Source organism: Skermania sp. ID1734 (genome assembly GCF_007489285.1).
Classification (GTDB): domain Bacteria; phylum Actinomycetota; class Actinomycetes; order Mycobacteriales; family Mycobacteriaceae; genus ID1734.
In genome coordinates this window covers 461374-506620 of the sequence record NZ_VLIY01000001.1, presented here as the reverse complement: position 1 = coordinate 506620, position 45247 = coordinate 461374, and the positions used below count along the sequence as shown (strand labels likewise).

36 protein-coding genes and 1 pseudogene (1 of these 37 cut by a window edge) are annotated in these 45247 nt (G+C 66.4%); 25 read left to right on the top strand and 12 right to left on the bottom strand.

Features of this window, described 5'->3' with window-relative positions; genetic code table 11:
• Positions 1-246, bottom strand: a pseudogene (locus FOS14_RS02130) (IS3 family transposase); the annotation flags it as partial.
• Positions 247-264: 18 nt separating this feature from the next.
• Positions 265-822 (bottom strand): DUF222 domain-containing protein, encoded by a 558-nt coding sequence (locus FOS14_RS02125; protein WP_143768587.1) that lies wholly within the window; start codon positions 820-822, stop codon positions 265-267.
• A gap of 301 nt (positions 823-1123) precedes the next feature.
• Between FOS14_RS02125 and FOS14_RS02120 the strand changes: the two genes are divergently transcribed.
• Together FOS14_RS02120 and FOS14_RS02115 are read left to right on the top strand one after the other, a co-directional pair.
• Positions 1124-1564 (top strand): VOC family protein, encoded by a 441-nt coding sequence (locus FOS14_RS02120; RefSeq protein ID WP_143768586.1) that lies wholly within the window; start codon positions 1124-1126, stop codon positions 1562-1564.
• Positions 1565-2239 (top strand): helix-turn-helix domain-containing protein, encoded by a 675-nt coding sequence (locus FOS14_RS02115; RefSeq protein ID WP_143768585.1) that lies wholly within the window; start codon positions 1565-1567, stop codon positions 2237-2239.
• Here FOS14_RS02115 and FOS14_RS02110 read toward each other — a convergent pair whose 3' ends face one another.
• The 4 genes from FOS14_RS02110 to FOS14_RS02095 all read right to left on the bottom strand — a co-directional run bounded on the left by FOS14_RS02110 (position 2240) and on the right by FOS14_RS02095 (position 6524).
• On the bottom strand, positions 2240-3058 hold the full coding sequence (locus FOS14_RS02110; protein WP_143768584.1) for an IclR family transcriptional regulator: 819 nt from the start codon (positions 3056-3058) through the stop codon (positions 2240-2242).
• 175 nt (positions 3059-3233) lie between these two features.
• Positions 3234-4139 (bottom strand): biphenyl-2,3-diol 1,2-dioxygenase, encoded by a 906-nt coding sequence (bphC, locus tag FOS14_RS02105; RefSeq protein ID WP_143768583.1) that lies wholly within the window; start codon positions 4137-4139, stop codon positions 3234-3236.
• 16 nt (positions 4140-4155) lie between these two features.
• Positions 4156-5337 (bottom strand): acyl-CoA dehydrogenase family protein, encoded by a 1182-nt coding sequence (locus tag FOS14_RS02100; RefSeq protein WP_143768582.1) that lies wholly within the window; start codon positions 5335-5337, stop codon positions 4156-4158.
• Between the two features lie 23 nt (positions 5338-5360).
• Positions 5361-6524 carry a Rieske 2Fe-2S domain-containing protein gene (locus FOS14_RS02095; RefSeq protein WP_143768581.1) on the bottom strand — a complete coding sequence of 388 codons (1164 nt, stop codon included), beginning with the start codon at positions 6522-6524 and terminating at the stop codon, positions 5361-5363.
• A 180-nt stretch (positions 6525-6704) separates the two neighbouring features.
• Here FOS14_RS02095 and FOS14_RS02090 point away from each other — a divergent pair, with 180 nt between their 5' ends.
• Complete coding sequence (locus FOS14_RS02090; RefSeq protein ID WP_143768580.1) at positions 6705-7298, top strand: MaoC family dehydratase N-terminal domain-containing protein; 594 nt, start codon at positions 6705-6707, stop codon at positions 7296-7298.
• A gap of 1 nt (position 7299) precedes the next feature.
• Here FOS14_RS02090 and FOS14_RS02085 read toward each other — a convergent pair whose 3' ends face one another.
• The 3 genes from FOS14_RS02085 to mftR all read right to left on the bottom strand — a co-directional run bounded on the left by FOS14_RS02085 (position 7300) and on the right by mftR (position 9760).
• Entirely contained in the window at positions 7300-8355 is a 1056-nt protein-coding gene (locus FOS14_RS02085; RefSeq protein WP_143768579.1) for a ferredoxin--NADP reductase, read from the bottom strand.
• A gap of 42 nt (positions 8356-8397) precedes the next feature.
• Complete coding sequence (gene mftR2 / locus FOS14_RS02080; protein ID WP_143768578.1) at positions 8398-9045, bottom strand: mycofactocin system transcriptional regulator MftR2; 648 nt, start codon at positions 9043-9045, stop codon at positions 8398-8400.
• A 106-nt stretch (positions 9046-9151) separates the two neighbouring features.
• Positions 9152-9760 (bottom strand): mycofactocin system transcriptional regulator, encoded by a 609-nt coding sequence (mftR, locus tag FOS14_RS02075; RefSeq protein ID WP_370512141.1) that lies wholly within the window; start codon positions 9758-9760, stop codon positions 9152-9154.
• A 153-nt stretch (positions 9761-9913) separates the two neighbouring features.
• Here mftR and mftA point away from each other — a divergent pair, with 153 nt between their 5' ends.
• The 14 genes from mftA (at position 9914) to FOS14_RS02005 (ending at position 25585) form a co-directional block, all read left to right on the top strand.
• A complete protein-coding gene (mftA, locus tag FOS14_RS02070) occupies positions 9914-10015 on the top strand; it encodes a mycofactocin precursor MftA (RefSeq protein WP_143768576.1) in 102 nt (33 codons plus the stop codon).
• A 7-nt stretch (positions 10016-10022) separates the two neighbouring features.
• Positions 10023-10313 (top strand): mycofactocin biosynthesis chaperone MftB, encoded by a 291-nt coding sequence (mftB, locus tag FOS14_RS02065; RefSeq protein WP_143768575.1) that lies wholly within the window; start codon positions 10023-10025, stop codon positions 10311-10313.
• On the top strand, positions 10300-11520 hold the full coding sequence (gene mftC / locus FOS14_RS02060; protein WP_143768574.1) for a mycofactocin radical SAM maturase: 1221 nt from the start codon (positions 10300-10302) through the stop codon (positions 11518-11520). The genes mftB and mftC overlap by 14 nt, the downstream gene beginning before the upstream one ends.
• 13 nt (positions 11521-11533) lie before the next feature.
• Complete coding sequence (gene mftD / locus FOS14_RS02055) at positions 11534-12709, top strand: pre-mycofactocin synthase MftD (RefSeq protein ID WP_143768573.1); 1176 nt, start codon at positions 11534-11536, stop codon at positions 12707-12709.
• A gap of 13 nt (positions 12710-12722) precedes the next feature.
• Positions 12723-13535: a mycofactocin-coupled SDR family oxidoreductase gene (locus FOS14_RS02050; protein ID WP_143768572.1), complete on the top strand. Its 813-nt coding sequence runs from the start codon at positions 12723-12725 to the stop codon at positions 13533-13535.
• Positions 13532-14215 carry a mycofactocin biosynthesis peptidyl-dipeptidase MftE gene (gene mftE / locus FOS14_RS02045; protein ID WP_143768571.1) on the top strand — a complete coding sequence of 228 codons (684 nt, stop codon included), beginning with the start codon at positions 13532-13534 and terminating at the stop codon, positions 14213-14215. The genes FOS14_RS02050 and mftE overlap by 4 nt, the downstream gene beginning before the upstream one ends.
• A gap of 104 nt (positions 14216-14319) precedes the next feature.
• Entirely contained in the window at positions 14320-15717 is a 1398-nt protein-coding gene (gene mftF / locus FOS14_RS02040; RefSeq protein WP_143768570.1) for a mycofactocin biosynthesis glycosyltransferase MftF, read from the top strand.
• On the top strand, positions 15657-17204 hold the full coding sequence (gene mftG, locus FOS14_RS02035) for a mycofactocin system GMC family oxidoreductase MftG (protein ID WP_255450006.1): 1548 nt from the start codon (positions 15657-15659) through the stop codon (positions 17202-17204). The genes mftF and mftG overlap by 61 nt, the downstream gene beginning before the upstream one ends.
• 63 nt (positions 17205-17267) lie before the next feature.
• Positions 17268-18905: an AMP-binding protein gene (locus FOS14_RS02030; protein ID WP_143768568.1), complete on the top strand. Its 1638-nt coding sequence runs from the start codon at positions 17268-17270 to the stop codon at positions 18903-18905.
• Positions 18906-18917: 12 nt separating this feature from the next.
• Positions 18918-20582, top strand: coding sequence for a sigma-54-dependent Fis family transcriptional regulator (locus tag FOS14_RS02025; RefSeq protein ID WP_143768632.1), 1665 nt, complete (start codon positions 18918-18920; stop codon positions 20580-20582).
• Between the two features lie 19 nt (positions 20583-20601).
• A complete protein-coding gene (locus tag FOS14_RS02020) occupies positions 20602-22005 on the top strand; it encodes a wax ester/triacylglycerol synthase family O-acyltransferase (protein ID WP_143768567.1) in 1404 nt (467 codons plus the stop codon).
• A gap of 80 nt (positions 22006-22085) precedes the next feature.
• Positions 22086-23585: an aldehyde dehydrogenase family protein gene (locus tag FOS14_RS02015; RefSeq protein WP_143768566.1), complete on the top strand. Its 1500-nt coding sequence runs from the start codon at positions 22086-22088 to the stop codon at positions 23583-23585.
• Positions 23586-23598: 13 nt separating this feature from the next.
• Entirely contained in the window at positions 23599-24711 is a 1113-nt protein-coding gene (locus FOS14_RS02010) for an NDMA-dependent alcohol dehydrogenase (RefSeq protein ID WP_143768565.1), read from the top strand.
• 7 nt (positions 24712-24718) lie between these two features.
• Positions 24719-25585: a class I SAM-dependent methyltransferase gene (locus FOS14_RS02005; RefSeq protein WP_143768564.1), complete on the top strand. Its 867-nt coding sequence runs from the start codon at positions 24719-24721 to the stop codon at positions 25583-25585.
• On the opposite strand, the gene FOS14_RS02000 is transcribed toward FOS14_RS02005, so the two are convergent.
• Together FOS14_RS02000 and FOS14_RS01995 are read right to left on the bottom strand one after the other, a co-directional pair.
• Complete coding sequence (locus tag FOS14_RS02000) at positions 25543-26199, bottom strand: CoA transferase subunit B (RefSeq protein WP_143768563.1); 657 nt, start codon at positions 26197-26199, stop codon at positions 25543-25545. The two genes, FOS14_RS02005 and FOS14_RS02000, sit on opposite strands and share 43 nt — an antisense overlap.
• Positions 26196-26957 carry a CoA transferase subunit A gene (locus FOS14_RS01995; RefSeq protein WP_143768562.1) on the bottom strand — a complete coding sequence of 254 codons (762 nt, stop codon included), beginning with the start codon at positions 26955-26957 and terminating at the stop codon, positions 26196-26198. The genes FOS14_RS02000 and FOS14_RS01995 overlap by 4 nt, the downstream gene beginning before the upstream one ends.
• A 153-nt stretch (positions 26958-27110) precedes the next feature.
• Between FOS14_RS01995 and FOS14_RS01990 the strand changes: the two genes are divergently transcribed.
• Entirely contained in the window at positions 27111-27887 is a 777-nt protein-coding gene (locus FOS14_RS01990) for an IclR family transcriptional regulator (RefSeq protein WP_185981566.1), read from the top strand.
• Here FOS14_RS01990 and FOS14_RS01985 read toward each other — a convergent pair.
• Positions 27880-28482 carry a TetR/AcrR family transcriptional regulator gene (locus FOS14_RS01985; RefSeq protein WP_143768561.1) on the bottom strand — a complete coding sequence of 201 codons (603 nt, stop codon included), beginning with the start codon at positions 28480-28482 and terminating at the stop codon, positions 27880-27882. The genes FOS14_RS01990 and FOS14_RS01985 overlap by 8 nt on opposite strands.
• Before the next feature lie 87 nt (positions 28483-28569).
• Between FOS14_RS01985 and FOS14_RS01980 the strand changes: the two genes are divergently transcribed.
• The 7 genes from FOS14_RS01980 to FOS14_RS01950 all read left to right on the top strand — a co-directional run.
• The gene (locus FOS14_RS01980) at positions 28570-30132 is read left to right on the top strand and encodes a carboxyl transferase domain-containing protein (protein ID WP_143768560.1); all 1563 of its coding nucleotides are present in this window, start codon (positions 28570-28572) and stop codon (positions 30130-30132) included.
• 5 nt (positions 30133-30137) lie between these two features.
• Positions 30138-32150 carry an acetyl/propionyl/methylcrotonyl-CoA carboxylase subunit alpha gene (locus tag FOS14_RS01975; RefSeq protein ID WP_143768559.1) on the top strand — a complete coding sequence of 671 codons (2013 nt, stop codon included), beginning with the start codon at positions 30138-30140 and terminating at the stop codon, positions 32148-32150.
• Positions 32150-33313 (top strand): acyl-CoA dehydrogenase family protein, encoded by a 1164-nt coding sequence (locus FOS14_RS01970; RefSeq protein WP_143768558.1) that lies wholly within the window; start codon positions 32150-32152, stop codon positions 33311-33313. Before FOS14_RS01975 ends, FOS14_RS01970 begins: the two co-directional genes overlap by 1 nt.
• The gene (locus FOS14_RS01965; protein WP_143768557.1) at positions 33310-33798 is read left to right on the top strand and encodes a MaoC family dehydratase; all 489 of its coding nucleotides are present in this window, start codon (positions 33310-33312) and stop codon (positions 33796-33798) included. Before FOS14_RS01970 ends, FOS14_RS01965 begins: the two co-directional genes overlap by 4 nt.
• Positions 33795-34610, top strand: coding sequence for a CoA ester lyase (locus FOS14_RS01960; RefSeq protein WP_143768556.1), 816 nt, complete (start codon positions 33795-33797; stop codon positions 34608-34610). Before FOS14_RS01965 ends, FOS14_RS01960 begins: the two co-directional genes overlap by 4 nt.
• A gap of 21 nt (positions 34611-34631) precedes the next feature.
• Positions 34632-35381, top strand: a complete 750-nt coding sequence (gene cobM / locus FOS14_RS01955; protein WP_143768555.1) for a precorrin-4 C(11)-methyltransferase — start codon at positions 34632-34634, stop codon at positions 35379-35381.
• A gap of 292 nt (positions 35382-35673) precedes the next feature.
• Positions 35674-45247: the 5' end (the start) of a non-ribosomal peptide synthase/polyketide synthase gene (locus tag FOS14_RS01950; protein ID WP_143768554.1), read on the top strand. 21326 nt of this gene lie beyond the right edge of the window; the window shows 9574 of its 30900 coding nt (coding positions 1-9574); its start codon is at positions 35674-35676; its stop codon lies off the right edge, out of view.

Sequence of the window (45247 nt, the reverse complement as noted above, 5' to 3'; positions counted from 1 at the left end):
CTCGCGGAGTTTACGGACCTCCGCCTTCAACGCCTTGATCTCGGCCTGCGCGTCGGTGCTCACTCCGGGGCGGGATCCGGCGTTGACGTCGGCCTGGACCAGCCATCGCCGGATGGTTTCCTTGCCCAGGCCGAGCTTGTTGCCGATGGCTTGACACATAGCGGTGTCGTTCGGGTAGTCCTGACGATGATCAGCGATCAACCGCAAGGCGCGTTCCTTCACGGCGGGGTCGATTATTTTGCCCATAACTGCATCCTCCTGCACTCAAACAGGAGCGGCAGAAAACCCGTGACGGTTCACGTGGCGTTCGCTGTGGTGGCAGCGGCGGCGGGCGGCGGCGAAGGCGGGGTCGGTGGTGATGATGAGGCGTTCGATTTCGGTGCCGAGTTTGCCCGGGGGCAGCGTCCTGGCGGCGGAGACGATCTGGGGTTCGATGGCGGTGAGGAGGTTTTGGGGGGTGTTGGTGGTGGCGCGCCAGATGGCCTCGACGCGGCGGTAGTCGATGTCGCCGGCTTGGAAGGCGGCGCGTACCAGCGGCAGTCGGTAGCGCAGGGCGGTGCCGATGCCGATGTAGTTTTGCGCGATGCGTGCCGAGCAGGACAGGGCGGCGGCGACTTCGCTGGCGGCGTAGCGGGTCATCCAGTCCCGGTCGCGCCCGCGGGGGCGGGGCCCGGTGGTGAGGTGTTCGGCCCAGTCGCTGGCGGCGAGCACGCGGGTGGCCGCGGCCTGGTTCTCGAGGCGGTCGGCGTCGGTGAGTGCGGCATACAGGGTGGCCGCGCGCAGATCCGGGGTCTGACACTGGATCCCCCCGTATTCGCCCATGTGTTCGAGTTTACCCGAAATGTCCAAATCGCGCCACGCCTTGCGGCACCAACGAAAAATTGCCCGCGAAACGCTTTGCGGTGCCTCAAATGTGATTGCCCGCGAAACCGCGATCGCGTCCGGGCATTTGGCATGAGTCCGCTCGGGTGACGAAAGAGCCTGTCGCAGCGGAGGTTTCGTCGGCCGCCAATGCCTACTTCGCAGATCCTCAATGCAACTTCTCGGAGATCTCACGCAACCGGTCGATAATACCGCGCACTTGCTATTGACAAGCGAACTTGCTTTTTGCAAGCATCATCACATGTCCACAAACATCTTCGTCAGCTACGCAACCGCCGACCTCGCCCGCAGCACCGCGTTCTACACCGCCCTTGGCGCAACCATCAATCCGCTGTTCACCGACGACAACGCCACCTGCCTGGTGTGGGATGACAACATCTATTTGATGGTGCTCAAGCGCGAGTTTTTCGCCACCTTCACCGACAAGCAGATTGCCGACCCGGCAACCTCGGCACAGGTCCAGATCGCGTTCTCCCGGGACTCCCGCGAGGAAGTCGACGCGGTGGCCGAGGCCGGTCTGGCCGCCGGCGGTTCCGAACCGCGACCGGCGCAGGACCTCGGTTTCATGTACAGCCGTGATCTGGAGGACCCCGACGGCAACATCGTGGCCTTCCTGTGGATGGCGCCGGAAGCCGTGGAGCAAGGCCCGGCGGAATACTCGGCCGCGCAGGCTCAGGCCTGAGTGGCGGCGCGCAGCTACGGGCAGTACTGCGGGGTCACTACTGCCGTGGAGTTGGTCACGGAACGCTGGGCGTTGCTCATCATCCGTGATCTGCTCGTCGGTCCGCGTCGATACACCGACCTGAAGCAGGGCCTGCCCAAGATTCCGACCAACATCCTCTCCGCACGCCTGAAAGAGTTGCAGGAGGGCGGGGTGATCCGCCGCGTCGCGCTGGCGCGCTGCGGTCTCGTCTACGAACTCACCGACTACGGGCGGGAACTCGAGCCGATCGTGCTGGCCCTCGGCCGGTGGGGATTCCGGTCGATGGGCGAGCCCAAGGACGACGACGTTGTCACGGCAGACTCGCTGACGATGGCGCTGCGAACGGCGTTCAGGCCCGAATCTGCATCAGCGCCATTGGATTTCCAGATTCGGGTGGGCCCAGTCGAATTGCGGGGCCAGGTCCGCGACCGCGAGCTCACCGTGGTCCAGATTGCGCCCCCGGCACCGCCGGTCGGTGGCTCGCTGCCTAGCGGTGAGGCTGAACTGCGGTTTGCCACCGGCCCCGGCATTCGGCACCTGATCGCAGGCACCCTGACCCCGGCCGAGGCCGTGACGCAAGGCGTGGTCACCATCGAAAAAGGCAACCTTAAGCTGCTCGGGCGATTCGCGGAACTCTTCCGGATCGAGCCATAGTCAGGCGTACTGCAACGCGCGCAGCGGCCTTGCCTGCTGCAGTGTCGGCTGCACCTTGACCGGTCCGTCGTCGATGTTGCGCCAAATGCCCAGTGCTGTCATGCGAACCGGCGCGGCCAGCCGATGATCGAACGCCATCCGGTCGACAGGTCCGCACACCGACACGGCCGCGACCGCCTCGCCGATGTTGCCGATCGGTGCTGCGACACAACCGAATCCGGGCAACGACTCCTCGCGCTCGAACGCGATCCCATGCGCCCGAACCTTATTGAGTTCCGCGCGCAGCTGCGCCTGCGTGGAGATCGAATACTTGGTCTTTCGGCTCAGCAAATCGGCATTGCCCAAAGCGGCAACGCGACGTTCGTCGGAAAAGGCCAAGATCGCCCGACCTACCGCGGTGCAATGGGCCAGGTGCCGTCCGCCGACGCGCGTCGGGACAGCTGCCGAGAGGCGGCCACCGATCTTTTCCAGGTAAACCACATCCGCGCCATCCAAGATCGCGAGGTGTACCACAAAGCCGGTGGCGCGATGCAACTCGTGCAAGAACGGCATGGCGGCTCGATGCAGCCGATCCTGGTGGACGGCAAGGGAACCCAGCTCCACCAGGCGCATGCCGAGTTCATAGTCGCGTCCCTCGCGACGCAGCCATCGCAGTTGCACGAGTCGCTCGAGCATGCGGTGGGCGGAGGACCGGGGCAATCCCGTGCGCCGGACGATCTGGGCCAGGGTGAGACGGCCGGGGCCGTCGAAGGCGTCGAGGACGAGCGAGACCCGGTCGAGGACCGCGCTCGGGGTGCAGGCTTCGAGCTGAGTGGACATGGTGCCTCCGTGCGATGCTGAGCTAGTGCCTAAGCAGAGTATTTCTAATAGGCATATATCTATTGATAGCACGTCCTGTGGCTGTTGTCACACAAAACTTTTTCACCCCGGAAACGTGGAAACCCCGGACTGCAGGTGAACGAGCATTCCTGCAGCCCGGGGGAGACTCGGCCAACTACATCGCCGCGAGCGGCTCACTGCCGGACCAGTCGTGGCCCCAGTAGCTGTCTGCGGTGATTTCCTCTGCGGTGTAGTACTTTTCGTCGACCCGCATGCCTTCGGTGCCGAATTCGACGTCCCAGCCGCCGGGTGCGCGCACATAGAACGACACCATCTTGTCGTTGGTGTGCCGGCCCAGCGTGGAAGAGACCGAGAAACCATCCCGGATCACCCGGTCCAGCGCCTGACCGACGGCGTCGAGGCTGTCCACCTCGACCATGATGTGCACCAGTCCCGGGGCTCCGCCGTGCGGCGCCGGGCACAACGCCAGGCTGTGGTGGCGCTCGTTCACACCCATGAAGCGCACCCGCATGGGGCCGAACTCCGGCGGTGCGGGGATGCGGAAGGCGCCGCGGGGGAGGAATCCGAGCACCTCGGTATAGAAGTCGAATGCGCCGCCCGGGTCCATGGTCGGCAGCACGACGTGGCCCAGGCCCTGCGGGCCCGTGACGAACTTGGCGCCGAACGGGGTCACCACCGGGCTGTGGTCGAGCACGGCACCGTGGAACACCTCGAGGGTCGCACCGGTCGGATCTTGGAAGGTGATCACCTCCTCGACGCGTCGCGCGTCGGCCTCTTCCAGAGACAGCGGTTTGACGGCGATGCCTGCGGCCTCGACCCGCTCCTGCACGCGAAGCAGCGCGGCGTGGTCGCGCACCTCCCAGCCGATCGTCACAACCTCATCGGTGTCGCCGGGAACGACGACAATGCGCGCGGCCCGCTCATCCATCCGCAGATACAGCGCGTTCTCATCGGGCCCCGAGCCCTTGGCAAACCCGAGGACGTCGAAGGCGAAGGTTCGCCAGCGGTCCATGTCGTTGGTCTGGACTTTGACATAGCCCAGGCTCTTGATGTCGGTCATTGTCGATTCCTTCCAGCTAGATCATCGAGCGCAACGGCTGCGCGGGTTCAATTCCGAGCGAGCTCAGCGCGGAGGCGTGGTAGACCGTGCTGGGCACGTGGATGGCGTGATTGAGGCCGGCGTGGGCATCGCGCCAGAACCGCTGCAACGGCTTGTCCATGCGCAGTGCGTTGCCGCCGGAACGGGCGAAGATCTGGTCCACGGCCATCACGGCCCGCCAGGCCGCGCGAATCTGGGTACGCCGGCCGGCGGCGCGCTCGGCAAAAGACACCTCGTTGCCGGATTCGACGATGCCCCACATCTTGTCGACGTTGGCCAGTAGTTCCTGTCGGGCGGCATTGATGTCCGCGGCGGCCTCGCCGATGGCGAACAGCACGTAGGGGTCGTCCTTGATGGCGGTGCCCTGCGCACCAACGCGGTCGCGTTGGTAGTCGAGGTGTGCGGCCAGGGCACCCTCGGCGATCCCGATGACGGCCGCGGTGATGCCGAGCGGGAACATGTTCGACCACGGCATCTTGTACAGCGTCTCGGTGACGCCATACTCCTTTTGCGCAGTGCCGTCGATGACGTGGTCGCCGTTCATCACCCGATAGTTGGGCACGAAGGCGTCGCGCACGATGATGTCCTTGGACCCGGTGCCCTTGAGCCCCACCACGTTCCAGGAGTCTTCGACGATCTGGTAATCCTTGCGCGGCAGAATCATGTGCAGCATGGTCGGCGGCATCGCCATGTTGCCGTCGGCGTCACCGAGCATGGCGCCCAAGAAGATCCAGTCGCAGTGGTCGGTACCGGAGCTGAATTGCCAACGGCCGTTGAAGATGTAGCCGCCGTCCACCGGCCGGGCGATTCCGGTCGGCGCGTAGGGCGAGGCCATCCAGGTGTCGTGGTCGGCACCCCATACCTCTTCCTGCACTTTCGGATCGGCAAAGGCCAGCTGCCACGGGTGCACGCCCACGATGCCGCAGATCCAGCCGGTCGCCGGGTCCAGCGACGCCGCGGCCATCACCGTCTCAGCGAATTCCCGTGGATGGGCCTCGAACCCGCCGTAGCTCTTCGGCTGCAGCAACCGAATCGGGCCGGCCGCCTTGAGCTTCTTTGCCGTCTCGTCCGGCAGTTGGCCGATGCGCTCGGCCTCCGGTGACTGATCGCGCAACTGGTCGGCAATCGCCATGATGTTGTCGATTGGTTTGTTAGGCATTGGATTTCCTTGGTCTCGAAAGGTCAGGCGTTGGTCTGCAGGACTCGACCGCTGGCGAGGTTGTCGGCCACCTCGGCCTCCCAGCTCTGCACGGCGCGCTCGGTGTCGATCTCGAATTCGAAGCGCTTGGTCATGTCCTCGGTGACGTCTTCGACGTCGACGTAGAACTGCTTGTACCAGCGGCGCAGCTGGTACACCGGGCCGTCCTCCTCGGACAGCAGCGGATTGTCGATGGGCGCCTTGTTCTTCCAGATCTCGATGTCCTGCTCGAAGCCCACCTCGACGCCCTGGGCGAACTGCGCCGCCATTGCGGCTGCGGCCTCATCCGACATTCCCTGCGGCTTTTTGACCATGGCGCCGTACTGCAGCACGAACGAGTTGGCTGTCACCGGGTAGTGGCAGTTGATCAGCACCGTCTCGATCGTCATGCCCTGGGCCTCGCTCCACAGCCAGTCGATCATGTACGACGGTCCGAAATACGAAGCGTCCGAACGCAGCCTGGAGTTCGGGTCGTCGTAGTTGGTGCCCACTTCGATGTCGTGCCGCGGGGTGGAGCGCATGTACTGGGTGGCGACGTGGCCCTCGAAGACGTTCTTGAAATACCGCGGGAAGGCGTAGTGCACGTAGAAGAAGTGCGCCATGTCGACCACGTTGTCGACGATCTCCCGGCAGTGCGACCCCTCGACCAGCAGCGAATTCCAGGTCCAGTCGGTCCACTCCGGGCTGCCGAAGCCCTCGATCTGCGGGATCGTCACCTCGTCAGTGGGCTTGCTGCCCTGCGGATCGTGCCAGACGAACAGTTGACCGTTGCGCTCCAGCGTGGGCCACGACCGCGTCTTTGCCAGCGGCGGCACCCGACGGGCGTAGGGGATACCCGTGCACTTGCCGTTGCCGCCCCAGCGCCAGTCGTGGAACGGGCAGGCGATCGAGTCACCCTTGATGGTGCCCTTGGCGAGATTGCCGCCCATGTGCCGGCAATAGGCATCGAGCACGTGGATTTTGCCGTCGGTCTCGGATTGGAACACCACGAGGGTGGTGCCGAACGCTTTGATCTCGTGCGGCTCGCCGTCCTGGAACGAGCGCAACAGACCGAGGCAGTGCCAGCCGCGGGCGAACCGTGTCGGCGCTGCCGCGGCCTCGATCTGCCTGAATTCCTCTGCAAGAGCACCGTTGTGCTGAGCCGGCATCGAAGACCTCCATGTCTGCAGGCGAAGTTGCGTGATGCGGTCGATGGTGCGTCCGCCGATAACCGATGGGTGGCCCGCTTCCCGGTCAGTGGACAGGTTTGGCGATAAGTGCCTCACCGCTCCCAATCAGCGGGAACGCGGAAGTCGTGCCACCAGGGGCGGTACTACCGTCACTGCGCTATGAACACCGCAACATTGGATCGGCACTCTTTCGATGTGTACGTGGACCCCGAGCGGATCCGCGAGTTCGCCGATGCCACGCAGGCCCACGACGCGGCCTATTGGGACACCGAGAACCCAGTGGTGCCACCGACATTCCTTGCGGCGCAGGTACCGTACGGGTCAGCCGAGTTCGAGGGTGTACTGACCAGCCCCGTCGAGCAGAACTTCTGGTTCGCCGGACCGCCGCCGCACGCCGGTGATCGGCTGACCGCGGTGTCGCTGGTGACCGCGACCGAGACGGTCAACGAATTCTTCGACCCCTCAGGCAGATTGGTCGCCGAAACCTGGCGTAAGGGTGTCGACTCAGCGGTCGGTATGCGCGCCGCCAGCCGGCTCGCCGCCTATGCCACCGACTGGCTCGGCGCGGAGTCGGTGCGCCGCTTCCGCACCCGCATCTGGCGCGAGCTAGCGCCCGGCGAAGAACTCGTGTGCACCGGCACGGTCCAGCAGCGATACCGCCAAGACGGCGAGTCGCGCGTCGACGTAAGCGTGCTCGGCGTCAACCGCAGCGGTGAGGTGGTCGCTCGCGCGTGGGCCACCTTCGCGGAGTAATTCAGAACTGAATCTTCAGGTGGTCGGTCACCGGGTGTGCCTGACAGCCCAGGATATACCCGTCGGCGATGTCTTCCGGATCGAGAATTTCGCTGTTGTCCATTTCGACGGCGCCCTCGAGCACCGTGCATGCGCACGAACCGCATTCGCCTTCCTGGCAGGAGTACGGCACGTCGATGCCTTTGGCGAGCATGATGTCGACGAGGGTCTGCTTGCGCGGCCACTGCAGGTTGTGCACCTCGCCGTCGAGTTCCACCTCGACGGTGGCAGCATCGGCTTCATCGTCGGCCGACAGTTCGAGCGGCGCGGAGTCGATGAACGGATCACCGGCCAGCGAGTTGAAGGCCTCGGCGTGCACCCGGGACCGTGGCACCCCCATGGCGGCGAGCGCGTCGTGTACCGCGTCCATGAATGCCGCGGGGCCGCACATGTAGGCGTGGTACTCGGTGTACGGCGCGGCGAGCACGGCGAGATGTCCGGCGGTGGGCAGACCCTGGAGAGTCTCGAGCCAGTGCACCACGGTGAGCCGATCGGGATGCTTGCCGGCCAAGGCCCGCAGTTCCTCAGCGAAGATCACCGAGTTCGCATCGCGGTTGGCGTAGATGAGCACGACCTTGCCACTGCCTTGTGCGAGGGCAGATTTCACTATCGAAATGATGGGCGTGATGCCACTGCCGGCGCCGAAGAGCAGCAGATCGTCATCGAGGTTCTTCGGCGTGAAGACACCCGACGGCGGCAACACCTCGAGTTGGTCGCCGGCCTTGACGTTGTCGCAGATCCAGTTCGAGCCGTAGCCGTCGGCCGTGCGTTTGACGGTGACCTTCGGCCGGTCGTCGGTGTGCGGTGAACTGGCCAGCGAATAGCAGCGGGCGACGGACCCGGTGAGGTCGCTGGGCACCCGCAGCGTGAGAAACTGGCCCGGCTTGTAGGCGAACTTCTCGCTGAGGTCGGCTGGGACGTCGAATACCAGCGAGTTGGTGTCGGCGGTCTCGGTGACCACTTCGGCGACGGTGAGCACGGCCGAACGAGAGCCGTGCGGCACGTCAACGGTGTTCATCGCAGACTTCCCCTAACAAAATTAGAACGTGTTCTAGAAATACTACTGCTCGGCGCGCTGCCGGACAAGCTGCGCCTCGAGGCCGTCGATCACCGTATTGAGTCCGAATTCATAGAAGTACTTGCCGGTGAGATCGGGGAGGTACTCGCTGGCCCGCTGCAGCAGGTCGGGCATCGACTGGTTCTGGCCACCGCGGGTGCGGCCCACCCGGCCGCGCCCGAACAGGAAGGTGTGCACGGTCGCGTAGGCGGAAAGCACGTTGCGGTCGTTGAAGCCCGCATCGGCCAGGATATGCATGAGACCCGCGATCAGCTCGAGATGCTTGCGCAGCATCTGCTCGATCAAGAGATCGCCGAGGCCTGGATGCTTGCGCAGCTTTTCGTCGATCTGGCCGATCAGGTCGCGCAACCGCACCTGCCAGGTACCCGAATCGGCGCCGGGGATTGTTATTCCAGCCAGCGCGGCGGAGGCGACAAGATCGAGAAGTTCGGATTTGTCCGAAACGTAATAGTACGGGGCCATCGGCGAAACCCCGAGCTCGCGGGAGAGTCGTCGCATCGACAATTTCTCGACGCCGTCATGACGGACCACGCGCAGCGCCGCCTCGACGATTTCGGATTCGGAAAGCGTCCCGCCAGTCGCTGCATTCCCGGCGGTACCCCGGCGCGGGACTGCAGTCGGCTCGCTCATTAGACGTCTGACTCCATGCTTTGGTGCGGCTATCGAAAAAGATTCCCCTTTTCTGCAGTGTAAACCGCATTCGCCCAATGACCGAATCTGTCGAAATTCTCACCCCTTATTGCATCAGCGCGGCTAAGCCGCCGCTGAGCGCAGATGCCCCGCGACGCAATAAATCCGGTAACGACTCCGCGGAATCGGCAAGCCATTGCTCGTATGCCGACATGGCCACCCCGAGCAGTAACCAGCCGGTCGTTCGGGGCACATGATCGCGGGGGCTGGTGCCGGTGCGCGCCGCGACGTATTCGGCGACGACATCGCGCCAACCCTCGTACATCACCAGTGAATAGGCCTGCAATGACGGCGTGGTGAGAATGACCCGCATCCGCTTTCGGTGCAGCCCCGCCTGGTCGGCCGGGACGTTGTTGAAGTCGAGCAGCGCGACGGTCAGGCCGTCGGCCAGTGAAACATCGTCGGGCAACGACGCTAATTGGCGGCGCATGTCCCCGAGATGAACGTCGAAGTCACCCCACGGCACGGCGCTCTTCGACGGGAAGTACCGGAAAAAGGTGCGGCGGGCGATCCCGGCGGCATCTGCGATGTCGTCGACGCTGGTGGCGTCGAAGCCGTGCAGGTCGAAGAGTTCGATGCCGACTTGGCTGATCTGGTCCTTCGTGGTGGCCGGGCGCCGGCCGAGCTTGGCGCCGGTGCTGCGTGACATGAGCACAAGCCTAGAGGCGAGGCCGAGTGAGCATCGCAGCGCGAAGCGCGAGGAGCGGAGCGAGGTCGGAGCCGACAAGACTACGCAGTTAGGTGTTGCTTTTATGCACTCGATGCCATTAATGTGGTGAACCACGTCACAAAACCTTAGGAGGACGCCATGGCCGATCAGATCCGTGAAATCGACACCACCGCCGACGAACTTGTCGAAGAGACCCTTGTCGAAGAGGTCTCCATCGACGGCATGTGCGGCGTGTACTGAGCCCGAGATGACTGCCATGACGATGGACGGGTTCGACCTCGAAGCGCGGTGGCGGCTGCACCCGAAGGTGGCGCTGCGGCCGGAACCATTCGGCGCCTTGCTGTATCACTTCGGCACCCGCAAGCTGTCGTTTCTGAAGAACCCGACCATCGTCAAGATCGTCGAGTCCCTTCCGCAGTATCCGACGGCCGCCGCCGCCGTCGAGGCTGCGGGAGTGACCGCTGCAGGTGCGGCGCAATACGCGAAGGCACTTGCCACCCTTGCGGATTCGCACATGCTCATGCGTGTTGGAGAGTGAAGCCTTGACTAGCACAATTGCCCCGGTGCGCTTGGTGGACCAGTTCGAGCGCGGCCTCGATGCGCCGATCTGTCTCACCTGGGAACTGACCTACGCCTGCAATCTGGCCTGCGTGCACTGCCTGTCGTCGTCAGGACGCCGCGATCCGGGCGAGCTGACCACGGCACAGTGCAAGGGCATCATCGACGAACTCGAGCGCATGCAGGTCTTCTACGTCAACATCGGCGGTGGTGAGCCGACGGTTCGACCGGATTTCTGGGAGCTGGTCGACTACGCCACCGAGCATCATGTGGGAGTCAAGTTCTCCACCAATGGTGTCCGCATCACCGAACCGGTAGCGGCGCGGCTGGCCGCGAGCGACTACGTCGACGTGCAGATCTCCCTCGACGGCGCGACCGCCGAGGTCAACGACGCCGTGCGCGGTCCCGGGTCGTTCGACATGGCCGTGCGGGCGCTGAAAAACCTTGCTGCCGCAGGCTTTAGCGACGCAAAGATTTCGGTGGTGGTCACCCGGCACAACGTTTCCCAGCTCGATGAGTTCAAAGCGCTCGCCGACGAATACGGCGCGACGTTGCGGATCACCCGGCTGCGGCCGAGCGGCCGCGGCGCCGATGTGTGGGATGAGCTGCATCCAACCGCGGCGCAGCAGCGTGAACTCTATGACTGGCTCGTCGCGCACGGCGACGGCGTGCTGACCGGTGACTCGTTCTTCCACCTCTCCGCCTACGGCGACGCGCTGCCCGGGCTGAACCTGTGCGGGGCCGGGCGGGTGGTGTGCCTGATCGACCCGGTCGGCGACGTCTACGCCTGCCCGTTCGCGATCCACGAGCAGTTCTTGGCCGGCAATATCGTGACCGACGGCGGCTTTCAAAACGTTTGGCGCACTTCGGAACTGTTTCGGCAGCTGCGTGAGCCGACCACCGGGGGCGCGTGCCGCAGTTGTCAGCACTACGACTCCTGCCGCGGCGGTTGCATGGCGGCGAAGTTCTTCACCGGGCTGCCCATGGACGGCCCGGACCCCGAATGCGTGCAGGGCTACGGCGAATCGGCGCTGGCCGCCGAAGGCCGCACGATCCCGCAGTCGCACGTCGACCACTCCCGCACCGGAAAGCGGCGCAACCAGCCGGTGGCGCTGCGCCTGACCACCCGACCTCCGTCGCGATCCTGCGACGAGAATCCCCTTGCCGGAATGCAATTCCAGAAGTAGCAGGTGTAATCGTATGGCCAAGAATGCATGGTTCGAATCTGTGGCGGAGGCGCAGCGCCGCGCCAAGAAGCGACTGCCCAAATCCGTCTACGGCGCGCTGATTGCCGGCTCGGAGCGCGGCACCACACTCGATGACAACACCGGCGCGTTTGCCGAACTGGGGTTCGCGCCGCACGTCGCCGGCCTGTCGGCCAAGCGCGAGCTCGCGACAACCGTGCTGGGGCAAAACATTTCGATGCCGGTGCTGATCTCGCCGACCGGTGTGCAGGCCGTGCACCCGGACGGTGAGGTGGCGGTGGCGCGGGCGGCGGCCGCACGCGGTGTCGCGATGGGGCTGAGCTCGTTTGCGAGCAAGCCGGTAGAGGAGGTGATCGCGGCCAACCCGCAGACCTTCTATCAGATCTACTGGCTCGGCGACCGGGACAGCATCACCAAGCGGCTCGAGCGGGCCCGCGCGGCTGGCGCCGTGGGCATCATCCTCACGCTCGACTGGTCGTTCTCGCATGGCCGTGACTGGGGTTCGCCGGTGATCCCGGAGCGGATGAACCTGCGCACAATGGTGCAGTTCGCGCCCGAGGCCATCACGCGCCCGCGCTGGGCCGCGCAGTTCGCCAAGGCGCGCAGCATCCCCGACCTCACCGCCCCGAACCTCGTCGAACCGGGCGAGCAGGCGCCGACGTTCTTCGGCGCGTACGGCCAATGGATGGCGACGCCGCCGCCGAGCTGGGACGACGTGGCCTGGGTGTGTTCGCAGTGGGACGGGCCGGTCATGCTCAAGGGCGTCATGCGCCTCGACGATGCCAAACGTGCTGTGGACGCGGGCGTTTCGGCAATCTCGGTGTCCAACCACGGCGGCAACAACCTGGATGGCACGCCCGCCTCGATTCGGGCGCTGCCCGCCGTGGCCAAGGCCGTCGGCAACGACATCGAGGTGCTGCTCGACGGCGGCATTCGGCGGGGAAGTGATGTGGTCAAGGCGGTGGCGCTGGGCGCGCGGGCGGTCATGATCGGCCGCGCATACCTGTGGGGACTGGCGGCTAACGGGCAGGCCGGAGTCGAGAACGTCCTCGACATCTTGCGGGGCGGCATCGACTCGGCGCTGCTGGGCCTGGGGCACTCGTCGGTGGCCGATCTCTCCCCGGCGGATGTGCTCGTCCCGTCCGGTTTCGAACGCGTGCTCGGCGCATAGGAAGGCTGGCTACATGGGCATACTCGATGGTCGCGTCGCGTTCATCACCGGCGTCGCGCGCGGGCAGGGGCGCAACCACGCGGTGCGGATGGCGCGGGAAGGCGCCGACATCATCGGCGTGGACATCTGCGCCGAGGTGACGTCCGACAACACCTATGCAGCACCCACGCCCGACGACCTGGCCACTACCGCGCAGTTGGTCGAGGACCAGGGCCGCAAGGCGCTGCTCGAGGTCGCCGACGTGCGCGACAGCGCCGCATTGACGGAGGTGGTGCGCCGCGGGATCGAACAGTTCGGCAGGCTCGACGTCGTGGTGGCCAACGCGGCGATCTGTAACTGGAATCGCTTGTGGGAAATGAGCGACGACCAGTGGTCCACGCTGATCGATGTCAACCTCACCGGCGTTTTCAAAACCTTGAAGGCCGCTATTCCGGCCATGATCGAGGCCGGCAACGGTGGGTCGATCATCGTGGTCAGTTCGCTGGCCGGCGTTAAATCCATGCCGGTGCAGTCACATTATTCGGCGGCCAAGCACGGGCTCGTCGGCCTGACCAAGAGTGCGGCAATCGAATTGGGCCAGTACAAGATCCGGGTGAACTCGATTCACCCCTATGGCGTCAATACGCCGATGGGTACCGATCCGAGTGCATTAAAGGTCTTTTCGACGTTTCCGCAATACCTGCCGAGTTTCGCCTCGATTCTCACGGACTATCCGTTGGCGGACCCGGACGATATTTCCGAAGCGGTGCTCTATCTCGCCAGCGATGCCGCGCGCACTGTCACCGGTACCCAATTGACCATCGATATGGGCGCGTCAAAAGTGTGAGCGATTTGGCCGGGCGGGTATGGCCCGAAATACCGTCGGCTGCATACACGCTCGCCGTGCCGGTCGGGTCGCTGGAACAGCACGGCCCGCATTTGCCGCTCGATACCGATACCGTCATTGCCTCAGCGGTCGCGGCCGCGCTGCCCGACACCGAACTCGCCCCGGCCATTGCTTACGGGTCCAGCGGCGAGCACGAGGGATTCAACGGCACCATCTCGATCGGTCAAGCGGCACTGACGAACCTCATCGTCGAATACGGCCGGTCGGCGTTTCGATGGGCGCGCCGGGCGGTCTTCGTCAACGGCCATGGCGGAAACGCGGCGGCGCTCGCTGAAGCGATCGCTTTGTTGCGTTGGGAGGGCCGCGATTGCGCGTGGCTGCCGTGCGCGGTCGCCGACGGTGACGCGCATGCCGGGTACACCGAGACTTCGCTCATGTTGCACCTTGCACCGGATCGGGTGCGGATGGATCGGGCCGAGGTGGGGGTGACCGAACCGATCGCCGGGTTACTGCCGCGATTGCGTGCCAGCGGAGTGGGCGCCATTTCCCGCAACGGTGTCCTCGGAGATCCGGTTCGGGCAAACCCGACCGCGGGAGCGCAGATATTCGATATGTTGATCGCCAACGCACGGGGGCGGCTGGACCGATGGAATGTCGGTACAAACGGTTTGCTTTCGTAAGCGAACCGAAATGGCACGGGAGTGGCGATGGAGGAGTTTGTGTATCTTTCCCACCAACTCGCACCAGGTTTCTATAACTGCAAAAGCTCGACTATCGTCGCCTGATGCGCCAAGGTCGACTCCCCGATGGATTCGGGGTTCGAATCGATCCGAGCGTTCGAACGTATTCCGGGGGACGCGTACTGATCGGCGGCTCGCCAACGCGGATGCTCAAACTGGCGCCCGCGGCGGCCGAAATGATCGGCGATGGATTTCTCGAGGTCACCGACCCGAAGACGGCGGTGGTGGCCCGTCGGCTGCTGGACTCCGGGGTAGCCAACCCGCGGCCGAAGTTGTTGCCGTCGACCGATGACGTGACGGTCATCGTCCCGCTGCGCAATAACGCCGAAGGCATGACACGACTGCTCGCGGCCCTGCGCGGGCACTCCGTCATCGTTATCGACGATGGTTCCGATATTCCGTACGCGCCGCCGCCGTGCGCGGAAAGCCGCTGCAAGGTGACGGTGTTGCGGCATGAGGTGCCGCGTGGACCTGCGGCCGCGCGCAATACCGGATTACGCGCCGCCACGACGGAATTCGTGGCCTTTCTGGACTCCGACGTCGTCCCCAAGGCCGGCTGGCTCGAGGTGATGCTCGGCCACTTCAGCGATCCCTCCGTCGCGCTGGTGGCGCCGCGCATAGTTGCGCTCGACGCGGAATCGAACCAGGTGGCCCGTTACGAGCACAGCCGGTCCTCGCTCGATCTGGGCCGGCGCGAGGCGGCGGTCCATGCGCGCGGCACCGTGTCCTACGTGCCCAGTGCCGCGATGCTGGTCCGGCGCTCGGCGCTGCTCGATGAGGGCGGCTTCGACGAGACCATGGAGGTCGCCGAGGACGTCGACCTGTGCTGGCGGCTCGAGCAGTCGGGCTGGCGGTTGCGGTACGAGCCCGCCGCGCGCGTTGCGCACGACCACCGCGTCTCCTTCGGCAAGTGGTTCGGCCGAAAGATGTTCTACGGAACCGGAGCGGCGCCGTTGGCCGCCCGGCATCCCGGCCAGGTCGCGCCACTGTCCATCTCGCCGTGGACAGTCGCCGCGGCCGTGCTGCTCGCGACGCTGTCGCGGCTCGGGCTCCTCGGCTCGATGGTGACCGTGGCCATCGCGGTCCTGCGGATGCGGCGCGTCTTCGCCGAACTCGATCAGCCGACCCGGGTCGCGGCCATCTATGTGGCCCGCGGCTTCGCCGCCGGACTCTGGCAACTCGCCTCCGCGATGTTCCGGCACTATTGGCCAATCACGTTGTTGGCCATCATTTTTTCCCAACGCATCAGGAAGATCGCGATCGCGATGGCGTTGGCCGAAGGCGCCGCCGATTGGGTCAAGCACCGTGAGGCCGGAGGTCTCGATCCGGTGCGTTACGTCGCGTTCAAGCGGCTCGACGACGCGGCCTACGGTGCCGGGCTGTGGCAGGGCGCGCTGCGGGCGCGCAGCGTCGAGGCGTTGAAGCCAACCTTTTCGAGTTGAATCGCCACGCTGGTTCAGCCGCCGACGTGGTGGTGGTCGGTGGCGGCAGCTGCGGCAGCGTGCTGGCCGCACGGCTGGCGCAGGATCCGGCACGCTCGGTGACACTGATCGAGGCAGGTGCCAGCTATCTCGAGAAATGGGATTGGCCGTCCAGTATCCGGGACGCGTATCGGATGCCGGCCGACCCTGGCAGTCGCTGGGTTCAGACGTTCGCCACCGAGCTCAGTCCGGGCCGCAGCGCAGCATTGGTGCGCGGCCGCGTCGTCGGCGGATCGGGCGCGATCAACGGCTGTTATTTCGTGCGCGCCCTACCGAGCGACTTCGCCGAGCTGAGCCGGATCGCGGGCAGTCCGCTGTGGTCCTACGACTCGGTGCTGCCGTACTTCCGGGCCAGCGAAAGCGACCGCGATTTCGACGGACCGGTGCACGGCGGTGGCGGTCCCATGCCGGTGCAGCGAACGAGGCCGGCCGATCTCACCCGGGTCAGTTCCGAGTTCCGTGCGGTGGCCATCGAGCGCGGCTTCGCCGACGTGGCCGACCTGAATGACTCGACCGGAGACGGGGTCGGCTTGGTTCCGTTGAACGTCGACGACGGGGTGCGGGTCAATGCCGCGATGGCCTATCTCCGGCGTCGGCCGTCCAACCTCACCGTTCTTGCTGGGGCCGCGGCGCATCGGGTGGTGTTCGATCGTGGCACTGTGATCGGCGTCGAGATCGCCGCGGGTGTGGCGACGCGCGTCTTGCCCGCGCAGACCGTCGTGCTTGCGGCCGGCGCGATCGGCTCCGCCGAGTTGCTGCTGCGGTCCGGCGTGGGCCCGGCCGATGACATTCGCCGGGCGGGAATTCCGGTGGTGTGCGACCGGCCGGGTGTCGGCGCGTCATTCGCGGACCACCCGGAAACCGCTGTGCCCTACCGCTACACCGCCACCGGAGCGCCACAGCTCGATGCCGTCGCCGTCCAGGTTGCGTTGCATCACGGAGCGCTGGAAATACGGGCGTACACGCATCCGCTTTCGCATTTGATACCCGGCGCCGGCGCCGAGCCTTATCTCGGTGTCGCGCTGATGCGGCCGGAATCGCGCGGACGAATGTGGCTCGACGAACGTGGCGGGCTACGGATCGAGCACCGGTATTTGACCGAGGGTAGCGACCGCTCGGGACTGCGCGACGGCATGCGTTTGGCTGCAGACCTACTCGACGGACTGAAGGAGCGCGGCGTCATCGAGGAGCACCGCGCTGTCGGCGACGACGGGTTCGTCGCCGCGCACCTCGGTACTGCTCAGCATCTGACCGGGACCTGCAGCATGGGCCCCGCGAGCGACCCGAATGCTGTTGTGGACGAGCGGTGTTGGGTTCACGGCGTGAGCGGTCTTGGGATTGCCGATCTGTCCATCGTGCCGGTGCCGCTCAGTCGCGGACCGCATGCCACCGCGATCATGCTGGCCGAGCGCGCCGCGGTGCTTTTTGCCACCCCTATCCGGGGGTAGCCGGTTGGTGAGCCCAATCACTATGGTCGGCGGCAGACGTTTATGCCAGCGGAAGGAGCTGTTATGACCACCGCGAAGTCGGGGCCGCCCGCCTATGCTTCGGGCGCGTGGCCGACGCCGCTGCTCGGGGACACCATCGGTGACAACTTCGATCGCGCGGTGGGGAGCTTCGGCGACCGCGACGCGCTCGTCGACATGGCCGCCGGCAAGCGCTGGACATACCAGGAACTGGCCGCCGAGGTCGACGCGGCAGCGCTGGGAATGCTCGACTTGGGACTGCGCAAGGGCGACCGCGTGGGGATCTGGGCGCCGAACTGCGCCGAGTGGGTCATCGTCCAGTACGCGACCGCGAAGATCGGCGTGATCCTGGTGAACATCAATCCCGCCTATCGCTCGCACGAGTTGCAATACGTGCTGCAACAAGCCGGCATTCGAGCGATCGTGGCGGCGCCGCGGTTCAAGACCTCCGACTACGCCGCCATGATCGCCGAGGTTCGCGGCAGCTGTCCGCAACTCGAGCACGTCCTGCTGCTCGGCAGCCCTGAGTGGTCGGCCCTGTTGGAAACCGGGCGGGCCGGCGAGCCGGAGGTGCTGTCCGCGGCGCAGCGCGAGCTGTCCACCGACGACCCGATCAACATTCAATACACCTCGGGCACAACCGGATTCCCCAAAGGCGCCACCCTCAGCCATCACAACATTCTCAACAACGGCTACTTCGTCGGTGAAATCTGCGGCTACACCGAGCAGGATCGAGTCTGCATTCCGGTGCCCTTCTACCACTGCTTCGGCATGGTCATGGGCAACCTGGCCTGCACCAGCCACGGCGCGGCGATGGTCATTCCGGCGCCGTCGTTCGAACCGAAGGCCACGCTGACGGCCGTGCAGGCCGAGCGCTGCACGTCGCTATACGGCGTGCCGACGATGTTCATCGCCGAACTCGCCGAGCCGGACTTCGAGTCCTACGACCTGTCGAGCCTGCGAACCGGCATCATGGCCGGCTCGCCGTGCCCGGTCGAGGTCATGAAGCAGGTCATCGAGCGGATGGGCATGTCGGAGGTGACCATCTGTTACGGCATGACGGAGACCTCGCCGGTGTCCACCCAGACCCGCGCCGACGACACGATCGATCAGCGCACCGCCACCGTCGGTCGGGTCGGGCCGCACCTGGAGATCAAGATCGTGGATCCGGCAACGGGTTTGACGGTTCCGCGCGGCGAGCCGGGGGAGGTGTGCACGCGTGGGTATTCGGTGATGCTCGGCTACTGGGAGCAGCCGGAAAAAACGGCCGAAGCGATCGACAAGGCGCGGTGGATGCACACCGGTGACATCGGGACGATGGACGACGACGGCTACATCGCGATCACCGGACGCATCAAGGACATGGTGATCAGGGGCGGCGAGAACATCTACCCGCGCGAGATCGAGGAGTTCCTCTACACCCATCCCGACATTCTCGACGCCCAGGTTATCGGCGTTCCGGACGCCAAGTACGGCGAGGAACTCATGGCGTGGATCCGAATGCGGGAGGGCGCAACACCTTTGGATACCGCCGCGGTGCGTGAGTTCTGTGCGGGCAAGCTCGCGCACTTCAAGATTCCCCGGTACGTGCACGTGGTGGAGGAGTTCCCCATGACGGTCACCGGGAAGGTCCGCAAGGTAGAGATGCGGGAGCGCTCGATCGAGTTGATCCAGCAGGATTAGTCGGTGAGTGCGATGGCCGGCAGTGTCGACTTCGGCGGGCAGATACCGGCCCGGCCGGAAATCGCGCTGTCCTGGAAGCGGTCCGCGCTCAGCGGGGTCGATCCGGGCGATAAGCCAGACACCAACCCGGTCATCGAACTCGACGCGGCCGATCCGCTGCTGCGTGCCGCCCGGCCGGTTCTCGACGAGATCAGGCTGCAGATCACCGGAACCGGCGTGTGCGTGCTGCTCGCGGATAACGAGGGCCGCCTCGTCGGGCAGGTGTTCGACACTCCGGCACTGGAACGGCGACTCGAAAGGCTCGGCGCCGTGGTCGGGTCGTCACTCGGAGAGGACAGAGTCGGCACCAACGCGTTGGGCACACCGCTGGAAACCAGGCAGGCGATCGTCGTCAACGGCGAGGAGCATTTCCTGGAGCGGTTCAAGGGGCTCAGTTGTTACGGCCAGCCGATCATTCACCCGGTGACCCGCCGCGTCGAGGGCATTCTTGATATGACCGCAGCTGCGGCACAAGCGAATCCGCTTTTTGCGCCGTTTCTGGCGCGGGCGGCCGCCGACATCGAGCGCCGGTTGCTCGAAGGTTCGCGGATGTCGCAGCGGCGTCTCGTCGACGCCTTCCAGCGGGTGTCGCCGCAACGCAATCTGGCGGTGACGGCGATCGGTGAAGACATTTTGCTGAGCAACAAGGTGGCGCTCGATCTGCTCGACGGTTCCGACCACGCTGCGCTGCGCGCTTTGATTGCGGACCTGCGTCCGGATCAGTCGCGAACTGTGCAACTGCGACTGTCGTCCGGCAACATCGCGCAGGTTCAGGCAGACCCGGTGGCCGGGACCGACGGTGGCGCGCTCTTCCTGTTGCGTCCGCAGCGCCGGATGCGACCCATTCCGCGCAAGTCTGCTCACGCCGAGGCGCCCGGCGAGCGTATTCGTGTCCAGCTGCAGCAGTTGCGCGACAGTGACCAGCACGTCGCGATTTGTGGGGAGCCGGGGTCGGGACGAACCACCGCCATGCGTGACCTGGTGGGCGATGCGGTCACCTTCGACGCGGCTACGCTCGCCCTGCAGGGATCGGCGGCCTGGCTCACGGAGTTGGGCCGGGTGGTGGCCACCGATCCTGCGGTGGTCGCTGTCGAGAACGTGCAATTACTGCCGGAGACCGCTATTCCTGTTGTGGCCGAACTACTTTCCGTGCCGCACGGTCCGCGGGTCATCCTGACCAGTGGCCCGGTCGAACAGGTCTCGGCGTCCGTTGCGGCCGTGCTCGCCCGCTGCCCGGCCCGGATGCAGTTGCCCCCGCTACGGCAGCGGGGTGCCGAGTTGGCCGATATCGCCCGCGGCATGCTCGAGGGCATCGCGCCGGGACTGGGCCTGACGCCGCGCGCACTGGAAGCGCTGCGCGCGTCCGACTGGCCCGGCAACCTCAGCGAACTCGCCGTGGTGCTCCGCAGTGCCGCGCAGCAGCGCTCGAGTAACCGCATTGAGCTGACCGACCTGCCCGAGCGTTACCAAGTCTCTTCGCGCGTCTCCCGGCTGGCCGGGCGCGAACGGGCCGAGCGGGAGGCGATCATTGCCGCCCTGCAGCAGTGCGCGGGTAATAAGGTGCATGCAGCGGCCAGTTTGGGGATCAGCCGTAGCACGCTGTATGCGCGGATGCGTGCGCTCGACATCGATGGGTGAACTACATCAAGGGGAAGCAATGAGCGCGACTCGTCAGCGGCTGGGCCTGCAAGACATGATGTTTCTCTACGGCGAGACCCCGCAGACGATGATGCACGTGGGTGGTCTCCTGCCGTTCACCCCGCCCGCGGACGCGCCGCCGGACTACCTACGGCGCATGCTCGACGATGCCCGCGACCGTGAGGTCTTCGCGCCCTGGAACCGCAAGCTCAGCCAGCCGTCGATGCTGCGCAGCCCCGTCCAGTCCTGGGTGGTGGACGAGAAATTCGATCTCGACTACCACGTGCGCAGGTCGGCGCTGGCGAGTCCGGGCGACGAACGCGAGCTGGGCATCCTCGTGTCCCGGCTGCACAGCAACCAGCTCGACTTCTCGCGTCCGCCTTGGGAACTGCACCTGATCGAGGGGCTCGAGGGCGGCCGGTTCGCGATCTACGTCAAGATCCACCATGCGCTTGTCGACGGTTACTCGGGCATGCGGATCCTGGCCCGCAGCCTCAGCCCAGACCCGGACAGTCGTGACAACCCGCTGTTCTTCAACATGCCAACGCCCAAGCGAGGCGGGTCGTCACACGCCGATGGTGGCTCGGGCGGCGGTATCAGCGGCCTGGCGAAGACCCTGGCGGACGGTACGCGTTCGGTGTTCGATCTGACCAAGTCGGCGGTCAATACTCAACTCGGCCGTGACAACCTCACCGGGTCGGCGGAGGCGCCGCACTCGATCCTCAACAGCCGGATCAGCCGCAATCGCCGCTTTGCCACCCAACAGTATTCGCGCGCAGAGCTTTCCGAGATTGCCCACGCGCACGGCGCGACACTGAACGACGTGGCGCTGGCCATCATCGGCGGCGGGCTGCGCACGTTCCTCGGCAACATGGGCGAACTGCCGGACAAGCCGCTCGTCGCGTTCGTGCCCGTGAACGTGCGGGCGAAGGGCGACGAAGGCGGCGGCAATGCCGTCGGCGCGATCCTGGTGCCGATCGGCACCGACATCGACGACCCGGTCCAACGGCTCGCGCGGATCCGGACCGCGACCACGGCGTCGAAGTCGGAAATGCAGACGCTGTCACGCAACGCGATCCTGGCCTACAGCGCGGGGCTGATGGCACCCGCGGGGATTCAGGTGGCCAGCGCCTTCACCGGTGTCGACTCACCGTGGCCGTACAGCTTCAATCTGTGTGTGAGCAACGTGCCCGGGCCGACCGAGACGCTGTACATGAACGGCAGCCGTCTCGAAGCGACGTACCCGGTGTCCATTCCGATGCACGGCATGGCGCTGAACATCACCCTGCAGAGCTACGCCGACACCGTCAACTTCGGCTTCATCGGGTGCCGGGACACGTTGCCGCACTTGCAGCGCCTTGCTACCGACACGGGCGCGGCACTGGCGGAGCTGGCCGAGGCAACGGCAGCGCGCAAGGAGTGACTGTCCGAACCTCGGACAGTTAGCCACCGTCAATCGGGCGAAGTATGGCGGGTGTCACACCCCTACTTCGAGGAGTTCCGATGACGGCCGTAGCCGAGTACGCGATTCGCGAAGACGTGCAGGCGTTCCTGCGCGGCACCAAAAAGCTTCTGATAGACGGAAATTGGGTTGACGCGGCCTCCGGCCGCACCTTCCCGACTTATGATCCCGCGACCGGTGAGCGACTCGTCGAGGTCGCCCACGGCGAAGCAACCGACATCGACAAGGCGGTGCGTGCGGCGCGGCGCGCCTTCGACACCGGGCCGTGGCCGTCGATGAAACCGAACGAGCGCGAGCGGATGCTGTGGCGCGTCGGCGACATCCTCAGCGAGCGGGCCGAGGAGTTCGGTCAGCTCGAGGCGCTCGACAACGGCAAGTCCGCGGGCATCGCCACCGCCGTCGATGTCGCGTGGTCGGCGGACATCTTCCGCTACTACGCGGGCTGGGCCACGAAGATCGAGGGCTCCACCATCAACGTGTCCATGCCGTTCGCGCCGGGCGGGGAGTTCCACGCCTACACGCTGCGCGAACCGGTGGGGGTGTGCGGGCTGATCGTCCCGTGGAACTTCCCGCTGCTGATGGCGGCCTTCAAGCTGGCGCCGGCGCTGGCGACCGGCAACACGGTAATCCTCAAGCCGGCCGAGCAGACCCCGCTCACCGCGCTGCTGCTCGGCGAGGTGTTCCAGGAGGCCGGGATTCCGCCCGGTGTGGTGAACATCGTGACCGGCTTCGGCGACGCCGGCGCGGCGCTGTCCGGCCACGACGAGGTCGACAAGATCGCCTTCACCGGTTCCACCGAGGTGGGCAAGAAGATCGTCGACGCGGCCAAGGGCAACCTGAAGAAGGTCTCCCTGGAACTCGGCGGCAAGAGCCCCAACGTCGTCTTCGCCGACGCCGACTTCGACATCGCGGTGCCCGGATCGCTCAACGCGTGGCTGTTCAACCACGGCCAGTGCTGTGTGGCCGGCACTCGACTCTTCGTGGAAGACAAGATTTTCGACGACTTCACCGGTGCCGTGGCCGAGGCGGCCTCGCAGGTGAAGATCGGCCCGGGTCTCGACCCCACCACCCAACTCGGCCCACTGGTATCCCAGGAACAGTTCGACAAGGTCACCGGCTACCTGCGGGACGGACTGGCCGACGGCGCCCGCGCGCTGACCGGCGGCAAGCGGTTCGGCGACAAGGGCTACTTCGTCGAGCCGACCGTCTTCGTGGACGTGCGCCCGGAGTTCAGCATCGTGCGGGAAGAGATCTTCGGACCGGTGGTCACCGCGCTGCCGTTCTCGGCGGATAGCGGAGTCGCCGCGGCCGCAAACGATTCCATGTATGGCCTGGCCGCAGGCATCTGGACTCGGGACATCTCGAAGGCGCACCGCACGGCCAAGCAGTTGAAGGCCGGCTCGGTGTGGGTCAACCAGTACAACGGCTTCGACACCGCGATGCCGTTCGGCGGCTACAAGCAATCGGGCTGGGGCCGTGAACTCGGTGCGACCGCCATCGACCTCTACACCCAGACCAAGTCCGTCAACATCGCGCTGTAAGAGAGGAAGTTCAATGAAGACCACCGCAGCTGTATTGCTCGAGGCGGGCAAGCCGTTCGAGCTCATGGAACTCGACCTGGATGGGCCGGGACCGGGTGAGGTGCTGATCAAGTACACCGCCGCCGGGCTGTGTCATTCCGACCTGCACCTGACCGACGGCGACCTGCCACCGCGCTATCCGATCGTGGGCGGGCACGAGGGCTCCGGCATCATCGAGGAGGTCGGGCCCGGCGTCACCAAGGTCGCCCCCGGTGATCACGTGGTGTGCAGCTTCATCCCGAACTGCGGCAGCTGTCGGTACTGTTCCACGGGCCGGCAAAACCTCTGCGACATGGGCGCGACCATCCTCGAGGGCTCCATGCCGGACGGCACCTTCCGATTCCATTCGGGTGACACCGATTTCGGCGCCATGTGCATGCTCGGCACGTTCTCGGAGCGCGCCACGATCTCGCAACACTCGGTGGTCAAGGTCGATGACTGGCTGCCGCTGGAGACGGCCGTGCTGGTCGGTTGCGGGGTGCCCACCGGTTGGGGCACGGCGAACTACGCCGGCGGGGTGCGGGCCGGCGACACCGTGGTGATCTACGGGATCGGCGGCATCGGCATCAACGCGGTGCAGGGCGCCGTTCACGCCGGTGCCAAGAGCGTTGTGGTGGTCGACCCGGTGGCGTTCAAGCGCGACACCGCAATGAAGTTCGGTGCCACCCATGCCTTCGCCACGGCGGAGGAGGCCGCCGAGAAGGTCACGGAGCTGACCTGGGGTCAGATGGCCGATCAGGCGCTGATCACCGTCGGCACCGTCGACGAGGAGGTGGTCTCGGCAGCATTCGCCGCGATCGGCAAGGGCGGCACCGTGGTGATCACCGGCCTGGCCGACCCGGCCAAGCTCACCGTGCACGTCTCCGGCTGCGAGATGGCGCTGTTCGAAAAGACGATCAAGGGCACGCTGTTCGGCTCGGCCAACCCGCAGTACGACATCGTGCGGTTGCTGCGACTCTACGACGCCGGCCAGCTCAAGCTCGATGAACTGGTCACCCACCGCTACACCCTCGAAGAAGTCAACCAGGGCTACCAGGACCTGCGCGACGGCAAGAACATTCGCGGGGTGATCATGCATTCGTCATAGTGGTTGAATGCACGCTAACGATATCGACTGGTCGGCCATGGCCGACCAGTTGGAACTGGAAGCCGAGCTGCACAGCCCCTACCTGCACGGCGCGTTCGATACCTTCGCCGATCTGACACCGCGGCGAATCCTCGACATCGGATCGGGACCCGGAGTGGCGGCCTGCCTACTCGCCCAACGATTTCCGGATGCGGAAGTGGTTGCGGTCGACGGTTCGCCGGAACTGTTGGCCCGCGCCGAGGAGCGCGCCGGGCGGGTCGGGGTGCGGCTGCGCACCGAGGTCGCCGCCTTGCCGGACGACCTCGCTGCGCTGCCCGCATCGGACCTGGTTTGGTCGGCGCAAGTGATGCACCACGTCGGCGACCAGCGCGCGGCCCTGGCGCAGGTTGCCGGTTTGGTGCGCCCCGGCGGCGCCGTCGCGATCGCCGAGGGCGGGTTACCGGCGCGCTGGTTGCCGCGCGACATCGGGATCGGCCGTCCCGGATTGCAGGCTCGCCTCGACGCCGCCCTGGCGGCACGGTTCACCCGGATGCGCGCCGAGGTGCCGGATTCGGTGCCGGTGGTCGAGGACTGGCCCGCCATGCTGAGCGCGGCCGGCCTGGTGGGTGCGCACAGTCGATCGTTCCTGGTCGACCACCCGGCGCCGGTGACCGATCCAGTCCGGCGAGCAGTCCGGAAGCTGCTCGAGCGTTATCGGACGGGACTCGCCGATCACCTCGACGCTGACGACCTCGCGACACTGGATCGGTTACTGGATCAAGCGGAGCCCGTCGGCATCGACAGCCGCCCGGACCTGTTTTTCCTGACGGCCCGCACCGTCCATTTCGCCCGTCAGCTGAGTTCGAGTTCCGCACCGGTGGCCGCGACCACCTGATCGACGGTGACGCCCGGCGCGAGCTCCTCGAGTAACAGTGGCCGACCGTCACCGCGCACGTCGATGACGGCAAGGTTGGTGATGATCCGGTGCACCACACGCTGTCCGGTCAGTGGAAGCGTGCAGGTCTCGAGAATCTTGGGATTGCCGTCGCGGTCGGTGTGCTCCATGACGACGATGACCCGCTTGGCTCCGTGTACCAGATCCATCGCCCCGCCCATGCCCTTGACCATCTTGCCGGGCACCATCCAGTTGGCCAGGTCGCCATTGGTGGACACCTGCATGCCGCCGAGCACCGCGGTGTCGATGTGCCCGCCGCGGATCATTCCGAACGACAAGGCCGAATGGAAAAACGCCGCACCGGGATTCACAGTCACCGTTTCCTTGCCGGCGTTGATCAGGTTGGCGTCGACCTCGTCCTCGGTGGGATACGGTCCGGTGCCCAGGATCCCGTTTTCCGAGTGCAGCGTGACGGACACGCCTTCGGGCAGAAATCCGGGGATCAGCGTCGGCAGCCCGATTCCGAGGTTGACGTATTCACCGTCGTGCAGTTCGGCGGCCGCCCGAGCGGCCATTTGCGGACGGGTCCATCCGGTGGTGGTTGTTGCGGTCATCGCGATGCGCCTCCCGGGCGAATGGTCAGTTTCTCGATCTGGGTGTGCTGGGGCCCGGTTTCCACGATTCGCTGCACGAAGATTCCGGGCAGGTGGACCGTCGCCGGATCGATAGCTCCCGGCTCGACCAGGTGCTCGACCTGCGCGATGGTGATCCGCCCGGCCATGCCCGCGAGCGGGTTGAAATTCATTGCGGTCTTGTCGAATACGAGGTTGCCGGCGCGGTCGCCGTACTTTGCGTGAACGAGCGCGTAGTCGGCGTTGATGGACTGCTCGAGGACGTAGCGGGTTCCGCCGAACTCGCGGACCTCCTTGGGCGGTGATACCACCGCGACTGAACCGTCGGTGTTGTATCGCCACGGCAGTCCGCCGTCGGCCACCGGCGTGCCCACCCCGGCGGGCGTGAAGAACGCCGGGATGCCCGCGCCGCCGGCGCGCATCCGCTCGGCCAGCGTCCCCTGCGGTGTCAGCTCCACCTCGAGTTCGCCGGACAGGTACTGCCGGGCAAATTCCTTGTTCTCGCCCACATAGGATGCGACCACGCGACGAATCTTGTGGGCTTCCAACAGGATTCCGAGACCTTGGCCGTCCACGCCGCAGTTGTTCGAGAACACTTCGAGGTCGGTCGCTGCGGTGTTGGCGATGGCTGCGATGAGCGCATCCGGTATTCCGCAGAGGCCGAACCCGCCGACCGCGATCGATGCCCCCGATTCGATGTCGGCGACCGCGTCGCGCGGCGAGTCGTAGAGGGTGGGCATTGAAGTCCTCCTAGCGTTCACCGTTGCTGACACGCCGACTCTGGAACGTTGTGTTTGCCCGCGTCAAGGGAACTCCGCACCGGTAGCCGCTATTTCTCGGCACCTGAACGGCGATCCGTCAAACGTTCACTCAGTGAACGCTACGCTGGGCGCGTGGATGGTGCGCAGAGATCGCACGTGATCGGCCGAGTCGCTGCGCTGCTGCGCGCGGTCGCCGGGCATGAGCCCAACGGGGCGTCCACTACCGATCTGGCCCGAACCGCCGAGCTGGCCCGCCCGACCGCGCACCGACTGTTGTCCTCGCTCGCGACGGAGGGGCTGCTCGATCGCGATCCCAAGACCGGACGCTGGTCGCTCGGCCCCGAATTGTTTCTGCTCGGATCGCTGGCCGCCGAACGCTATGACATCACCGAACTGGCCCACGACATCCTGCGTGACCTCGCCAGGGAGACGGGGGAGAGTGCCTTTCTGTCCGCCCGCCGCGGCGACGAGTCGGTGTGTCTGGCCGAGGAAGAAGGCAGCTTTCCGCTGCGCTCGCATGTCTTGCACGTCGGCTTGCGGCTACCGCTCGGCGTCGCGTCGGCAGGCCTGGCCATCCTGTCGCACCTGTCCGAGCGCGAGATCGACGACTATCTGTCCAGTGTCGACCTCGCCGCGTCGTGGGGGCCTGAGCATGCCCGCGCGGCGGTCCGCGAGCGTATCGAGGCGACCCGCGTGGCCGGTTATGCCGTCAACCCGGCGCTGCTGGTGCCGGGCAGCTGGGGGATGGGCGCGGCCGTGTTCGACCATCGCGGATCACCGGCCTGGGCGTTGAGCCTGACCGGCGTGGAGAGCCGCTTTCCGGCCGAGCGAAGGCCGCTGCTCGGGAAACTGCTCCTGCAGCAAGCGCATCGGCTCAGCCGCCGGTTGCGCGAGCGAAGTTTCAACTGACGGGCGCCGACAGAGCCGCGGCGGCCATCTGCCGCAGCACCGGTCGGGCCACGGCCGGCGGCAGTGTGCTGGCGCTGTGCGGGGTCGAGTTGATCAGCCCGAACGTGGCGTGCGCCTGCACCCGCGCCTGTGTCTCGCCGAGGGCGGGATCCAGCTGACGCAGCACGCCGACCCAGATTTCGACGTACTGGCGCTGGGCCTTGCGGACCTGACGCTTGGCCGCGGTCGGCAGGTTCTCGAGATCGCGATCCTGGATGCGAATGAGATCGGGCTCGCCCAGGGCGAAGTCGAGGTGGAACTCGATCAGTCCGGCGAGCGCCTCGGCCGGGTCTGTGGACTGCTCGACGACGGCGGTCCCACCGTCGAGCAGGCGCTGGCTGATGCGGACCAGCAGTTCGACCAGCAGCGCTTCCTTGTTGGAGAAGTGCCGGTAGACGGCGGGGCCGCTGATGCCTGCGGCTGCACCCAGATCTTCGAGCCGGACGCCCAGGAAACCGCGCTCGGCGATCAGCCGCGCCCCAGCCTGCACCAACTGGTTGCGCCGGTTCGCCTTCATCTGCTCGCGGCGCGTCGGAGTCTCCGTCTCAATACTCATCGCGCCTCTCCTCTAGACAAGTTCAGTTAATGCAGGTTATCTTAGAATCCAGTTATTGTCGATTAACTCAGACGGCAGGACGGAACCTTGACGATCACCTCTGATGTCAGGACGGGCAACCGGGCGCAGCACCTCGCGCTGGTTGCGGAATTGAAAGAACGGCTGGCGGTTTCGGCGCTGGGAGGTTCCGAGCGATCGCGCGAGCGACACGTGTCGCGCGGCAAGCTGCTCCCGCGGGATCGGGTGAACACCCTGCTGGACGACGGCAGCCCGTTCCTGGAGATCGCCCCACTCGCGGCCAACGGCATGTACAACGACGACTGCCCCGGCGCCGGCGTGATCGCGGGCATCGGCCGGGTGGCCGGGCGCGAGTGCCTGATCGTGGCCAACGACGCCACCGTCAAGGGCGGCACCTACTACCCGATGACCGTCAAGAAGCACCTGCGCGCACAGGAGATCGCCCTGCAGAACCACCTGCCGTGCATCTACCTGGTCGACTCGGGTGGCGCGTTCCTGCCGAAGCAGGACGAGGTGTTTCCGGACCGTGAGCACTTCGGTCGCATCTTCTACAACCAGGCCACTATGAGCGCCCAGGGCATTCCGCAGATCGCCGCGGTGATGGGCTCGTGCACGGCCGGCGGCGCCTACGTCCCGGCCATGAGCGACGAGGCCGTGATCGTGCGCAACCAGGGCACCATCTTCCTGGGCGGTCCGCCGCTGGTGAAGGCGGCCACCGGCGAGGTGGTCACGGCCGAGGAACTCGGCGGTGGCGACCTGCATTCCAAGACGTCCGGCGTGACCGACCACCTGGCCGAAGACGACCAGGATGCGCTGCGCATCGTGCGCAACATCGTCGGTACCTTCGGTCCCAAGGCCGAGCGGCCCTGGAACATCGCGCCGCCGCGCGACCCGATCGCGCCGCAGGACGAGCTCTACGACGTGGTGCCCACCGACCCGCGCACGCCCTACGACGTGCACGAGGTGATCACCCGACTGGTCGACGGTGGCGAATTCCAAGAATTCAAGGCCGAATACGGCAAGACGCTCGTCACCGGCTTCGCGCACATCCACGGCCACCCAGTGGGGATCATCGCCAACAACGGTGTGCTGTTCGGCGAGTCCGCCATGAAGGGCGCGCACTTCATCGAACTGTGCGACAAGCGCACGGTGCCGCTGCTGTTCCTGCAGAACATCTCCGGGTTCATGGTCGGCCGTGACTACGAGGCCGGCGGCATCGCCAAGCACGGCGCCAAGATGGTGACCGCCGTGGCCTGTGCGCGGGTGCCGAAGTTGACCGTCGTGATCGGCGGGTCCTACGGCGCCGGCAACTACTCGATGTGCGGCCGCGCGTACTCGCCGCGCTTTCTGTGGATGTGGCCGAATGCGCGCATCTCGGTCATGGGCGGTGAGCAGGCCGCGTCCGTGCTCTCGACCGTGCGTGGCGAAATGTCACCCGAAGAGGAAGAGGCGTTCAAGGCGCCGATCCGTGAGCAGTACGAGTCCCAGGGCAATCCGTACTATTCGACAGCGCGCCTGTGGGACGATGGCGTGATCGATCCCGCCGACACCAGAACCATTGTCGGCCTTGCGCTCTCGGTATGCGCACAGGCCCCGATCCAGCCCGTTTCCTACGGCGTCTTCCGGATGTGATTGAGATGACTGACTTTGACACTGTCCTCGTTGCCAACCGCGGTGAGATCGCGGTCCGGGTCATCCGCACGCTGCGCGCGATGGGTATCCGCTCGGTGGCCGTTTACAGCGACCCGGACGCCGACGCGCGGCACGTGCGCGAAGCCGACGTCGCGGTTCGCCTCGGACCGGCAGCCGCGCGCGAAAGTTACCTGAACATCGACAAAGTCGTGGACGCCGCGAAGCGGACCGGCGCGCAGGCCGTCCATCCCGGGTATGGGTTCCTGTCCGAAAATGCGGCCTTCGCCAAGGCGCTCGACGACGCTGGGATCGCCTTCATCGGGCCACCGGCGCGGGCCATCGAGGTGATGGGCGACAAGATCACCGCCAAGAATGCCGTCGCCAAGTTCGATGTTCCGGTCGTGCCCGGCATCGCCAAGCCAGGCCTCACCGACCCCGAATTGATCGAGGCGGCACACGAAATCGGGTACCCGGTGTTGGTCAAGCCCTCGGCCGGTGGTGGCGGCAAGGGCATGCGCATGGTCGAGGATCCGGCCGAACTGCCGGCCGCCCTCGCGAGTGCCCGGCGCGAGGCCGCGTCGGCCTTCGGCGACGACACCCTGTTCCTCGAGCGATTCGTGTTGCGACCGCGGCACATCGAGGTCCAGGTGCTCGCGGACAAGTACGGCAACGTGATTCATCTGGGTGAGCGCGAGTGCAGCCTGCAACGCCGGCACCAGAAGGTCATCGAGGAAGCGCCGTCGGCGTTGCTCGACGAGGCAACCCGTGCCCGCATCGGCGAGGCGGCCTGCAACACCGCGCGCAGCGTCGACTACACCGGCGCCGGCACCGTCGAGTTCATCGTGTCCGCGGACCGTCCCGACGAGTTCTTCTTCATGGAGATGAACACCCGGTTACAGGTGGAACACCCGGTGACGGAGATGGTCACCGGCGTCGACCTGGTGGAGTGGCAGGTGCGGGTCGCGGCGGGGGAGAAGCTCAGCCTGGCTCAGGAGGACATCACCCTGACCGGCCACGCCGTGGAGGCGCGGGTGTACGCGGAGGACCCGGGACGGGGCTTCCTGCCGACCGGCGGCGAGGTGGTCGACCTGGTCGAGCCGAGCGGGGCGGGTGTGCGCGTCGATTCGGGCCTGCGTGCCGGCGTCGTCATCGGCAGCGACTACGACCCGATGCTGTCGAAAGTGATTGCACACGCTGATGATCGAGCCATCGCGTTACGGAAGCTCGATCGCGCTCTTGCTGATACCGCGGTACTCGGTGTGGTCACCAACATCGATTTCTGTCGCTTTCTGCTCGGCGATTCCGACGTGGTCGCCGGCCGACTCGACACCGGACTGATCGACCGTCGGATCGTCGACTATGCCGCGCCCGAACCGTCCGACGACGTGTTCATCGCGGCAGGCGTCTACCACTGGCTGCAGGCCTGGTCCGCCGCGGCGAGCGACCTGTGGTCCGTGCCGGACGGCTGGCGGGTGGGTGCGCCCGCGCCGACCTCGGTCCGACTGGCGACGGGTGCGCGCACCGACCACGTACGAATCATCGGGAGCCCGGCAGACGCCAAGGTGCGCATCGAAGACGGCGAGTGGCGTTCGCTCACGGCATCGCTGACGGGCGACCGGCTTTCGGTCACGGTCGACGGGCTGCGCGCCGACTATCTCGCCGCCGAGGTCGACGGACACATCTGGCTGGCGGGAACGACCGGCACCCACACGGTGCGGCGGGTGCGCGAAGTCAGCGTCCGGGCCGGCGACGTGCACGCCGGCGAAGCCGAAATCACCAGTCCCATGCCAGGTTCCGTCATCGCGGTCGCGGTCGAGAACGGCAGTGCGGTGACCGCGGGAACTCCGGTAGTGGTGGTCGAGGCAATGAAAATGGAGCACTCGCTCACCGCACCGATCGACGGCACCGTCGAAATCCTGGTCAGTCCGGCCGAGCAGGTCAAGGTGGATCAGTTGCTCGCCCGCATCGTGCCCATATCAACCGAAACAGCCGAACAACCCGAAGAACAGGACGCCTGATGCCCGACTACCTCGCCACCGGCCAACTACCCGACGAGTACCAGCAACTCGCCAAGACCGTGCGCGACTTCGCCCACAGCGTCGTCGCACCGGTTGCCGCCGAACACGACGCCAACCACACCTTCCCCTACAAAGTCGTTGCCGGGATGGCCGAGATGGGCCTGTTCGGCCTGCCGTTCCCGGAGGAATACGGCGGCATGGGTGGTGACTACTTCGCGCTGTGCCTGGCGCTGGAGGAATTGGGCAAGGTCGACCAGAGCGTCGCAATCACCCTCGAGGCCGGAGTCTCGCTCGGCGCCATGCCGATCTACCGTTTCGGCAACGAGGCGCAGAAGCAGGAATGGTTGCCGCAGTTGACCAGCGGGAAGGCACTAGCCGCGTTCGGGCTCACCGAGCCGGGCGGCGGCAGTGACGCGGGCGGCACCAAGACGACCGCCAAACTCGACAGCGGCCAGTGGATCATTAACGGCAGCAAGCAGTTCATCACGAACTCCGGCACCGACATCACCAAGCTGGTGACCGTGACCGCGGTGACCGGCACCCGCGAGGGCGGGAAGAAGGAGATCTCGTCCATCCTGGTGCCCACCGACACGCCCGGATTCACCGCCGAACCCGCCTACAACAAGGTCGGCTGGAACGCCTCCGACACCCACCCGCTGTCCTTCGACGACGTTCGCGTGCCCGAGGAGAATCTGCTCGGCGAACGCGGCCGCGGGTACGCCAACTTCCTGCGCATCCTCGACGAGGGCCGAATTGCCATCGCCGCGCTGTCGGTTGGCGCCGCACAGGGCTGCGTGGACGAGAGCGTGAAGTACGCGAAGGAACGCGAGGCCTTCGGCCACCCGATCGGGCACAACCAGGCGATCGCATTCAAGATCGCGCGGATGGAGGCGCGCGCACACGTAGCCCGCACCGCCTACTACGACGCAGCCGCACTCATGTTGGCCGGCAAGCCCTTCAAGAAGCAGGCCGCCATCGCCAAGCTGTGCGCCAGCGAGGCGGCGATGGACAACGCCCGCGACGCCACCCAGATCTTCGGCGGCTACGGCTACATGAACGAATACCCCGTCGCCCGGCACTACCGGGACAGCAAGATCCTCGAGATCGGTGAAGGTACCACCGAGGTGCAGTTGATGCTGATCGCGCGGGAGGTTGGACTATGAGCGAGCAGCCGGTGAAAGTTGTTGTCCAACGCGGGCTCTGGTACGAGGAGTTCGAGATCGGCGTGCTCTACCAGCACCGGCCCGGGCGCACCATCACCGAGGCCGACAACGTCGCCTTCACTACCCAGACGATGAACACTCAGTCGCTGCATCTCGACGCCGCGTTCAGCGACAATCTGCCGCCGTTCAACCAGCGGTTGGTCAACTCGATGCTGACGCTGTCCACGCTCGTGGGGCTGTCGGTTGCGCAGCTGACGCAGGGAACCATCGTCGGGAATCTCGGCTTTTCCGAAATAGCGTTTCCCAAGCCGGTTTTCCACGGCGACACGCTGTACGCCGAGACGCTGATCACCGACAAGCGGGAGTCCAAGTCGCGTCCCGGGGAGGGCATCGTGACCTTCGCGCACACCGCGCGCAACCAGCATGGCGACGTGGTGGCGACCGCGAGCCGTAAGACGCTGGTCCGGATGAGGCCCGCCCAATGACTACCTGGACCCCTCCCGGAGCCGCCTGGTTGTTCTGCCCGGCCGATCGTCCCGAACGGTTCGCCAAAGCCGCCGCCGTCGCCGACGTGGTGATCCTCGACCTCGAGGACGGAGTGGCACCGGCGGACAAGGCAGCGGCCCGAGAAGCGTTGGCCGCCACCCCGCTCGACCCGAACACGACGGTGGTGCGGATCAACGCCGCGGGCACCGACGACCACAAACTCGACCTGCGCGCGCTCGAGTCGACCGAGTACCGCCGCGTGATGCTGCCGAAATGCGAGTCCCCGCAACAGGTCTTCGAGCTGGCGCTGCTCGAGGTGATCGTGCTCATCGAGTCGCCGATGGGCGCGGTCCGGGTCGCCGAATTGGTTCATCAGGACAACGTGGTCGCCGTGATGTGGGGGGCGGAGGATCTCGTCGCAGGGCTCGGCGGCAATGCCAGTCGGCATGACGACGGCAGCTACCGAGATGTCGCCCGGCACGTGCGCTCGGCCACGCTGCTGGCCGGGAAGGCGTACGAGAAGTTCGTGCTCGATGCGGTCTATCTGAACATCAAGGATCTGGACGGCCTGCGCGCGGAATCGCTTGACGCCGTCGCGGTCGGGTTCGACGGCAAGGTCGCCATTCATCCCAGCCAGGTTCCCGTGATCCGGCAGGCGTACGAGCCGAGCGCTTCCGAAGCCGACTGGGCGGCCCGGGTGTTGAAGGCAGCCGAGACGGAGCGCGGTGTGTTCGCCTTCGAGGGCCGCATGGTCGATTCGCCCGTGTTGCGGCACGCGGAACGGATTGTCCGGAGGACGGGCGCCCGGTAGCCGCCGAATAGTCTGGTCGCCATGACGGTGCATTTCATCGGCGCCGGTCCGGGCGCGGCCGACCTATTGACCGTGCGGGCCGTCGAGCTGTTACGGCGCAGTCACGTCTGTCTCTATGCCGGCACCTACCTCGACGACGCCGTGCTGGGGCACTGTCCGCCTGATGCCCGGCTGATCGACACTCAGCACCTGGACCTCGACCAGATCACCGACCATCTGGTGACGGCCGCTGCCGACGGGCACGACGTTGCTCGACTGTGTTCCGGCGATCCGTCGCTGTACTCGGCGCTCGCGGAGCAGACGGCGCGCCTCGACGCCGCCGGCGTGCCGTGGGACGTCACGCCGGGTGTGCCGGCCTACGCGGCCGCGGCCGCCATCCTGGGCGCCGAGTTGACAGTGCCCAGGCTCGCGCAATCGGTGGTCCTGACCAGGACGCAGGCCCGCTCCACGCCGATGCCCAACGCCGAATCGCTGGGCGCCTTCGCGGCCACCGGAGCCACCGTGGCGTTGCACCTGGCAGTCACCCGGATCGAGCCCATCGCCGCCGAACTGCGCGAGCACTATGGCGCCGACTGCCCGGCCGCCGTCGTCTATCGAGCCAGCCAGCCCGAACAGCAAGTGATCATGGCGACACTTGCCGACATCGCCGATCGAGTGACGCAGGCGGGCTTCCGGCAGGCCGCCGTCATCCTGGTCGGCTGGGCGCTGCGCCCCCAGATGTGTGCGCAATCGCACCTTTATGACCCGGCCCGGCAACGCTGTGGCATCTGAACCTGCTGTGACGGTGGCTCGGACGGTAGATTGGTCCGGTGATGCGCAACCGTTCCGCCCGAGGAGTCGGCCGTCGTTGATACGTTGCCTTGTAACAGGGCTGGACGGACCGGCGGATAGACAGTGGGCCTTAAATCGTACAAATGGGGTTGGACCAGAAACAGTGATGTCGGCGCGCGTCGCCGCTGCGAGCCGGGATGGTCGTGGCGGCGTCAAGCGGCAGCCAATTGCGGTGCGGGTGGGCGACGCACCGCAGTTCGGCATGTGGAGTTCCAGGGAGGCGAGGTAAGGGTTGAACCCGAACGACGGTGACGAGCGCCCGGTTGGTGACGTTCCGGCGGGCGCCTTCCGGCTGACGCCGGCCCAGCTCGGTATGTGGTACGCCCAGCACCTCGACCCCGAGGTGCCGCTCAACATCGCCCAGTACGTCGACCTGCGCGGCGACCTTGACGTCGACCTCTTCCGTGAGGTCAGCGAAGCCACCGCTATCGAGTTCGAGATGGCGCTCGTCCGGATCATCGAACCGGAGGGCGACGAGCAGCCCTATCAGGTCGTCGACACCACGCTCGACGCGCACACCAACTATGTCGATCTGCGCGACCACGCCGATCCCGAGGCGGCGGCGCGCGCCTGGATGAAGGCGGAGTACAGCAAGCCGATCGACATGGTCAACGACCGGTTGATGTTCGCGGCAATCCTGCGCATCGCCGACGACCGCTATTTCTGGTACACCCGCGCGCACCACACCGTCCTCGACGGCATTGGCGCGACCACGAGCATGAACCGCATCGCCGAGCGGTACACGGCACGCGTCGAGGGCCGGGGCATCAGTCCCTCCAAGGCCAGCAGCATGCAAGAGATCTACGACGCGGAGATGGCCTACCGGGACAGCCCCCGGTTCCGTGCGGACAAGGAGTACTGGGCAGAGCGCGTTGCCGGGCTCGAAGAGGGCACCAGCCTGGGCGGTCCGCCGCCACCACCCGCGCCGATCAACGGCATCGTGCACGGCGCGCTGTCCACCGAGGCGACGGCCGCTCTCGACGCCGCGGTCGGTCGCATGGAATCTTCGCGCGCGGGAATGCTCATCGCCGCATTCGCGGCGTACCTGGCCCAGACCACCGACCGCGACGACGTCATCCTCAGCCTGCCGGTGACCGGTCGTACCACCGCAATGATGCGGCGCTCGGGCGGCATGATGTCCAACATCATCCCGCTGCGGTTGCGGGTGGACTACGAGACCACTATTTCGGAGTTGCTGGACCGGGTCGCCGTCGCGGTGTCCGGCGCCCTGCGCCACCAGCGCTACCGCCACGAAGACATCCGCCGCGATACCCCGTCGGCCGAGCGAACTCGAGTGTTCTTCGGCCCCGTCGTCAACATCATGTTGTTCGAGCGGGAGTTGATGTTCGGCACGGTGCCCGGCGAACTGAACGTCCTCACCACCGGCAGCATCGAGGACCTCGCGCTCAATGTGTATCAGTCCGATGCCGGCACCCGGGTTCACCTCGATTTCGAAACCAACCCGCACTTCCTGTCGGACGCCGAGGCGAGCCGCCACCACGAGCGCTTCCTGCACTTCTTTGCCGCGTTCCTCGAGGCCGGCGGCGATCAGCGGGTGTGGGACCTGCCGGCGACCACCGCTGCCGAACGTGAGCTGACCACCCGGGCGTGGAACGCCACCGCGCATGAGGTTCCCGACGCGACGCTCACCGGGCTGCTCGCGGCGCAGATTGCGCGGACACCGGACGCTCCGGCGCTCGTCTTCGCCGACCCGCGGGACCCGTCGCAGCGGTTGAGCTACGCCGAGTTCGGCGCGCGGGTGAACCGGTTGGCGCGCCGGCTCCGAGCCGATGGCGTCGGCCCGGAGACCCTGGTGGCGCTGGGTATGCGCCGTTCGATCGACCTGGTCGTCGCCATGTATGCGGTGCTCGAGGCCGGCGGCGCGTACGTGCCGATCGACCCTGATCATCCCGCCGAGCGCACCAACTACATCCTCGAGACCGCACAGCCCGTGCTGGTGCTCACGACTTCGCGCGATGCCGCCGATCTCGACGTGTCGGTGCCGACCTACGAGATCGACACCGCCGACCTGAGCGGATACGACTCGGCCCCGCTCACGGACGACGATCGGGGCGGTCCGATCGACCCGGGGAACCTCGCCTACGTCATCTTCACGTCGGGATCGACCGGTCGGCCCAAGGGCGTGGCGGTGCCGCACCGCGCTGTGGTCAACCAGATGCTGTTCATGGCCGCTCAGTACGGCGTCGGCACGTCTGATGTGTACCTGCAGAAGACGGCCGCCACCTTCGACCTGTCGGTGTGGGGCTACTACCTGCCGCTGCTGACCGGCGCCACCCTGGTGCTCGCGACCCCCGAGGGCTATCAGGATCCGCACTACCTTGCCGAGGTCATCGCCGAGCACGGCGTCACCGTCACCGACTTCGTGCCGTCGCTGTTGGCGGTGTTCCTCTCCGAGGTCGCCCCCGCGAAATGTGCCACGCTGCGCGACGTCTTCGTCATCGGTGAGGCGCTCGCGCCCGCCGTGGCCACCCGGTTCCGCGAGACGCTCGGCGCCCGGCTGCACAACCTGTACGGACCCACCGAGGCCGCGGTCAGCGTCACCAATTGGCGGGTGAGCGCGGCCGACAAAACCTCGGCACCGATCGGGCGGCCCGAGTGGAACACCCAGATCTACGTTCTCGATTCCAAGTTGCGCCCGGTCGCGATCGGCGCGTCCGGCGAGGCCTACATCGGTGGCCGACAACTTGCCCGCGCTTACTTCGGCCGCGCGGATCTGACCGCCGAACGTTTTGTGGCGAACCCGTTCGGAGCGCCGGGGGAGCGGCTGTACCGCACCGGTGATCTGGTGCGCTGGCGCATCGATGGCGCACTGGAATACGTGGGGCGCAGCGACTTTCAGGTCAAGCTGCGCGGTCAGCGCATCGAGCTCGGCGAGATCGAGTCGGCGCTTGCCGCCGTGCCCGGCGTGCACCAGGCCGCGGTGGTGGTGCGCTCGGACACGCCGACCGGCGATCAGCTGGTCGGCTACCTGGTGTTCGACGCGGGTGTTGCCGCAGCTGTGGACGAGGTCCGCAACGAGGTGTCCGCGACGCTGCCGTCCTACATGGTGCCCGCGGCGTTCGTCGTGCTCGACCGCTTACCGCTCAACCAATCGGGCAAGCTGGACCGAAAGGCTCTGCCGGCGCCGGTCTTTCAGGCGCGCGAGTTCCGGGAGCCGAGCACTCGCCTGGAACAGATTGTGGCGGAGGTGTTTTCGGAGGTTCTCGGCGCCTCGCGGGTCGGTGTCGACGACGACTTCTTCCAGTTGGGTGGAAACTCGTTGGTCGCCACTCAAGTGGCGGCTCGTATCGGCGCCGTGTTGGACACCCGTGTCCCGGTGCGGTTGCTGTTCGAGGCCTCGACGGTGGGCGCCATCGCGGCCCGCCTCGAGTCGCGGGTAGGCACCGGCGGACGAGTCGCCCTGACCGCCAAGGAACGTCCGGCGCAGGTGCCGCTGTCCCTTGCGCAGCAACGGATGTGGTTCCTCAACCGATTCGATCGCGAGTCGGCCGCCTACAACATCCCGATCGCTTTGCGGCTGTCCGGCGACCTCGACTACGACGCCCTGCGGCTGGCGCTCGGCGATCTGATCACCCGCCACGAAATCCTGCGCACCATCTATCCCGAGACCCCCGCCGGGCCGGTGCAGGTGGTGTTGCCCTCGGGCGAGGCGCTGCCCGAGGTGGCAATCACCGCAGTGGACGAGGCCGAACTCGTCGCCGCGGTGGCCGAGTTCTGCTCGGCGGTGTTCGACGTCACCGTCGAGGTGCCCTTGCGTGTCAAGGTCTTCGAAGTTCGCCCCGCGACGTCCGGAAACGGCAGCGCCGCCAAGGAATTCGTGCTCGCGGTGGTGGTGCACCACATCTCCGGCGACGGCTCGTCGATGGCGCCGATGGCCCGCGACATGATGACGGCGTATGCGGCGCGGGTGAGCGGCCACGAGCCCGGCTGGGCGCCGCTGCCGGTGCAGTACGCCGACTACGCGATCTGGCAGCGTGAACTGCTCGGCTCCGACGAGGATCCACAATCGCTCGCCTCGCAGCAGGTGTCGTACTGGCGCGAGCAGCTCGCGGAGCTGCCGGACCAGTTGGAACTGCCGACCGACCGGCCGCGCCCGCCGGTGCAGTCCTTCGCCGGTGCCCGCGTGCCCATCGACGTCGATGCGCAGTTGCACCGCCGGCTGACCGAGCTGGCGCAGCACAACAACGCCACGCTGTTCATGGTCGTGCACGCCGCACTGGCGGTGCTGCTGGCGCGCCTGTCGGGTACGGACGACATCGCCATCGGCACCCCGTTCGCGGGCCGCGGCGAGGCAGAACTCGACGACCTGGTCGGCATGTTCGTCAACACGGTGGTGTTCCGCACCCGGGTCGATGGTGCGGAGTCGTTCACCAAACTGCTTTCCCGCCAACGCGAAACCGACCTGGCGGCCTTCGCCCATGCAGACGTGCCGTTCGAGCGGCTGGTCGAGGTGCTCAACCCGGCGCGGTCCACCGCCCGGCATCCGCTGTTCCAGGTGGGCTTGTCGTTCCAGAACCTGGTGCAGGCGCAACTCGAACTGCCGGGCATGACCGTTGCTCCGCTCGACGTCGACCTGGGCCTGTCGCAGTTCGATCTGCACCTGATTGTGTCCGATACGTACGCCGAGGACACCGGGGCGCCCGTCGGCATCAGCGGCTACATCACCTATGCCACAGACCTTTTCGATCAGTCGACCGTGCAGGGCTTCGTCGATCGGTTGCTGCGGGTCTTCGCGGCGGTCACCGCGGCGCCCGAGCGCCCGGTGGGCGACATCGAACTGCTCGACCGCATCGAGCGGATCAACGTGCTCGAAGCGTGGAATGACACCTCGCACGTGGTCGACGACGAGGCGACGCTGGCCTCGCTGTACGCCGAGACTGTAGCCAAGCATCGTTTCGCGACCGCCGTCATCGACGACGAAGCCGACACCCGGCTGAGCTTCGCGGACTTCTCCGGGCGGGTGAATCGTCTTGCCCGCTACCTGATTTCCATCGGCGTCGGCCCGGAGGCCCGGGTCGCTATCGCGATGCGCCGCTCGCTCGACCAGGTCATCGCCATGTACGCGGTGGTGGTCGCCGGCGGTGCCTACGTTCCTGTCGACCCGGACCACCCGACCGAGCGCACCGAGTACGTCCTGGAAACCGCGGCGCCGGTGGTCGTGCTGAGCAGGACGGCCGACGACTTCGCCGCCGACGCGACCGACGCCGTCGTGGCGATCGATCGACTCGACCTGTCGCTGTTCGACAAGTCCGAAGTCGCCGACTCCGAACGCATTGCGCCGTTGTCGCCCGCGAATACCGCCTACATCATCTTCACGTCCGGATCGACCGGGCGGCCGAAGGGCGTGGCCGTTCCGCACCGCGCTATCGCCAACCAATTGCAGTGGAAGCGCAGATATTTCGCGCTCGACGCCAGCGACGCGGTGCTGTTGAAGACCGCCGCCACCTTTGACCTGTCGGTGTGGGAGTACTGGACCACCGCGGTCACCGGCGCGCGCCTGGTCATCGCCGCGGCCGAGGGCCACCGCGATCAGAGCTACCTCAACGAGTTGATCCGCGAGTACCAGGTCACCACGCTGCACGTCGTGCCGTCCGTGCTCGACGCCCTGCTCGTCGACGCCCGAACCGGTTTGGGCGATTCGGTCACGCGAATTCTCGCCATCGGCGAGGCGCTGCCCGCCGGTCTGGCGCAGCGCGCCTGCAACGCGAGCCCGGCGGCCACCGTGTACAACCTCTACGGACCGACTGAGGCTGCGGTTTCGGTTACGGTGCACAGGGTTTCGTCGGCCGACACCGTTACGGTGCCGATCGGTTCCCCGGAGTGGAACACCCGGGTGCTGGTCCTCGACGGTCGGCTGCACCCGGTCGCCCCGGGCATCGCCGGTGAACTGTATCTGGCCGGCATCCAGTTGGCTCGGGGCTACTACGCCCGCCCGGACCTGACGGCGGAACGCTTCGTCGCCGACCCGTACGGTGCACCGGGCGAGCGCCTGTACCGCACCGGCGACCTGGTGCGGTGGAACAACGCCGGCGAGCTGGAATACCTGGGCCGCACCGACTTCCAGGTGAAGGTACGCGGCTTCCGGATCGAGCTCGGTGAGATCGAGGCCGCCCTCGGCTCGATCCCAGGTGTGGCGGCTGCGGTGGTGATCGCGCGTTCGGACGCACGCACCGGCGATCAGCTCGTCGGCTACCTCGTGCCCGCGCCTGGCCATGAGATCGAGGTCGGCAGGGTTCGCGAAGAACTCACCCAGTTGGTGCCGTCTTACATGGTGCCCGCGGCATTCGTTGTCCTGCAGTCTTTCCCGCTGAACCAGTCGGGCAAGGTCGACCGCAAGGCGCTGCCCGCGCCGGTCTTCGAGGCGAAGGTGTTCCGCGCGCCGTCGGCGCCGGTCGAGGAGATCGCGGCCGATGTGTTCAGCGACGTTCTCGGCATCGAACGCGTCGGTGTCGACGACGACTTCTTCGAACTGGGCGGCAACAGCCTGCTCGCGGCCCAGGTCGCCTCGCGCATCGGCGCGGCGCTGGACACCCGAGTTCCGGTGCGGTTGCTGTTCGAGGCGCCGAACGTCGAGGCGCTCGCCGCCCGGCTCGAGTCGCATGCCGGCGGCGGCCGCGTCGCGCTGGTCGCCCGGGAGCGGCCCGAGCAGGTGCCGCTTTCCCTTGCGCAGCAGCGCATGTGGTTCCTGAACCGGTTCGACGGCAAGAATGCCGCCTACAACATGCCGGTCGCCATCCGCATGGAGGGCGAACTCGACGTCGCGGCGCTGCAGGTGGCGATCATCGACGTGATCGACCGGCACGAGTCGCTGCGTACCGTGTTCCCCGAGCTTCCGGACGGGCCGCAGCAGGTGATTCTCGATGCGGCACAGGTGGTTCCGGACCTGACGCCGGTGACTGTCGCGCGCGAGGACCTCACCTCCTACCTGGTCGAGCTCGGCATGATCGGTTTCGACGTCACCACCGAGGTGCCGCTGCATGCCCGGCTGTTCCGGGTCAGCGACACCGAACACGTGCTGGGCATGGTGGTCCACCACATCAGTGCGGACCTGTGGTCGATGGCGCCGCTGGCCCGCGACGTGATGGCCGCCTATGCGGCGCGCGTCATGTGGGACGCTCCCGGCTGGTCGTTGCTCCCGGTGCAGTACGCCGACTACGCCATCTGGCAGCGCGAGGTTCTCGGCGAGGTCGACGACCCGACTTCGCTTGCCTCACGCCAAGTTTCGTACTGGAAGCGGCAGTTGGCCGGGTTGCCGGATCAGCTCGAGCTGCCCACGGACCGGCCGCGTCCAACGGTGCAGTCGTTCCGCGGTGCGAAGGTGCCGGTGCAGATAGACGCCGACCTGCATGCGGGCCTGGCGCACGTCGCCGGTGCGCGGGGAGCGACGCTGTTCATGGTGGTGCACGCCGCCCTTGCGGTGTTGCTGGCGCGGTTGTCCGGCACTGACGACATCGCCATCGGCACGCCGTTCGCCGGCCGCGGCGAGGCCGAGCTCGATGAGCTGATCGGCATGTTCGTCAATACCGTGGTTTTCCGCACCGAGGTGGACCGCGGCGAGTCGTTCGCGCACCTGCTGCGCCGCCAGCGTGAGATCGACCTGGCCGCCTTCGCGCATGCGGACGTGCCGTTCGAGCGGTTGGTCGAGGAGCTCAACCCGGCCCGCTCCACCGCGCGGCATCCGTTGTTCCAAGTGGGACTGTCCTTCCAGAACCTCGCTCAGACCCGGTTCGAACTGCCCGGGCTGACCGTGTCCAGCGTCGATATCGAACTCGGTCAGTCGCAGTTCGATCTGCATCTGATCGTCTCCGACCGCTATGACGACACCGGCGCCCCGATCGGCATCAACGGCTATTTCACCTACGCCACGGACCTATTCGATGAATCGACGGTGGCCGGCTTCGCCGAGCGGTTCCTGCGACTGCTGCACACCGCGGTCACCAAGCCCGAGTTGCCGGTCGGTGACATCGATCTGCTTGACCCCGACGAGCGCATCAAGGTGCTCGAGGAGTGGAACGACACCCGGCACGAGATTCAGTCCGGCCAAACACTCGTCTCGCTGTTCGAGAAATCTGCTGCAACGCATGGTGATTCGATCGCAGTGATCGAGCCGGACGGCGAGCGGCTGACCTATCGCGAGTTTGCGCAACGGGTGAACCGGTTGGCCCGCTACCTGATCGAGGCGGGTGTCGGACCGGACAAGCTTGTCGGCCTGGCGATGCGTCGCTCGCTGGACCAGGTCGTCGCGATGTATGCGATCCTGACCGCCGGTGGCGGCTACGTCCCGGTCGACCCCGACCACCCGCTCGAGCGCAGTCAGTACGTGTTGGAGACCGCCGATCCCGTGGTTGTGCTGACCAGCACACGCGACGGTTTCGAGGTGCCGCTGCAGGCGCCGGTTGTCGCGGTCGATGAGGTCGACGTCAGCGGCTACTCGGACGCGCACGTCACCGACGCGGAACGGCACAGCCGACTCCGCGATTCGAACACCGCCTACGTCCTGTTCACCTCGGGATCCACCGGACGGCCCAAGGGCGTGGCCATCCCGCACCGCGCCATCGTGAACCGGACGTTGTGGAACCAGGGCGATTACCGGATCGACGACACCGATGTCGTGTTCCTCAAGACGCCGGCGACCTTCGACGTGAGCGTCTGGGAGTACTTCCGGCCCCTGCAGGTTGGGGCGAAGCTTGTCGTGGCCAGCCCGGACGGGCATCGCGACCCCGAATATCTGGTCGACGTGATCCGCGCCGAACAGGTGACGACCATCCACTTCGTCCCCTCGATGATGGCCGTCTTCGTCGCCCATGACGGGGCCGGCACCTGCACCTCGCTGCGCCGGGTGTTCGCCTCCGGCGAGGCGCTCGGCGCGCAGTTGGCGCAGCGGTTGCGCGCCTTGTTGCCGGGCGTGGGAGTCCACAACCTGTACGGCCCGACCGAGGCGGCCGTCGACATCACCTACCACCGCGTGATGGACGCCGACGTCACCTCGGTGCCCATCGGCAAGCCGGTGTGGAACAGTCAGGTCTACGTTCTCGACGCGCGGTTGCGGCCGGTTCCGCCGCGCGTGCCGGGCGAGTTGTATCTCGCCGGTGTCCAATTGGCACGTGCGTACCACAGTCGACCGGACCTGACCGCCGATCGCTTCGTCGCCAATCCGATGGGCGATGGCACCCGCATGTATCGCACCGGAGACCTGGTGCGCTGGAACACCTCCGGTGAGATCGAATACATCGGTCGCACCGACTTCCAGGTGAAGTTGCGCGGACTCCGGATCGAACTCGGCGAGATCGAGGCCGGCCTGCTGTCCGCTCCCGGCGTCGCCCAGGCCGTGGTGCTCGTGCGCTCCGACGCTGCCACCGGCGACAATCTGGTGGCCTATCTCGTCGCCGATCCCGGCGCCGAGATCGATATCGACGCCACTCGCGAGCACCTGGCCAGCCTGGTGCCGGCGTACATGGTTCCGGCCGCGTTCGTGGTGCTGGACGAGTTCCCACTGAATCCGTCGGGCAAGCTGGACCGCCGGGCGCTGCCGGCGCCGGTGTTCGAGGCCGCCGAGTTCCGCGCGCCCACAACGCCGTTCGAACAGATCGTGGCCGGTGTGTTCGCTGATGTGCTCGGCGCCGAAAACGTTGGTGCCGATGACGACTTCTTCGATCTCGGCGGCAACTCGCTGATCGCCACCAAGGTGGCGGCACGGGTCGGCGCCGCATTCGACGTGCGGCTTCCGGTGCGTGTGCTGTTCCAGAATTCGACTGTCGCTGCGCTGGCGGCGTGGCTGGAATCCA

Excerpts from the sequence above, each read along its gene's own strand:
- FOS14_RS02125 (WP_143768587.1), bottom strand. The coding sequence starts at position 822 with ATGGGCGAATACGGGGGGATCCAGTGTCAGACCCCGGATCTGCGCGCG.
- FOS14_RS02120 (WP_143768586.1), top strand. The coding sequence starts at position 1,124 with ATGTCCACAAACATCTTCGTCAGCTACGCAACCGCCGACCTCGCCCGC.
- FOS14_RS02110 (WP_143768584.1), bottom strand. The coding sequence starts at position 3,058 with ATGTCCACTCAGCTCGAAGCCTGCACCCCGAGCGCGGTCCTCGACCGG.
- bphC (WP_143768583.1), bottom strand. The coding sequence starts at position 4,139 with ATGACCGACATCAAGAGCCTGGGCTATGTCAAAGTCCAGACCAACGAC.
- FOS14_RS02100 (WP_143768582.1), bottom strand. The coding sequence starts at position 5,337 with ATGCCTAACAAACCAATCGACAACATCATGGCGATTGCCGACCAGTTG.
- FOS14_RS02095 (WP_143768581.1), bottom strand. The coding sequence starts at position 6,524 with ATGCCGGCTCAGCACAACGGTGCTCTTGCAGAGGAATTCAGGCAGATC.
- FOS14_RS02090 (WP_143768580.1), top strand. The coding sequence starts at position 6,705 with ATGAACACCGCAACATTGGATCGGCACTCTTTCGATGTGTACGTGGAC.
- FOS14_RS02085 (WP_143768579.1), bottom strand. The coding sequence starts at position 8,355 with ATGAACACCGTTGACGTGCCGCACGGCTCTCGTTCGGCCGTGCTCACC.
- mftR2 (WP_143768578.1), bottom strand. The coding sequence starts at position 9,045 with ATGAGCGAGCCGACTGCAGTCCCGCGCCGGGGTACCGCCGGGAATGCA.
- mftA (WP_143768576.1), top strand. The coding sequence starts at position 9,914 with ATGGCCGATCAGATCCGTGAAATCGACACCACCGCCGACGAACTTGTC.
- mftB (WP_143768575.1), top strand. The coding sequence starts at position 10,023 with ATGACTGCCATGACGATGGACGGGTTCGACCTCGAAGCGCGGTGGCGG.
- mftD (WP_143768573.1), top strand. The coding sequence starts at position 11,534 with ATGGCCAAGAATGCATGGTTCGAATCTGTGGCGGAGGCGCAGCGCCGC.
- FOS14_RS02050 (WP_143768572.1), top strand. The coding sequence starts at position 12,723 with ATGGGCATACTCGATGGTCGCGTCGCGTTCATCACCGGCGTCGCGCGC.
- mftF (WP_143768570.1), top strand. The coding sequence starts at position 14,320 with ATGCGCCAAGGTCGACTCCCCGATGGATTCGGGGTTCGAATCGATCCG.
- FOS14_RS02030 (WP_143768568.1), top strand. The coding sequence starts at position 17,268 with ATGACCACCGCGAAGTCGGGGCCGCCCGCCTATGCTTCGGGCGCGTGG.
- FOS14_RS02025 (WP_143768632.1), top strand. The coding sequence starts at position 18,918 with ATGGCCGGCAGTGTCGACTTCGGCGGGCAGATACCGGCCCGGCCGGAA.
- FOS14_RS02020 (WP_143768567.1), top strand. The coding sequence starts at position 20,602 with ATGAGCGCGACTCGTCAGCGGCTGGGCCTGCAAGACATGATGTTTCTC.
- FOS14_RS02015 (WP_143768566.1), top strand. The coding sequence starts at position 22,086 with ATGACGGCCGTAGCCGAGTACGCGATTCGCGAAGACGTGCAGGCGTTC.
- FOS14_RS02010 (WP_143768565.1), top strand. The coding sequence starts at position 23,599 with ATGAAGACCACCGCAGCTGTATTGCTCGAGGCGGGCAAGCCGTTCGAG.
- FOS14_RS02005 (WP_143768564.1), top strand. The coding sequence starts at position 24,719 with ATGCACGCTAACGATATCGACTGGTCGGCCATGGCCGACCAGTTGGAA.
- FOS14_RS02000 (WP_143768563.1), bottom strand. The coding sequence starts at position 26,199 with ATGACCGCAACAACCACCACCGGATGGACCCGTCCGCAAATGGCCGCT.
- FOS14_RS01995 (WP_143768562.1), bottom strand. The coding sequence starts at position 26,957 with ATGCCCACCCTCTACGACTCGCCGCGCGACGCGGTCGCCGACATCGAA.
- FOS14_RS01985 (WP_143768561.1), bottom strand. The coding sequence starts at position 28,482 with ATGAGTATTGAGACGGAGACTCCGACGCGCCGCGAGCAGATGAAGGCG.
- FOS14_RS01975 (WP_143768559.1), top strand. The coding sequence starts at position 30,138 with ATGACTGACTTTGACACTGTCCTCGTTGCCAACCGCGGTGAGATCGCG.
- FOS14_RS01970 (WP_143768558.1), top strand. The coding sequence starts at position 32,150 with ATGCCCGACTACCTCGCCACCGGCCAACTACCCGACGAGTACCAGCAA.
- FOS14_RS01965 (WP_143768557.1), top strand. The coding sequence starts at position 33,310 with ATGAGCGAGCAGCCGGTGAAAGTTGTTGTCCAACGCGGGCTCTGGTAC.
- FOS14_RS01960 (WP_143768556.1), top strand. The coding sequence starts at position 33,795 with ATGACTACCTGGACCCCTCCCGGAGCCGCCTGGTTGTTCTGCCCGGCC.
- cobM (WP_143768555.1), top strand. The coding sequence starts at position 34,632 with ATGACGGTGCATTTCATCGGCGCCGGTCCGGGCGCGGCCGACCTATTG.